Source organism: Serratia silvae (assembly GCF_023282985.1).
In the GTDB taxonomy this organism is placed as follows: domain Bacteria; phylum Pseudomonadota; class Gammaproteobacteria; order Enterobacterales; family Enterobacteriaceae; genus Chania; species Chania silvae.
Genome location: NZ_JAGQDC010000002.1, coordinates 1 through 57,219, shown reverse-complemented (window position 1 = coordinate 57,219; position 57,219 = coordinate 1). Strand labels below are relative to the sequence as shown.

52 protein-coding genes, 1 tRNA gene, 1 pseudogene and 1 riboswitch (1 of these 55 only partly in view) are annotated in these 57,219 nt (G+C 53.0%); of the genes and pseudogenes, 17 read left to right on the top strand and 37 right to left on the bottom strand.

What is annotated here, in order from left to right; all coding sequences use genetic code 11:
* Both KAJ71_RS02320 and KAJ71_RS02315 read right to left on the bottom strand, forming a co-directional pair.
* Positions 1–1,747: the 5' portion of a protein-disulfide reductase DsbD family protein gene (locus KAJ71_RS02320; RefSeq protein ID WP_248944210.1), read on the bottom strand. Its footprint begins 287 nt before the window's first position; 1,747 of the gene's 2,034 nt are visible here — the first part of the coding sequence; it begins with the start codon at positions 1,745–1,747; its stop codon lies beyond the left edge, outside the window.
* Positions 1,748–1,796: 49 nt separating this feature from the next.
* The gene (locus tag KAJ71_RS02315; protein WP_248944525.1) at positions 1,797–2,165 is read right to left on the bottom strand and encodes a copper resistance protein; all 369 of its coding nucleotides are present in this window, start codon (positions 2,163–2,165) and stop codon (positions 1,797–1,799) included.
* 181 nt (positions 2,166–2,346) lie between these two features.
* On the opposite strand from KAJ71_RS02315, the gene flk reads away from it, so the two are divergent.
* On the top strand, positions 2,347–3,366 hold the full coding sequence (flk, locus tag KAJ71_RS02310) for a flagella biosynthesis regulator Flk (RefSeq protein WP_248944209.1): 1,020 nt from the start codon (positions 2,347–2,349) through the stop codon (positions 3,364–3,366).
* On the opposite strand, the gene KAJ71_RS02305 is transcribed toward flk, so the two are convergent.
* A complete protein-coding gene (locus tag KAJ71_RS02305; RefSeq protein ID WP_248944208.1) occupies positions 3,363–3,815 on the bottom strand; it encodes a rhodanese-like domain-containing protein in 453 nt (150 codons plus the stop codon). The genes flk and KAJ71_RS02305 overlap by 4 nt on opposite strands.
* Before the next feature lie 48 nt (positions 3,816–3,863).
* Positions 3,864–4,979 carry an SLC13 family permease gene (locus KAJ71_RS02300; protein WP_248944207.1) on the bottom strand — a complete coding sequence of 372 codons (1,116 nt, stop codon included), beginning with the start codon at positions 4,977–4,979 and terminating at the stop codon, positions 3,864–3,866.
* Between the two features lie 145 nt (positions 4,980–5,124).
* On the opposite strand from KAJ71_RS02300, the gene apbE reads away from it, so the two are divergent.
* Entirely contained in the window at positions 5,125–6,156 is a 1,032-nt protein-coding gene (apbE, locus tag KAJ71_RS02295) for an FAD:protein FMN transferase ApbE (RefSeq protein ID WP_248944206.1), read from the top strand.
* 65 nt (positions 6,157–6,221) lie between these two features.
* Here apbE and KAJ71_RS02290 read toward each other — a convergent pair whose 3' ends face one another.
* The 7 genes from KAJ71_RS02290 to KAJ71_RS02260 all read right to left on the bottom strand — a co-directional run bounded on the left by KAJ71_RS02290 (position 6,222) and on the right by KAJ71_RS02260 (position 14,606).
* Complete coding sequence (locus tag KAJ71_RS02290; RefSeq protein ID WP_248944205.1) at positions 6,222–9,365, bottom strand: efflux RND transporter permease subunit; 3,144 nt, start codon at positions 9,363–9,365, stop codon at positions 6,222–6,224.
* Positions 9,362–10,804 carry an efflux RND transporter periplasmic adaptor subunit gene (locus KAJ71_RS02285; RefSeq protein ID WP_248944204.1) on the bottom strand — a complete coding sequence of 481 codons (1,443 nt, stop codon included), beginning with the start codon at positions 10,802–10,804 and terminating at the stop codon, positions 9,362–9,364. The genes KAJ71_RS02290 and KAJ71_RS02285 overlap by 4 nt, the downstream gene beginning before the upstream one ends.
* Complete coding sequence (locus tag KAJ71_RS02280; RefSeq protein ID WP_248944203.1) at positions 10,804–12,060, bottom strand: TolC family protein; 1,257 nt, start codon at positions 12,058–12,060, stop codon at positions 10,804–10,806. Before KAJ71_RS02280 ends, KAJ71_RS02285 begins: the two co-directional genes overlap by 1 nt.
* A 10-nt stretch (positions 12,061–12,070) precedes the next feature.
* Positions 12,071–12,391: a copper-binding protein gene (locus KAJ71_RS02275; RefSeq protein ID WP_248944202.1), complete on the bottom strand. Its 321-nt coding sequence runs from the start codon at positions 12,389–12,391 to the stop codon at positions 12,071–12,073.
* A gap of 71 nt (positions 12,392–12,462) precedes the next feature.
* Complete coding sequence (locus tag KAJ71_RS02270; protein WP_248944201.1) at positions 12,463–12,891, bottom strand: hypothetical protein; 429 nt, start codon at positions 12,889–12,891, stop codon at positions 12,463–12,465.
* Between the two features lie 277 nt (positions 12,892–13,168).
* Positions 13,169–13,720 carry a hypothetical protein gene (locus tag KAJ71_RS02265; protein WP_248944200.1) on the bottom strand — a complete coding sequence of 184 codons (552 nt, stop codon included), beginning with the start codon at positions 13,718–13,720 and terminating at the stop codon, positions 13,169–13,171.
* Positions 13,721–13,730: 10 nt separating this feature from the next.
* Entirely contained in the window at positions 13,731–14,606 is an 876-nt protein-coding gene (locus KAJ71_RS02260; protein WP_248944199.1) for a hypothetical protein, read from the bottom strand.
* A gap of 151 nt (positions 14,607–14,757) precedes the next feature.
* Here KAJ71_RS02260 and KAJ71_RS02255 point away from each other — a divergent pair, with 151 nt between their 5' ends.
* Positions 14,758–15,099, top strand: a complete 342-nt coding sequence (locus tag KAJ71_RS02255; protein ID WP_248944198.1) for a hypothetical protein — start codon at positions 14,758–14,760, stop codon at positions 15,097–15,099.
* Positions 15,100–15,187: 88 nt separating this feature from the next.
* A complete protein-coding gene (locus KAJ71_RS02250; protein WP_248944197.1) occupies positions 15,188–15,667 on the top strand; it encodes an Hcp family type VI secretion system effector in 480 nt (159 codons plus the stop codon).
* Positions 15,668–15,739: 72 nt separating this feature from the next.
* Here KAJ71_RS02250 and KAJ71_RS02245 read toward each other — a convergent pair whose 3' ends face one another.
* A complete protein-coding gene (locus tag KAJ71_RS02245; protein ID WP_248944196.1) occupies positions 15,740–16,750 on the bottom strand; it encodes a magnesium transporter in 1,011 nt (336 codons plus the stop codon).
* Between the two features lie 59 nt (positions 16,751–16,809).
* A riboswitch (M-box (ykoK) riboswitch) is annotated at positions 16,810–16,981 on the bottom strand.
* A gap of 289 nt (positions 16,982–17,270) precedes the next feature.
* Positions 17,271–18,485 carry a beta-ketoacyl-ACP synthase I gene (gene fabB / locus KAJ71_RS02240; RefSeq protein ID WP_248944195.1) on the bottom strand — a complete coding sequence of 405 codons (1,215 nt, stop codon included), beginning with the start codon at positions 18,483–18,485 and terminating at the stop codon, positions 17,271–17,273.
* 170 nt (positions 18,486–18,655) lie between these two features.
* Here fabB and mnmC point away from each other — a divergent pair, with 170 nt between their 5' ends.
* Positions 18,656–20,677, top strand: coding sequence for a bifunctional tRNA (5-methylaminomethyl-2-thiouridine)(34)-methyltransferase MnmC2/FAD-dependent 5-carboxymethylaminomethyl-2-thiouridine(34) oxidoreductase MnmC1 (gene mnmC, locus KAJ71_RS02235; RefSeq protein WP_248944194.1), 2,022 nt, complete (start codon positions 18,656–18,658; stop codon positions 20,675–20,677).
* A gap of 42 nt (positions 20,678–20,719) precedes the next feature.
* On the opposite strand, the gene KAJ71_RS02230 is transcribed toward mnmC, so the two are convergent.
* The 6 genes from KAJ71_RS02230 to prmB form a co-directional block, all read right to left on the bottom strand.
* The gene (locus tag KAJ71_RS02230; protein ID WP_021806053.1) at positions 20,720–21,001 is read right to left on the bottom strand and encodes a YfcL family protein; all 282 of its coding nucleotides are present in this window, start codon (positions 20,999–21,001) and stop codon (positions 20,720–20,722) included.
* 32 nt (positions 21,002–21,033) lie between these two features.
* Positions 21,034–21,579 (bottom strand): elongation factor P hydroxylase, encoded by a 546-nt coding sequence (locus tag KAJ71_RS02225; RefSeq protein ID WP_248944193.1) that lies wholly within the window; start codon positions 21,577–21,579, stop codon positions 21,034–21,036.
* Between the two features lie 189 nt (positions 21,580–21,768).
* A complete protein-coding gene (locus KAJ71_RS02220; protein WP_248944192.1) occupies positions 21,769–22,569 on the bottom strand; it encodes a sulfite exporter TauE/SafE family protein in 801 nt (266 codons plus the stop codon).
* Between the two features lie 191 nt (positions 22,570–22,760).
* Positions 22,761–23,588 carry a penicillin-insensitive murein endopeptidase gene (gene mepA, locus KAJ71_RS02215; RefSeq protein ID WP_248944191.1) on the bottom strand — a complete coding sequence of 276 codons (828 nt, stop codon included), beginning with the start codon at positions 23,586–23,588 and terminating at the stop codon, positions 22,761–22,763.
* A gap of 9 nt (positions 23,589–23,597) precedes the next feature.
* Positions 23,598–24,683 (bottom strand): chorismate synthase, encoded by a 1,086-nt coding sequence (gene aroC / locus KAJ71_RS02210; RefSeq protein ID WP_248944190.1) that lies wholly within the window; start codon positions 24,681–24,683, stop codon positions 23,598–23,600.
* Positions 24,684–24,765: 82 nt separating this feature from the next.
* Positions 24,766–25,698 (bottom strand): 50S ribosomal protein L3 N(5)-glutamine methyltransferase, encoded by a 933-nt coding sequence (gene prmB, locus KAJ71_RS02205; protein ID WP_248944189.1) that lies wholly within the window; start codon positions 25,696–25,698, stop codon positions 24,766–24,768.
* Positions 25,699–25,880: 182 nt separating this feature from the next.
* Between prmB and smrB the strand changes: the two genes are divergently transcribed.
* The 3 genes from smrB to KAJ71_RS02190 all read left to right on the top strand — a co-directional run bounded on the left by smrB (position 25,881) and on the right by KAJ71_RS02190 (position 31,071).
* A complete protein-coding gene (smrB, locus tag KAJ71_RS02200) occupies positions 25,881–26,411 on the top strand; it encodes an endonuclease SmrB (protein WP_248944188.1) in 531 nt (176 codons plus the stop codon).
* Positions 26,412–27,212: 801 nt separating this feature from the next.
* On the top strand, positions 27,213–29,240 hold the full coding sequence (locus KAJ71_RS02195; RefSeq protein WP_248944187.1) for a two-partner secretion domain-containing protein: 2,028 nt from the start codon (positions 27,213–27,215) through the stop codon (positions 29,238–29,240).
* A 169-nt stretch (positions 29,241–29,409) separates the two neighbouring features.
* On the top strand, positions 29,410–31,071 hold the full coding sequence (locus KAJ71_RS02190) for a ShlB/FhaC/HecB family hemolysin secretion/activation protein (RefSeq protein WP_248944186.1): 1,662 nt from the start codon (positions 29,410–29,412) through the stop codon (positions 31,069–31,071).
* 55 nt (positions 31,072–31,126) lie between these two features.
* On the opposite strand, the gene sixA is transcribed toward KAJ71_RS02190, so the two are convergent.
* The 4 genes from sixA to KAJ71_RS02170 form a co-directional block, all read right to left on the bottom strand.
* Entirely contained in the window at positions 31,127–31,609 is a 483-nt protein-coding gene (gene sixA, locus KAJ71_RS02185) for a phosphohistidine phosphatase SixA (protein ID WP_248944185.1), read from the bottom strand.
* 406 nt (positions 31,610–32,015) lie between these two features.
* The gene (fadJ, locus tag KAJ71_RS02180; protein ID WP_248944184.1) at positions 32,016–34,184 is read right to left on the bottom strand and encodes a fatty acid oxidation complex subunit alpha FadJ; all 2,169 of its coding nucleotides are present in this window, start codon (positions 34,182–34,184) and stop codon (positions 32,016–32,018) included.
* The gene (gene fadI / locus KAJ71_RS02175) at positions 34,181–35,494 is read right to left on the bottom strand and encodes an acetyl-CoA C-acyltransferase FadI (RefSeq protein WP_248944183.1); all 1,314 of its coding nucleotides are present in this window, start codon (positions 35,492–35,494) and stop codon (positions 34,181–34,183) included. Before fadI ends, fadJ begins: the two co-directional genes overlap by 4 nt.
* Before the next feature lie 198 nt (positions 35,495–35,692).
* Positions 35,693–35,989 carry a YfcZ/YiiS family protein gene (locus KAJ71_RS02170; protein ID WP_021806065.1) on the bottom strand — a complete coding sequence of 99 codons (297 nt, stop codon included), beginning with the start codon at positions 35,987–35,989 and terminating at the stop codon, positions 35,693–35,695.
* Between the two features lie 408 nt (positions 35,990–36,397).
* On the opposite strand from KAJ71_RS02170, the gene fadL reads away from it, so the two are divergent.
* Complete coding sequence (gene fadL, locus KAJ71_RS02165) at positions 36,398–37,720, top strand: long-chain fatty acid transporter FadL (RefSeq protein ID WP_065683041.1); 1,323 nt, start codon at positions 36,398–36,400, stop codon at positions 37,718–37,720.
* Between the two features lie 80 nt (positions 37,721–37,800).
* Here fadL and KAJ71_RS02160 read toward each other — a convergent pair whose 3' ends face one another.
* The 12 genes from KAJ71_RS02160 to ccmA form a co-directional block, all read right to left on the bottom strand.
* Positions 37,801–39,552 (bottom strand): flotillin family protein, encoded by a 1,752-nt coding sequence (locus tag KAJ71_RS02160; RefSeq protein ID WP_248944182.1) that lies wholly within the window; start codon positions 39,550–39,552, stop codon positions 37,801–37,803.
* A gap of 88 nt (positions 39,553–39,640) precedes the next feature.
* A complete protein-coding gene (locus KAJ71_RS02155) occupies positions 39,641–40,267 on the bottom strand; it encodes an OB-fold-containig protein (protein ID WP_248944181.1) in 627 nt (208 codons plus the stop codon).
* 329 nt (positions 40,268–40,596) lie between these two features.
* Positions 40,597–41,358: a phospholipid-binding lipoprotein MlaA gene (gene mlaA, locus KAJ71_RS02150; RefSeq protein ID WP_248944180.1), complete on the bottom strand. Its 762-nt coding sequence runs from the start codon at positions 41,356–41,358 to the stop codon at positions 40,597–40,599.
* 34 nt (positions 41,359–41,392) lie between these two features.
* A complete protein-coding gene (gene ccmI, locus KAJ71_RS02145; protein WP_248944179.1) occupies positions 41,393–42,607 on the bottom strand; it encodes a c-type cytochrome biogenesis protein CcmI in 1,215 nt (404 codons plus the stop codon).
* Entirely contained in the window at positions 42,607–43,074 is a 468-nt protein-coding gene (locus tag KAJ71_RS02140) for a cytochrome c-type biogenesis protein (protein WP_248944178.1), read from the bottom strand. Before KAJ71_RS02140 ends, ccmI begins: the two co-directional genes overlap by 1 nt.
* Complete coding sequence (locus KAJ71_RS02135) at positions 43,071–43,622, bottom strand: DsbE family thiol:disulfide interchange protein (RefSeq protein WP_248944177.1); 552 nt, start codon at positions 43,620–43,622, stop codon at positions 43,071–43,073. Before KAJ71_RS02135 ends, KAJ71_RS02140 begins: the two co-directional genes overlap by 4 nt.
* Positions 43,619–45,589, bottom strand: coding sequence for a heme lyase CcmF/NrfE family subunit (locus tag KAJ71_RS02130; RefSeq protein WP_248944176.1), 1,971 nt, complete (start codon positions 45,587–45,589; stop codon positions 43,619–43,621). Before KAJ71_RS02130 ends, KAJ71_RS02135 begins: the two co-directional genes overlap by 4 nt.
* Positions 45,586–46,080, bottom strand: a complete 495-nt coding sequence (gene ccmE, locus KAJ71_RS02125) for a cytochrome c maturation protein CcmE (RefSeq protein WP_248944175.1) — start codon at positions 46,078–46,080, stop codon at positions 45,586–45,588. The genes KAJ71_RS02130 and ccmE overlap by 4 nt, the downstream gene beginning before the upstream one ends.
* Positions 46,077–46,328, bottom strand: coding sequence for a heme exporter protein CcmD (gene ccmD / locus KAJ71_RS02120; protein WP_248944174.1), 252 nt, complete (start codon positions 46,326–46,328; stop codon positions 46,077–46,079). The genes ccmE and ccmD overlap by 4 nt, the downstream gene beginning before the upstream one ends.
* Positions 46,325–47,062: a heme ABC transporter permease gene (locus KAJ71_RS02115; protein ID WP_248944173.1), complete on the bottom strand. Its 738-nt coding sequence runs from the start codon at positions 47,060–47,062 to the stop codon at positions 46,325–46,327. The genes ccmD and KAJ71_RS02115 overlap by 4 nt, the downstream gene beginning before the upstream one ends.
* Positions 47,063–47,223: 161 nt before the next feature.
* Positions 47,224–47,883: a heme exporter protein CcmB gene (gene ccmB, locus KAJ71_RS02110; protein ID WP_248944172.1), complete on the bottom strand. Its 660-nt coding sequence runs from the start codon at positions 47,881–47,883 to the stop codon at positions 47,224–47,226.
* The gene (gene ccmA / locus KAJ71_RS02105; protein ID WP_248944524.1) at positions 47,883–48,515 is read right to left on the bottom strand and encodes a cytochrome c biogenesis heme-transporting ATPase CcmA; all 633 of its coding nucleotides are present in this window, start codon (positions 48,513–48,515) and stop codon (positions 47,883–47,885) included. The genes ccmB and ccmA overlap by 1 nt, the downstream gene beginning before the upstream one ends.
* Before the next feature lie 236 nt (positions 48,516–48,751).
* Between ccmA and KAJ71_RS02100 the strand changes: the two genes are divergently transcribed.
* The 4 genes and pseudogenes from KAJ71_RS02100 to KAJ71_RS02085 all read left to right on the top strand — a co-directional run bounded on the left by KAJ71_RS02100 (position 48,752) and on the right by KAJ71_RS02085 (position 50,640).
* The gene (locus tag KAJ71_RS02100; RefSeq protein WP_248944171.1) at positions 48,752–49,702 is read left to right on the top strand and encodes a formate/nitrite transporter family protein; all 951 of its coding nucleotides are present in this window, start codon (positions 48,752–48,754) and stop codon (positions 49,700–49,702) included.
* Between the two features lie 145 nt (positions 49,703–49,847).
* Positions 49,848–49,922: transfer RNA gene (locus KAJ71_RS02095), tRNA-Arg, on the top strand.
* 163 nt (positions 49,923–50,085) lie between these two features.
* Positions 50,086–50,385, top strand: a pseudogene (locus tag KAJ71_RS02090) (Arm DNA-binding domain-containing protein); the annotation flags it as partial.
* 96 nt (positions 50,386–50,481) lie between these two features.
* Positions 50,482–50,640 carry a hypothetical protein gene (locus tag KAJ71_RS02085; RefSeq protein ID WP_248944170.1) on the top strand — a complete coding sequence of 53 codons (159 nt, stop codon included), beginning with the start codon at positions 50,482–50,484 and terminating at the stop codon, positions 50,638–50,640.
* 146 nt (positions 50,641–50,786) lie between these two features.
* Here KAJ71_RS02085 and KAJ71_RS02080 read toward each other — a convergent pair whose 3' ends face one another.
* Positions 50,787–52,034: a hypothetical protein gene (locus KAJ71_RS02080; protein WP_248944169.1), complete on the bottom strand. Its 1,248-nt coding sequence runs from the start codon at positions 52,032–52,034 to the stop codon at positions 50,787–50,789.
* A 234-nt stretch (positions 52,035–52,268) separates the two neighbouring features.
* Here KAJ71_RS02080 and KAJ71_RS02075 point away from each other — a divergent pair, with 234 nt between their 5' ends.
* Complete coding sequence (locus tag KAJ71_RS02075) at positions 52,269–54,089, top strand: acyltransferase family protein (protein WP_283106621.1); 1,821 nt, start codon at positions 52,269–52,271, stop codon at positions 54,087–54,089.
* A gap of 49 nt (positions 54,090–54,138) precedes the next feature.
* Here the strand turns inward: KAJ71_RS02075 and KAJ71_RS02070 are convergent, their stop codons facing one another.
* Positions 54,139–55,365 (bottom strand): O-antigen ligase family protein, encoded by a 1,227-nt coding sequence (locus KAJ71_RS02070; protein WP_248944167.1) that lies wholly within the window; start codon positions 55,363–55,365, stop codon positions 54,139–54,141.
* 614 nt (positions 55,366–55,979) lie between these two features.
* Here KAJ71_RS02070 and KAJ71_RS02065 point away from each other — a divergent pair.
* From KAJ71_RS02065 to KAJ71_RS02055, 3 genes are read left to right on the top strand one after another with little or no spacing between them, the layout of a single operon-like run.
* Positions 55,980–56,288, top strand: a complete 309-nt coding sequence (locus KAJ71_RS02065; RefSeq protein WP_248944166.1) for a transposase — start codon at positions 55,980–55,982, stop codon at positions 56,286–56,288.
* Positions 56,285–56,887, top strand: coding sequence for an IS3 family transposase (locus KAJ71_RS02060; RefSeq protein WP_248944165.1), 603 nt, complete (start codon positions 56,285–56,287; stop codon positions 56,885–56,887). The genes KAJ71_RS02065 and KAJ71_RS02060 overlap by 4 nt, the downstream gene beginning before the upstream one ends.
* Position 56,888: 1 nt before the next feature.
* Positions 56,889–57,122: an IS3 family transposase gene (locus KAJ71_RS02055; protein ID WP_248944164.1), complete on the top strand. Its 234-nt coding sequence runs from the start codon at positions 56,889–56,891 to the stop codon at positions 57,120–57,122.
* Positions 57,123–57,219 lie beyond the last annotated feature (97 nt).

Here is a 57,219-nt window from a genome sequence, read left to right as displayed (position 1 = left end):
CAAACACCCGTTTGTTGTCGGCCAATGCCTGCACAATCGCCTGCTCAGAAAGCGGTTGCCAGGCGATGTTGTCGTGTAATGGCTGTCGCCACTGATTGGCGGTCAACGATCCCACCAGCAATGCCAAACCACCGGCCACCAGCACGCTGGCCGCCGCGATCCCCGCAGACCGGGCACCCAACTGTCGCCAAACTGCCAGCAATAAACCGAGCAGCAAAATGGCACCGACAATCAGAGTCGGCCTCACGCCGATATGGTTGGTCATCAGGCTAAGCAGCCAGAGCGAAGACACCAGCATCAGCAGGCCCAGCGCCAACCTCATCCCGTTCATCCAGCGGCCAGGACGCGGCAAGCGTAACGCCAGCGCAGGCCAGGCGGCAATCAGCAACCAAGGCAGGCTCATGCCAATCCCCAGCGCGACAAACATGCCCCAAAGCACCGGCAACGGAGCCGCCAACGCAAAGGCTACCGCCGTTCCCAGGAAAGGTGCCGAGCAAGGCGTTGCCAGCAGCGTGGCAAACGCCCCCTGCCAGAAATGGCCGCTCAAGCCACGCCCGTTATGGGTGGCCAGTTTGGTATTTAACGAGGAAGAGAGTTGCAGGTGGAACAGGCCGAACAGATTGGCACTGAACAGCAGCGTCACCAGCACCATAAAGCCGATAAACCACGGGTTTTGGAATTGGATACCCCAGCCCAGCGCATGATTGCTCAGGCGCAACAGCGTCATCAGCAGGGCCAGCGCCATAAAGGACACCACGATCCCCAAGGAGGAGGCCAGAAATTGCCAACGCACGCTACGCCGATCGCGCTGTTCCACCTGCAAGATGGAGCCTAGCTTCATCCCCAGCACCGGCAGCACACAAGGCATCAGGTTAAGAATGAAACCACCCGCTAACGCCATTAACACCGCTTGCCACAAGGGGAAAGCCGCGGTGGAAGGTAAAGCAAGCGGCCCGCCAATGGTCAGCGTAGCCTCCTGAGCGATCCCCCCATCGCTGATGACCAGCCGCAACTGTTTACCGCGCAAATCTGGCGCGGCATCCCCCCAGCCATCACTGACGGGAACTCGCGCTTGCAAGCTCTCACCATCGCTGCTGACCGTTGGCTTGCCCAGATCGGCCCCCGCCAAGGTATCAAAGAACAGCTCAGGCTGTTGCCAACCCGCAGTACGTTGCGCGCTAATCTGCAACTCACCGTTGTGATAACCGGCACGCAGGCTGTCCACCAGCCCGCTGGCAATCGGCACCTGCCCCATCGCCTGAGCAAAGTCGTGATTGAACGTTGGGTCCGCCGGGGTGGTGAGATCCAGTTTGAACGGATAATCGGTCAAGATGCAGACATTGCTACAGGTCGATAAGGTAAGCGTTCCCGCCAGTTGCTGCGGTGCAACCCCTTTTAACACGATGGGCAGAGTTACCCGCTGGTGATAACCCTGCGTAGAGATCCCCGCCACGTCAAAGCGCTGCGGCGTTGGCCAGAACCAGGTTGCCGGTGGCGGGTTGCCCTGCCAAGTGATAGCTGGCGCAATGCCCCCTTCCCCTGGTGAGCGCCAGTAGGTTTTCCACCCTTTTTCCAGCTCAACAGCGAGCAGTACACGGGTTTCGCCCGCTTTGCTGGTGTCGGCTCGCAGCCTGACTTGCGCATGATCGTTCAGCGGGCTTTGCAGCCAGCCGCTATCCGCCGCCTGTGTCGCAGGTAGCCAAAGCAGTAACAGGCAAGCCAACGCCAGCCTGATGATATTCAACATAGTTGTTCTCCATAAATAAAGTAGTCACTCGGTTTGACGAGGGATTAACTCATTCACGGAACACGCATAATCGCAGATGCACCCTAAGGGTGGGGGGGGAAATAACGTGTACAGGAGGGTACGGCAGACGCGGAGCGATAATCGGTGCCAGCAGGATCAGCAACATCCCCAGGCCAAACAGCACGTTTTCAAACATCACCGGGGGAGAGGCCAACAACGATTTGGCACTCAGCTCACAGGGAGTCGTGGTGGTGGCCTCTTCATCACCGCTGGCCGAGGATTGGCTAACGCTGACAGTGGGCAGGCCAAGTGCCAGTTGCAGGGTATGCAAACCCGCCATGCGCTGGGTAAGGCACGTCAGTACCACCAGGCAAGCCAGGGTTAAAAACCATTTTGCAATCCGCTGCCGATTTATCATCACGCCCTCAATGCCGTATCTGCGCCTATCTTAGCGGCGCAAACAGGATAAGCAACGATTGGCCTGTAAAGAAATGTCTGGCGAGCGGTATTGATAGCACGAAATTACAGGTATCATAGGCAATTAAGCCTGTGCTTTTCGCCGGGTATGCCGACTTTATACACTGCGAAGGACTGGTGATATGCAACCATTAAGTGGACCTGGCGCTCCTGGCGCAGCCGATCACCCTCCGACCACCGGCAAAGCCCCACCTGCCGACGATCAACCACTCTCCCCGGCCCAACGCACCCAGTTGGAAAAACTGATCGTCAAAATCATGGCCCTCAGCCCGGCCAAATCCGCTGAGATCTGGGCCACGCTGCGTCATGAATTAGGGGCGGATAACCACAGCGAACTGTTGGCGCGTCATTTCCAACCGGCGGAGCAGCTACTGCAAAACCGCCTTGGCGTGGCACAACAGAGCCATGCCAGCCGCCAACTGCTGCAACAACTCACCGAACTGTTGCCTCAAGGCAATAACCGCCAGGCGGTCAGCGACTTTATCCGCCAGCAGTTTGGCCATACGGTGTTAAGCCAGTTGAGCCACCCGCAGCTCCAGCAAGTGTTGAACCTGCTGCAAACCGGCGAACTGACAATCCCTCATCCGCAACAAACGGCCACCAGCGATCGTTCGCTGCTGCCTGCGGAACATCAGCACTTGCAGCTGCAAGTCACCAAGCTCAGCGCGGCTACCGGCGAGACAACGGCCAAACTCTGGCAGACGCTGTTCGAATTGGTCGGGGTAAAAATCAACGATCCGTTGCCCGCACGCCACTTCCAACTGCTCAGTCAGTTTATGCAGGTAAAATTGGCGCTCAGCCCGCAAACGGCCCCAACGCTGCAAAACCTGCTGGCGGTATTGAAACAGCCAGCAGACCAGCAGGAGCAGCAACAGCTCAATGACTATTGCCAGAGCCGCTTTAACGGCAACCTCACTACGCCGTTGACCCATGCGCAGTTGAACGACGTGATCCAGCAGCTGTTTACCCGCCGGCTGGACAAGGCTGGACACGTTCCGTCATTACACAGTGACGTCCAACAGCCATTGCTTAACCCGCTAATCGCCACCCTGCCGCAGCCTTTACAGTCGGTCTTCAGTAGGCCTTTGGCACTGATTGTCGGCGTTATCGTATTAGCATTGGTACTGTGGGCGCTGTTTTAACAGCCGCACTCCGGCGCTTTATCTCGCCCCTGCATCGTTCCCTGCTCAGCGCCGATGGCCACCGGATGGCCATCGCGTAGCCAGAAATCCAGCCCGCCAATCAGCTCTTTGACTCGAAAACCGAGCTTGGCCAACTTGTATGCCCCCTGGGTGGAACCGTTACAGCCGATACCGTCGCAGTAGGTGACATAGACCTTGTCACGATCGAGAGATGAGGTACTGCTTTCATCCATTAAGCGATGGGGAAAGCTCAGCGCTCCAGGAATATGCCCGGCGGAGTAGAGCGCGCTGGCACGGGTATCGATCACCACAATCTCGCTGACGCCATTGCGCAAATCTTCCGCCACGTCCGCCGAGTCGGCGTAAAAGCTGAGCTTAGCCGCCAGATAATCCAGGCTTTGTGCCGCCGTTGCCGGAGGAAAGGCCAATACCAATGAAGAAACGCTCATAATAGAACTCCAATGCATTAGGATTGATGACAAAGTGCTTGAGCCGAATTAACGCAGTAACAGCCAACCCACTAGCGTAGCCCATGCCAGGAAGGGTATCGAATAGTAATGGAACCGCAGCCAGATCTGGCGTTCTCCCGCCATCCGCAGGGCAATGAGGTTCGCCAATGAGCCGATAGCCAGGCCAAATCCCCCGGCATTTACCGCATAGGCCACCAAGGCGCTGGAAGGCACATAGTTCAGCAACAAAATGGTCGCCGGAACGTTGCTGATGACTTGGGATAAAGCGATCCCCAATACATAGACGCTGCCGTTCGCTAGCGACGCAATCTGATCAAACAGCGGCTGCACCGCTGGCAGTTGAGTCAGTAAGCCAATATTGATAAACATGGCGAGAAATACGAAGATCAGGCTCCAGTCGATCTGCAGCAGCACCTGCCGAGCCAGCAGTAGAAAACCGCCAAATACCAGTAACATGCCATAAAACGGTGCGTCCAATTCCAGGCAGATCAGAAAGGCCACATACAGCGCGACACTGGCCAGCAACAGGCGTATTTGATAAGGATAAGGTTGGGTGTTCGGCGCCTTAACAATTTTCCGCGCTGGGAAACTGAACCAGGTGACCACCAGCAAGCTCAGCATCATGATAATGCCGAAAGGTGCCATGCGCCCGATAAACTCCATAAAGGTCAGCGAAGACTTGCTCCACAGCAAAATATTCTGCGGATTGCCAATCGGCGTCAGCAACGATCCGGCATTAACCGCCAGTGCCTGGAAGATGATCAGGCGGCTTATCGGCAGTGAAGAGAGCTTTTTCAGCGTGATGGTCAAAGGGATAACGATAAACAGCGCCACATCGTTGGTGAGAAATGACGACAGCACCGCAGCGGCACACACCAGAAACAGCGCAAGCGTTCGTTCACTTTGCAAAGTGTTCACGATCTGGCGGCCAATAAAATCGAAGTAGCCGCTGACCTCGACGCCTTTAGTCAGCAGCATCAGCCCCAGCAGGGTCATAATGGTACGCCAATCGATCAAACCGGAGAGCGCCCTCAACGGCTGTGGCCCAAAGGCGTACAGCAACATCCCTATCAGCAGCAACACATGCAGAAAACGGTCATGCAAAAATGGCCTCAACAAACTGGTCACCGCATTTGAATTCATGAATTTACTCTTATTTTTCAAGCGAAGGCTGGAAAACGACGTTAGCCGAAGCTCTTGAATTACGCCAGTAAAAAAGCACGTTGCCCTTTCCATTTGCCCTATTTTGTTTTATACCCGTCGTCTTTCCCTGCTTTTAGGATTTTCTATGGCCAATTCCATTGCCAAAGGGCTGCTGCTAAGCGCAGCGCTGATGCTGCTAGCCGCCTGTAACGATGCCAACACTCGCCCCCAGATCGACATCGAAGGCAAAACCATGGGGACGTTCTATAGCGTAAAGGTCAGCGGTACTCTCACCGAGAGCAAACAACAATTGCAGCAGGAGATCGATGCGCTGCTGGAGCAGGCCAACGACGATATTTCCACCTACCGCCCCGATTCGGTGTTATCCCGCTTCAACCAGAACACCACTGCCGAGCCGCAGCCCATCCCCCGTGGAATGGCCGATATCATCCTCACCGCTCAGCGCATTGGCCGTGATACCGGGGGTGCGATGGATATCACCGTCGGCCCGTTGGTTAACCTGTGGGGTTTCGGCCCGGATAAGCGGGCCGTCAAAGTCCCCAGCCAGCAGCAGATCGACGCGGCTCGCCAGCATATTGGTTTGCAGCATCTGAAACTGCTGAGCGACAGCCGGGGTGAATGGCTGCAAAAAGATCTGCCGGAGATGTATGTCGATCTTTCCACGCTGGGCGAGGGCTACGGCGTGGATCAGTTGGTCCGGTTGATGGCGCGCAAAGGCATCACCAACTATCTGGTATCGGTAGGTGGTGCCGTTTCATCACGCGGCGTGAATGGCCAGAACAAGCCTTGGCGGGTGGCAATCCAAAAACCCACCGACCGGGAAAATGCAGTGCAGGCGCTGGTGGATTTGCAAGGCTATGGCATCAGCACTGCGGGGAGTTACCGTAACTATTTCGAGCAGGATGGCCAGCGCTACTCCCATGTGATCGATCCCGTCACCGGGCGGCCTATCACCCATAAGCTGGTTTCCGTCACGGTGATTGCCCCTACGGCGTTGGAAGCCGACGGTTGGGATACCGGCTTGATGGTGTTAGGCACGGAAAAAGCGCTCAAGCTCGCAGAAGAGAAAGGACTAGCAGTGTATCTGATCAGCAAAACCGATGACGGTTTCAGCGCGGTGATGACGCCGCAGTTTAAGGCGTTTTTAGTGCAGTAGGCCTGTGTAATCCCCCCAACTCACCCAAAGGGAGAGATGGGGGTTTCTGCTCGTTACCGTTGAATTTACTCCACTTTCTCACCGGGCTTTTCATCTTTACGGTGCAGCAGCGAATACACCGCCGGGATCACCAGCATCGATAACAATGGTGCACTCACCATGCCGCCAATCATCGGTGCAGCAATCCGCTGCATCACCTCTGAGCCAGCACCGCCGCCCCACATAATCGGCAGTAAACCGGCCATAATGGTCGCCACCGTCATTACTTTCGGCCTGACGCGCAACACCGCCCCTTCGCTAATCGCTGCCATCAGTTGCTGATGACTCAACGGCTGGCCCGGTTGACGATGTTTCGCCAGCGCCTGATTAAGGTACAGCACCATAATCACGCCAAACTCCGCCGCTACCCCGGCCAGGGCAATAAAGCCCACCGCCCCGGCTACCGACAGGTTGTAATCGAGCAGATACAGCAACCAGACCCCGCCTATCAGCGCAAACGGCAGCGTCGCCATGATCAGCAGCGCATCACTCACGCTGTTGAAGGTGACAAACAGCAGCACGAAAATGATCGCCAGCGTCACTGGCAGCACAATCTTCAACTGGGCGCTGGCGCGTTCCAGATACTCAAACTGCCCAGACCAACTGAGGGAAACCCCGGCAGGTAGCTTCACCTGCTGTGCCACCACCTGTTGCATCTCCTCCACTGCCGATTTCAAATCGCGCCCGCGCAGATCAACATAGATCCAATCGGAAAGCCGGGCGTTCTCGCTTTTCAGCATCGGTGGCCCTTCGGTGATGCGAATATCCGCCAGTTCTGCCAACGGTACCTGCCCACCGGTCGCCGTCACCACCGGCAATTCACGCAGCTTTTGCAGCGAATCACGGATCTCCCTTGGATAACGGACGTTGATCGGATAACGTGCGCGCCCTTCAATGGTTTCAGCGACGTTTTCCCCACCCACCAGCGTAGCGACCACCGATTGCAGCTCTTTCACCGAAACGCCGTAACGCGCCGCACGCTGGCGATCGATATCAATATCCACATAGCGCCCTCCAGCCAGGCGCTCCGCCAGCGCGGAAGTCACACCTGGAACCTGCTTCACTACCTGCTCAATCTGGCTGGCCGCCTGCTCAATATCGGCAATATTGCTGCCGTTGACCTTGATACCCACCGGGCTTTTGATGCCGGTCGCCAACATATCCAGACGGTTACGGATCGGCGGCACCCAGACGTTGGCAATGCCGGGTACCTTGACTACGCTGTCCAGTTCGGCCACCAGCTTGTCCATCGTCATGCCGGGTCGCCACTGGTCGCGGGGCTTAAAGCGAATGGTGGTTTCCAACATGGTTAGCGGAGCCGGATCGGTTGCCGTTTCCGCTCGCCCGGCCTTGCCAAATACCGTATCCACTTCCGGCACGGTTTTGATCAACCTGTCGGTCAGCTGCAACAGACGTGCCGCCTCGCGGGCCGAGATCCCCGGCAGCGTCGAAGGCATATACAGCAGATCCCCTTCGTCCAGCGGAGGCATAAACTCGCTGCCCAGGCGGCTGAGTGGGAATAAGGTCAGCACCAGTAGCAGAGCGGAAATCCCCAGGGTGGTTTTAGGCAGTGCCAGCACCGCTGCCAGCAACGGCTGATACATACGGATCAAGGCGCGATTGATCGGATTAGCATGTTCGTCCGGAATGCGGCCCCGAATAAAATAGCCCATCAGCACCGGCACCAGCGTGATGCCCAACCCGGCGGATACCGCCATCGCATAGGTTTTGGTGAACGCCAATGGTGCAAACATCCGTCCTTCCTGCGCCTGTAGCGAAAACACCGGGATAAACGACAGAGTGATGATCAACAGACTACAGAACAGCGCCGGGCCAACCTCCACCGCCGCCTGCTCAGAGATCTGCCAATAATCTTTTGACGTGGGCTGCTGGCCGGGATGGCGTTGCCGCCACTGTTCCAGCACCTTGTGCATGTTTTCGATCATCACAATCGCCGCATCCACCATCGCGCCGATGGCAATGGCTATCCCCCCCAACGACATGATGTTGGCGTTAACGCCCTGGTAATGCATCACCACAAAGGCGCCCAGTATCCCCAGCGGCAGAGTCACCATCGCCACCAGCGCCGAGCGGAAGTGGGACAGGAACAAGGCGCACACCACCGCGACCACCAGGAACTCTTCCAACAGCTTGAATGACAGCGTATCGATCGCGTGCTCGATCAGTTGCGATCGGTCGTAAACTGGCACGATCTCTACACCCGGCGGCAGGGTATGCTGGAGCTGTTGCAGCTTAACCTTCAGCGCATTAATGGTTTCCAGCGCATTCTTACCGTAGCGCATCACCACAATGCCGCCCGCCACCTCACCTTCGCCATCTAGCTCCGCCACACCACGGCGGATTTCCGGCCCTTCACGCAGTTCTGCCACCTGTGACAACAGGATTGGCACCCCTTCACGCACGGTGATCACCACGTTATTAAAGTCGGCGAGTTTTTTCAGGTAGCCGGAGGTGCGCACCATATACTCCGCCTCCCCCATCTCCAGTAGCGAGCCGCCGCCTTCCTGGTTGGCATCCTGAATGGCGCTCACCACCTGCTGATGGGTAATATTCAGCGCCCGCATACTTTGCGGGTTTAATACCACCTGATATTGGCGCACCATGCCGCCAACGCTGGCCACTTCGGCGACGTTAGGCACGGTTTTCAGCTCGAACTTGAGCGTCCAGTCCTGCAATGCGCGCAGATCCGCCAGGCTGTGTTTGCCAGTGCGATCGACCAGTGCATATTCATAAACCCAGCCAACGCCGGTAGCATCCGGCCCTAGCGCCACTTTGACCTGCGGCGGTAGAGAGGACTGCACCTGACTGAGCGATTCCAACACCCGCGAACGCGCCCAGTAAGGATCGGTACCGTCTTCAAACAGAATGTAGACGTAGGCATCGCCGAACATGGAGAAACCCCGCACCGTGCTGGCTCCGGGCACCGTCAGCATGGTGGTGGTCAGCGGATAGGTCACCTGATCTTCGATCACCTGCGGCGCTTTGCCCGGATAGGTCGCCCGGACGATCACCTGCACGTCAGAGAGATCGGGCAATGCATCCAGCGGTGCCTTCTGCAACGCCCAGATCCCCCACCCGGCCAGCAATACCGAAGCCAGTAACACCAACAGACGGTTACGTATCGACCAGCGGATCACAGAGGCGATCATTGGTGGCCTCCTTGCGGCATGATCTGGCTGATGTGCGAACCGTTTTCATCCACGCTAAAGTGGAACATCACCTTGCTGCCGATGCCAATCCCGGCGGGTAAGCCGCCCGCTGGCAGGGTGAAATCCATGGTCATCGCGGGCCATTGCAGCTCCGCGACCGGGTCGTGCGACAGCGTGACGGTATCATTATCCACCGCCTCTACCACGCCCTGCGTCTGATACTGTTTTACCCCCTCTTGTGCGGCCATCTGTGGCAAGGCGCTGCGCATGCTGGCTTCGGAATCAATCAGGAACTGGCCTGAAGTCACCACCTGTTGCCCAGCTTGCAGACCCTGTTTGATTTCTACCCAGCCGTCCTGTGCCAGACCAGCGACCACGTCAACCGGAGCAAAGTGGCCGTTCCCTTCCGCCACCAGCACCCGGTTGCGATCACCACTGCCGATCAGGGCCTCCTGCGGGATAGCCAGCACTGGCTTGGCCCCGGCGTTTTGCGCCAGTTGCACCTGCAAATACATGCCCGGCTTCAGGCGCTGCTGCGGGTTTTTCAGCACGATACGCGCTTTAAAGGTGCGGGTAAGCGGATCGACGTTAGGCAGTAGCTCGCTGACCTCACCAGTAAAGCGTTCACCCGGCCAACTGGCGGAGCTGGCTGCCACCGCATCGCCAACCTGTAACAGCCCGGCCTGCGCCTGCGGGTAATCAATCACCATCCACACCGGATCGAGACTGGCCAGCTCGAACAGGCCCTGCGTCGCAGTAACCTGCATCCCTTCCCGCGCATCCAGCTTGTTGATAAACCCACTCTCCGGTGCGGTAATGGTAATGCGGGCCTGGGGTTGGCCACTGCGTTCAACCAGGTGAATGATGTCTTCAGGCATGAACTGCAATGCCAGACGCTGGCGGGCAGCAGAGGTCAGTGCGCTATCGCCCAGCTTGCGGATCGCCAAGTATTCCTGCTGTGCGGCGCTCCAGTCCGGGATCCACAGCTGTGCCAGCGCTTGCCCTTTCTTTACCTGCTGCTGGCTGGCACGCACGTAGAGTTTGTCTATCAGACCGTTGGCCCGTGCGGCAATCACCTGCACGCCGCGCTCATCGGTGGCAACGCTGCCATAGGCATCAAGCTGCAAATTCAATTCACGCAGTTGTGCAGCCGCTGTACGGACGCCCAGATTCTGCTGCTGGCGGGCGCTGATAGTGACACCACCGTCATCCTGTTGCTCATCGGCATAGCGTGGCACCAGTTCCATATCCATAAACGGCGATTTGCCCGGCTTATCAAAACGCTGGCCTGGCACCATCGGATCGTACCAATACAGCACCTGCCGTTCAGCGCCGCCGTTAGCGGGTTGCGTCGCGGTTCTTTCCCCGGCAAACCAGTAACCGCCCATAGCACCGCCCAATAAGGCGGCTAACAGCGTCAGGCTAAAACGCATTTTCATTACTTTGCCTCCTGCACGGTGAGATAACGAATGGCGGCCCACAGCTGCGCCAATTCACGCGCGGCCTTACCGGCGCTCAGACGACTGTCGAGCAAGGCCCGACGAGCTTCCAACACCGAGGAGAGATCGCTTTTGCCACTGCGGTATTGCGCCAGTTGTAGTGCTACACGCTGTTGTTGCAACGGGATCGCCTGCTGCTGTTGACGCTGCCATTGCGCCTGCGCGGCCTGATACTGCGCCAGCAGGGTGTCTAACTGGGCTTGATGATCGCGGATCAATAACGTCAGTTGATCGTTGGCCTCCATCGAGCGGGAAACGTCGGCGGCATAGTCCTTATCCTGCCGCTGGGAGCGGAACAGGGGCAGATCGACGGTAAACATCACACCCGCCATATCCTCATAGCCATCGGCCCGTTTGCCATACGACACCTCTATACCCACGTCCGGAATGGCGGCTACCTCTGACTGCGCCGAACGCGCCTTGGCCACATCGGCCTCACGGCTGGCCTGTACTACCTCCGGGTGCTGTTTGATAGCCTGTCGCAACAGGTTGCTCTCGGCGGGCAGGCGTTCGAAGCGTGGCAACGGGCCACCGATCCCCTCAACCTGCTGCCCGGTCAACTGGGTCAAGCGTGCCTGGGCGATGGTGACGTCACGCTGAGCCTCACTAAGCCGATCCTGCATTGTCAACAGCGTCAAACGAGCATCAATGACGTTAGCAGCGGGCGAACTACCACTAGCCACTCCGGCGTGTTGAGCGGCAATTTGCTTTTCACTTTCTTTGAGCAAGGCCGTGGCATCCTTCAGCGTCTGCTGGCTCAACGCCAGTTCCAACCAGGCTTGTGCCGTCTGTTGCTGCAAGCGGGCGCGGATCGTCGCGCTGCTGGCTTCGGTTTTATTGGCCTCGGCCCGTAGGGTGTCCGCCTTGCGCTGGCGCTTGGTGCTGCTGACGTAATCCTGCATGATGCCAACCCGCTCCATGGTCATCCCGTCACGGGTCAAACGCCGGGCGTTACCGCCCTGTACCGGCACGTTTTCAATGCCGAATGTAAGCTTGGGATCGGGCAACTCCATCGCCGAATCCGCCCTATTTTGCAGCGCATTCACCTGATGCTGATTGGCCGAAAGTTCGGCTGAATAGCGCTCTGCCGCCGCCAGCGATTGCTCCAACGTCAGGCCGGTTGCCTGCGCACTCGCCGTCCAACAGGCGAGCAGCAGCCAGCCCACCCGCAATGGGTGAGAAAGTCGTCTGGACATGGTGCCCCCGTTAGTCTTGGCTGGCGCTGATGGCGGTCAGCTGATAGCCGCCGTCAACCTGACGGAAGCTGAACTCCACCGCAGTCCCGGCAGCCAAGGCAGGCAATGGCGGTTGGGGCTGAAGGAAATTCATGGTCATCGGCGGCCAGTTCAAAGCAGGGATGGCTGGGTGGGCGAGCGACACTTTCTGCTCACCCCAGGCCTTAATGGTGCCTTTAGAGTGATAAACGGCGGCGTCTTGGCTGGTATGTTGGTGATGTTGCATCTCCGCGGCGGAGACGAATGAAGAGAACAACAAAGAAATGAAAACAGCAGTGATCAAATTACGCATAACGATAGCTCCATAAAATAGACAAAAAACAACTCAGGTCGCCGTCCTGGACGGCAAAGCGGTTGGTTTGGCTATTCACGGAAGCGGCAGAAGACGATCTCTGCCGGCGGGCCTGCTATTGGAGGGGTTTGCCAATCGAGGCGTGAGAACTGTGCCTGGGGCTGAGGGTCGGCAACCAACAGCTCACTGTTAGCAGGTAATACCGCCGCCAGGGCCAGGTTGCCGTGATCTTGCTGCGCCGAATCTGGTACGCAGTGCTTTTCACACAGCGGCCCTTCGGCCTGCATCATGTTATCGGCTAGCGGATCGGCAGCCAGCATATGCATCATATGCTGCGCGGCAGGTGCCACAGCAGTGAGTTGCAGGTTGCAGTGATGGTTGGCGATCGCCAGTTGGCTATTTAGCAGTAGCCAGCAGACGGCCAATAGCCACACACCAGCCCGCTTCTTGGCGAAGCGCAAGCGATGCATAGATATTGAGATGGACGCCAAAGCCGACATGCAAAAATTCCACAGTAAGAAACTGCACCGAGTATATCGGCAGAAAACCGTCACAGGAACGGAATTTACACCCGCTGACAAAGCGGACTCGGAACGATCCTGTTAACGGGAAATTCTTTGATTTCAGTCAACTATACTCGTGCATGAGGCAAAGAATTTGGAGTAATCGTCTTGCTGATATGATGGAATTACGGGCGCAGCATGCAGCGCCCCTACACGGCAAGGCGGTTGCGATTTGTTCGTAGCTTATCTGGGCAATGAGCTTTTTGCTCGCTGCTTACTTAATCGCCTTCAGGGCTTCGAGACAATCCTCCCCAAAATCGGGATCATCTCGACAGGCCATAGGCATAGGGAAGGCTTTAATCACTATGGTTTCACCATTTCGTTGGCAATCGGCACGCATAGGGTCTACGTCCTCTTTGGCATACAGTGCCATTTGCGTGGTAATTTCAGCCCTAGGAACAATGTTCTCATAGGAAATAGAAGGTGAATCCAACATAGTATCAGCATCGATAAAAATATTATCTAATTCTCGCCCCTCTAACTGCCAACTGATCAGCTCTTTACCCTCCTGCCAAAAAACCACCCCATCCCGGTGTTTATCGGAAAACTGGTAGCCAATCACACAAAAGTGATTGTCTATATTATTATTTTTCCTCATCATCATGCGGTATCTCATAGGCAAGAGATAGTGGTCTTTATAAGGGCTGGTTTGAGTGATTTTAAAACGCTTAATCACCTTAAGATCATAAATATAGCTGCCTGTTCTCTCACTAGAAAAAGAGGATAATGCGAATAACCACCCTATCAGGAACAATACCGCTTTCATCTTTTCTTCCTTACTTACGCCCGTTCGGATCGCTAATAAAAGCGGGAGTTAATGAGAAAAATGTCTGACCTTGCAAACTGAGTTCTGTTTGAAAATTAGAACCAGGGGAGCCTTGTCCAGCCGTACGCCAACTATAAAGAGGTGGTATATGCTGGATGCCAGGATTGTTCCCTGTGGCAACATCAAGCGCACCTTGATATAGCTGCCGAAAACTTCGAAGTTTTTCACCCATCCCGGTCCGGTTACAGGCAATCATAAATTTGCTGATTCGATCAGCGCTTCTAGCATCAATATTAGGATAGTCACCAAATCCATCGATCTGCCCCCTAGCACCAATCACGCCAAACAGGTTTAGGTTGCCACGGGCGATATTGAAGTACTGCGGGTGTGAAAACGCCATACGGTTATAGATCACCTGGCGCATATACTGCATGGCCCTCACCGCATCCTCCAAATTGAAGGTCGGTTTCTCAGGGGTTATCGTTTCCGACAGGAACACGCGCAGCAGCGCCAACTCATCGGCGGAGATATTGGGCGGAAAATCTAGCTTGCGGTAGGCGGTGATCTTTAGCGGATGGATACACCCCATGGGCGAAGCCACCGCGGCATCGCAAAAAAAATCCTCATCCAACTGTGAGACATAGGCCCGCAGCTCATCCTGGCCGCCAAACACCACGCTAACCTCAATATCCTGCTCAATATTATTGTTATCGGCCCTGATGACCCGCACGCTGACATTACCTCTTATGGCTCTGACGGTGAGGTGCTGCCTGTTAGGACCTAGCCCGTGCACTTTAATCGCCAGAGGTTGCCCCTGCACCACATACAGCTCATCATTCCAGCTTAGGGGCCGAATGTGGCTGCGTGTTCTAAAATAAGCCGCCATGTTAACCTCCTTGTTAGGCATTGCTATTAACACACCATAGCAAGAATTAGCGCTAATTCAATACCGTTTTCGACACCTCCACGTCATTAGCTTGCGATGCTTATCCAGAATATTGGTAACACTACGGTCTACCCGCGATAAAAAAGGAGACATGCGCCGAACCTTAGAGATTTTATTCTCGTCTGTCGTTGCTACCATCCATTATTTGTTTTATTTTCCCAATGGACTAATGGAAAATAACATCAATCTCATGAATGGATTACCTATGAAGAATTCACCTAAAAAGAAGACGATAGATAACAGTCAAAAACAGGAACTGCTCTCGCAGCTTAAATCTCCCCTGCTAGACAGCCCAATGGGGGATGAAGAAAAGTTGGGTGTGGTCATGATCATTGTGTTATCACTACTCGAATGTACCGGTTCCAGTAAAGTGGCCATGCGAACATCAAACGGAAAAACCCTCACCATTGAACTCGCTAACGACACACATTGAATATCGACAGTTCAACAAACTAAATCATTTCTTATTTTAAATTAAGCCCTACCTGACAAAAATCCCGTCCACCTTATAAGGAAATAACATGGCAAACCTAATCAACTTAGCGTTAATAGGCAAGACGCAAGGGTTAATTTCTGCGGGCTGTTCAACCATGGATTCCATTGGCAACCGATTTCAACAGGGCCATGAAGATCAAATCCAGGTTCTAGCGCTGGATTATCTGATGACCAGAGAGCAAAATGTTATCCACCACCCTTTAGCATTCACCAAGCCGATTGATAAATCCTCGCCATTATTATGCGTAGCGATCTCCACCAACGAACCGCTGACGGCAATATTCTCCATCTACCGTACCAATCCAGCGGGAGTGCTTGAGGATTTTTATGGCATCAAACTCACCGATGCCACCCTGGTTGATGTCTCCTGCACGTTCCCTAACTCTCTGGAAAACAATAGCCTAATCCCTAGCGAAAGAGTGTTATTGCGCTACAAATCAATTAGCTGGGAACACAAGATCGCCGGCACATCCGGCTATAGCATTTGGGACGATCGCGTTTATTGAACTTGAGAAGCGTTAGGCGAAAAATCGGGCACCTGTTACGGTGCCCATCGAGATCCTGTTGCGGTTTTCGTATCAATTTAACCCCAAGGTCCACTGGGCTATTTTGAAGTAGATGATCAAGCCGGTGCCGTCTATCAGCGTGGTGATAAACGGGGCGGAGACTACGGCAGGATCCACACCGAAGCGTTTCAGCGCCATTGGGATCACAGAAGAGACAATCGCAGCCCACAGCGTAATACAAAGTAGGGTCAGGCTCACGATGAGCGTAATCTCATAGCCAATACCCATCATCCAACCACGGAACGCACCAGCACAGGCCAGGGTTAACGCTATCATGATCGAGGTAGTCATTTCCTTGCGCAGTACGCGCCCCACATCACGCATACGGATCTCCCCCAAGGCCATGGCCCGCACAATGGTGGAGGTGATTTGCGTGCCGCTGTTACCTCCTGTACCCACCAATAATGGGATAAAGAAGGCCAAGGCAATCGCTGCTTCCAATGACTCCTCAAAATGCTGAATAACGGTGCTGGTATACGCCTCGGCGACGAACAGCAACAGCAGCCACACGCTGCGTTTTTTCCACAATTCAAAAGAGGACATTTCAAGGTAAGGCTTATCCAGCGGCAGGCTTGCCCCTTGCAAATGGGCATCCTCGGTGTTTTCATCTTCGATAATCTGCGCTATTTCGCGCTCGGTTAAACACCCTACCAAACGGCCATTATCGACCACCGCCACAATATCTAAATGATTCTTGGCCACCAGTTCGGCGATATGTTCACGCTCGTCCGTGGGTTTTACACGGAAGAAGGTGGTTTCCATCATATCCTTGATCAGTTCGCCATTATATTCTTCCTGCAATAAACGTTTAACAGAAAGTACACCTACCAGTTTGGCTCCGTCTTCAATAAAAATTTGTGCGGGTATATCGTCGTTAGAAAGTTGATTAACGAATATTTTCCTGGCTTCGCCAACGTATAGATCTTGATGCAGAACAAAGAAGTTTTTGTTCATATAACGCGCGATGGCGTCATCTTCAAAGTTGGCGTTTTGATAAAGGTCTTGCAATACAACATGTGACATTCTAGATACTCCCAATGGAAAGATGGAGTCTCATAGAGGCGACAAGACAGGACAGCGCAAGCCGATCCCCACGTCTTGGGTTTAGCACTATACAACGTATCCCCAGGGGGGAAGTTACCTTAGCAGTGCCTTGATTCGGCTAATGCTTGTTTTACCCTTGGTGGCCTCTCTCGATGCCAGTAGAGCGGTAACTTGTGTTCGTATAGGAGCCTCGCCATAACGAGATCGTAAAGCTAAATAAAGCGTGGGCATTATGACTGGTTTGGTTATCCGTATAGGAAGAATGGTAATTTTGTTGAGGTATTATTTATTTTTCGGGCCAAAAACTAACCGGATTAATTTATTCGCCTGTCAGGCCAGGGCTAAATTAAACGAAAATCCACCTGCCGTTTAAGTTATCTTCTGTTGATTATCGGCCTGCAAAACCTGATTTCACACTGACATGTAGCATCACTTTAAACACGCAAAAAAATCGGGCACCTATTAAAGGTGCCCGATTGATAACGATTAAGCCCTGCGCTTACTTCTGCAGTTTACGCATTACCAGCGTGGCGTTGGTGCCGCCGAAACCGAAGCTGTTGGACATGACCGTAGTCAGATCACGCTTGGTTGGCTCGGTCACGATGTTCATCCCTGCCGCTTTCTCATCGAGGTTATCGATGTTGATGCTTGGCGCGATGAAACCGTGCTCGACCATCAGCAGGCTATAAATCGCCTCCTGCACGCCCGCCGCACCCAGTGAGTGGCCGGTCATGGCTTTGGTTGAAGAGATGGCTGGGGTGTTATCGCCAAAGACTTCACGGATCGCGCCCAGCTCTTTCACGTCGCCGACCGGTGTGGAGGTGCCGTGTACGTTCATGTAGTCGATTGGTGTGTCTACGCCCTGCATTGCCATCTTCATGCAACGCACCGCGCCTTCACCCGATGGAGCCACCATGTCGGCGCCGTCTGAAGTCGCGCCGTAACCGATGATTTCCGCATAGATATGTGCGCCGCGAGCCAGAGCGTGCTCCAACTCCTCAACCACTACCATGCCGCCGCCGCCTGCGATAACGAAACCGTCACGCGCTGCGTCATAGGTACGGGAAGCTTTTTCTGGCGTGTCGTTGTAGCTGGTGGACAGCGCGCCCATGGCGTCGAATTCACAGGCCATTTCCCAGCACAGCTCTTCGCCACCGCCAGCAAAAACGACGTCTTGTTTGCCCAGTTGGATCAGCTCAACGGCGTGGCCGATACAGTGTGCTGAAGTTGCGCAGGCAGAGCTGATGGAGTAGTTCACGCCGCGGATTTTGAATGGAGTGGCCAGGCAAGCAGAAACGCCTGATGCCATCGCCTTGGTCACCATGTATGGGCCAACGCCACGCAGGCCTTTGGCGCGCATACCGTCAGAACCCGCAACCTGGTTACGTGGAGAACCACCACCGGAACCGACCACCAGACCGGTGCGATCATTGGAAACCTGATCGGCTGCCAGGCCAGAATCTTGAATCGCTTGTTCCATGGAGAGATAGGCGTAAACCGACGCGTCGCTCATAAAGCGCATCACTTTACGGTCAATCAGGCCAGTAGTGTCGAGTTTAACATCACCCCATACGTGACTACGCATGCCGGAATCTTTCAGCTCCTGAGAGAAGGTGATCCCAGAGCGGCCTTCCTGCAGACTTGCCAGGACCTCCTGCTGGTTGTTACCAATGCTGGAGACGATTCCCAGGCCAGTAATCACTGCACGTTTCATTCGGTACCTCTTCCACAATTTTACATTCGGGATTTTGCATCGCACTTTAGCGTACAGATGTACGCCGAACAAGTCCGATCAGAATAATTTTGCATTATCTTTACTCAGTTTGCACCCAGGGGCAGCCCCCGTTAAAATCGCTCTACCCCTTGAATGACGAGCAACCTACCGTGAGCAACTCCCCCATCCAAACCGCAGCGTTAAGCTGGAATGAACAAGGTACACCTGTTTCGAAACAGTTTGATGACGTCTATTTTTCCAACCAGGATGGGCTGGAGGAAACCCGCTACGTCTTTCTGGGGGGCAACCGGTTGCCACACCGCTTCAGCGATCACCCACGCTCACTGTTTATTGTGGCAGAAACCGGCTTCGGTACCGGGCTGAATTTTCTCACCCTGTGGCAGGCCTTTGCCCGTTTTCGGCAGGAGACACCGGCGGCGAGTTTGCAGCGCCTGCATTTTATCAGTTTCGAGAAATACCCGTTGCAGCTGGCCGATCTGGCGGCAGCCCATGCCCAATGGCCAGAACTGGCTCCCTTTGCCGATGAACTTCGCGCCCAGTGGCCTTTGCCGCTGCCAGGATGCCACCGCCTGCTGCTTGCCGAAGGGCAGATCACGCTCGATTTATGGTTCGGTGACGTCAATACCCTGTTGCCACACTTTGACGCCAGCATGAACGATCAAATTGACGCCTGGTTCCTGGATGGCTTTGCGCCGTCCAAAAACCCTGATATGTGGAGCGAGCCGCTGTTTGCCACCATGGCGCGTTTTGCCCGCCCAGGCGGCAGTTTTGCCACCTTCACTGCCGCAGGATTTGTCCGCCGTGGATTGCAGCAGGCGGGGTTTGAGGTCAGCAAATGCAAAGGCTTTGGCCAGAAACGCGAGATGCTCACCGGCCAACTCCCCGCCGACACCCCGGCAAGCCTCAATCCAAGCCCGTGGTTCCTGCGTCCGGCAGCAGCAAGCACCGACGATATCGCCATCATTGGCGGCGGCGTAGCCAGTGCGCTCACGGCGTTGGCCTTATTGCGCCGTGGAGCCAAGGTCACCCTGTATTGCGCCGATGCACAGCCCGCAGAGGGCGCATCCGGCAATCGCCAGGGGGCACTGTACCCATTGCTGAATGGCCGGGGTGATGCACTGGAAACCTTTTTCAGCGCCGCCTTCCCCTTTGCCCGCCGCCAGTATGACGCCCTGCTGCAACAACAGGTTGAGTTCGACCACCAGTGGTGTGGCGTCAGCCAATTGGCCTATGACGAAAAAAGCGCAGGGAAGATCGCCAAGCTCCTGGCCGTTGCCTGGCCGCACACTCTGGCCCAATCGGCCGATCGCGCTACGCTTAGCGCCCTGTGTGGGATCGACACGGGGTTTGGTGGTATTCACTACTCGCTCGGGGGATGGCTATGCCCTGCTGACCTGACGCGTGCCGCGATTGCCCTGGCCGAACGGCAGGGATTAGTTTGCCACTATTTGCATAGGCTTTCCGATCTGAACCGCAATAATGAAGGTTGGCAACTGCATTTTGCTGAGGGGGAAGCTCACCAATATGCCACGGTGATCCTGGCTAACGGGCACCAACTCTCCGCTCTGGCCCCTAGCGCAGCACTACCGGCGTATGCGGTGCGCGGCCAGGTTTCACATATTCCCACGACGCCTACGTTAAGTGAACTAAAGCAGGTGCTGTGTTACGACGGTTATCTGACGCCGGTGAACCCCAACAATCAGCAGCACTGCATTGGTGCCAGCTACCAGCGCGGCGAATCAGGCACGGAATATAGTCAGGTAGAGCAAGAAGAGAACCGCGATCGCCTGCTGCGCTGTCTGCCAGAACAGAGCTGGACGCAAGAGGTGGATATCAGTGGCCAGCAGGCACGCTGTGGCGTACGCAGCGCTACGCGAGACCATATGCCGATGGTTGGTGCCGTGCCGGACTATCAAGCCACTCTGGCACTGTATGGCGATTTGCAGCAGCAACGCCAACGCGGCGAAGCAATTGCCGATGCGCCAATGTATCCGGGGTTGTTTATGATAGGAGCCTTAGGCTCACGCGGCCTGTGTTCGGCGCCGTTGGCCGCAGAAATTTTAGCGGCGCAGCTGTTTGGCGAACCCTTACCGGGGGATAGCGAGATGTTGGCAGCGTTGAACCCAAACCGCATGTGGGTCAGGAAGCTGCTGAAAGGACGTGAAGTATAGTTCATTTGAGGGGCCAGCGTGATGCTGCCCCCTTTAGAGTAATTACTCAGTCGGCAACGCTGTCTGATACAGGTTTTCCCACATGCCCAGCACCAGCACCTGATCCGGCGGGGAGAGTTCCCCGGCCTTGATGGCCTTGTCCAGGCTGCTCTGTACCCGCACCTTGAGCTGCTCGGCGCTGTGTTCGGCATGTTCTTCCGATTCCGCCACCGCCAGAGTCAGATGACCGCGCAGGTAGCCACCGGCAAACAGTTCATCATCGCTGGCGTGTTCTACCATGTCATCAATCAGCGCCAGAATACGCGCTTCAAATTCTGCGATCATCAAATTTCCTCATTAACAAACAGACTCTGGCCTCAGAGATCTTCCGGGTAGGGAAAATACTCGGCCGCCAGCGGAGGCGTATTGTAAAACGATTGCAGCGCCTGAATAAAGCGCGCAGGTCGTGTGGGTATTCCTCGTTCCAACAACTCCAGCACCCGAGTGCGGACTTTACGCTGGAAACCAATGCGATCTGGCTCGCAATCCCCGCTGAGATTGTCGCAACTGACGTTGAACGGGAAACCCGCCGCCACGCAGAACATCCACTCCAACGCCTGCGGATTGATCTCAACCGCTTCAAATTCACTTTGCGTCTGGGCATCGCGCCCATCCGGGCAATACCAGTAACCGAAGTCCACCAGCTTGCGGCGTTCGGCACCGGCGATGCACCAGTGGGAAATTTCATGCATGCCGCTGGCATAGTAGCCGTGCGCAAAGACGATGCGGTTGTAAGGCAGCTCATCATCGGCAGGCAGGTAAATAGGCTCATCGTCGCCTTTAACCAGGCGGGTATTGAATTCATCGCTAAAGCACTGATTAAAGATCTCAATCAGTTGCGGATACTGGTGTATGTTTGGCATAAAAAACTCAAATATACTCTTCGTCTTTCAAGCCACAGCGTTGTTGTCTGCACTTGCACACCCCAGTCACTTACTAAAGTAAGCTCCTGAGGATGAACAAGCTGGCCGCCTAGCTGTGACATGAAATTCATTGAGTATAACCATAAGTTAAAGAAGGTTATTATCTCACTGTAAAGTCTGATTGGCACACTAAAAATGCAATGCCAGCCACTGTTGGATTTCCGCCCCGTGGTTGTCGTACAGCAATTTGCAGCTCATGATCAAAGAAACTATCACGATCATCGGCCGGATCAGCTTCTGGCCCTTGGTCAACACCATGTGCGCTCCAAGACGGGCACCGAACACCTGCCCTATCAGCATCACCAAGCCAATGCTCCAGATCACTTGGCCACCGATAATAAATAGCACCAGGCTGCCCAGATTGGAGGTGAAGTTCAGCACCTTGGCATGAGCAGTCGCCTTGGCCAGGTTAAAACCGCACAGCGTCACATAGGCCAGGGCATAGAACGAGCCAGCACCAGGCCCGAAGAAACCATCGTAAAATCCAACGCAACCCCCTGCCACCAAGCCAAAGGGTAACGCCCCCAGCCGACGCTGGCGATCGCTTTCCCCCAGCCGTGGCGTCAGCAAGAAATAGACGCCGATGCCGATCACCAACAGCGGCAGCATTTGGCGCAGTATATCGGCACGCATATGCTGCACCAGTATTGTCCCGATCACCGAGCCCACCAGCGTCAGGAAGATGGTCAGCTTCTGGGTATTAAGATCAACGGCCCGACGGCGGACAAAGTACAGGCTGGCGGAAAACGATCCCCCAACCGACTGCAATTTATTGGTCGCCAGAGCCTGCGTGGGAGGAACGCCCACGGCCAGCAGAGCCGGTACGGTCAACAAACCACCACCGCCGGCGATAGAATCGATAAACCCGGCGAACATTGCTACCAAAAACAGTATCCCGAGCAATTCGGGACCTAATACCAGCCCATCCATAAGTCGTCTGCCTGCAAGAGTGGATCCATACCTGATACCAATTGCTTAAACCCCCTCTTCCTCCTGAAAGGAAAATAACGGGTTTGCTTAGATTGTTGGCATTCGCGGATATATCATTTTTGTTTGCCGCACACACTACGCCTTAAAACTCAAAAAATAAACGCCCCATTCGAGGCGTTTTTACTAGGCTATCAGCGGTTGGCGAAGTGGCTATCCAACAGCGCCTGACAGGTTGGCGGCAGCGGAGGCGGCTCCTTCTTGACCGGATTGGCATTCGGCTGATGCGGTTTGAACCAGCTGGCCAACTCGGCGCCACAGCCGTCGCCCACTGGAGGCGCATCCTGATCCAAACACTCCAGGCTACCCTCCGGGCAACGCAAGCGGACGTGCATATGCGCACGATGCCCAAACCAAGGGCGAACCTTATGCAACCAATCGCGATCAGCACCGGCATCCTGGCACAGACGCTGTTTGATTGCCGGGTTAACGAAGATCCGCGTCACTTCGCTGTCCTGCGCCGCCATCTTGATCAAGGATTCGATCTGCGGCTGCCACTGGCGATCCACCACCTGTTTACCGTCGCCAGACACCAGATCGATTGGCTGCGGTTTCAGCAGTTGCTGTGCGCTCCAACGTTGACGCGGCAACTGCAACCAGATGTCCACGTCCAAGCCGGATTGGTGGCTGGCATGGCCACTGCTAAAGCGCCCACCGGCCGGCATCGCCATATCGCCGATCAACACCGTGCCCAACGCTTTCTGGTTGGCCTGGCTGCTCAGGCGTTGAATAAACGCCAACAGGTCTGGGTGGCCAAAGTAGCGCCGCTGGTCGGTACGCATCACCTGATAGTTCGGTGAATTAAGCGGCAATGGGTGCGCCCCGATAATACAACCGTTGGCGAAACCCCCAACGGCCTGCGCAGTGCCGCTAACCGGGTGGTCGATCTTTTGCCACGGCGTTAGCGCCAAGGCAGAACCCGAAGCGATCAACGCAACCAAGCCCAGTATCCATTTTTTCATCGCAATCCCTTACCAGCGTGGCACGTCGGAAATCACATCACCGTTTTGCGCACGCTGGCGCAGCAGATGATCCATCAGCACGATCGCCATCATCGCTTCGGCGATCGGTACCGCACGGATCCCGACGCACGGATCGTGGCGACCACGGGTGACCATCTCCACCGCGTCACCCTGACGGTTGATCGTACGGCCCGGCACCATGATGCTGGAGGTTGGCTTCAGCGCAAGATGTGCAATCACTGGCTGGCCGCTGCTGATACCACCAAGAATGCCGCCCGCGTGGTTGCTCTGGAAGCCTTCAGGGGTAATTTCATCGCGGTTTTCACTGCCACGCTTGGTGACCACGGCAAAACCATCGCCGATTTCCACACCTTTAACCGCGTTGATGCTCATCAGTGCATGCGCCAGATCGGCATCCAGACGATCAAACACCGGCTCGCCCAGCCCGACCGGAACGTTTTCCGCCACTACGGTCACTTTGGCGCCGATGGAGTCGCCCTCTTTTTTCAGTGCGCGCATCAGTTCGTCCAGGGCCTCCAGCTTGTCCGGATCTGGGCAGAAGAACGGGTTCTGCTCGACCTGATCCCAATCTTTCAGCTCGCAACTCACGTCGCCGATCTGCGCCAGATAGCCGCGTACCTGTACGCCAAACTTCTGCGCCAGATATTTTTTAGCGATAGCACCGGCAGCAACGCGCATAGCGGTTTCACGCGCCGAAGAACGGCCACCACCGCGATAATCACGCACACCGTATTTCTGTTCGTAGGTATAATCGGCATGACCAGGGCGGAACACATCTTTGATCGCACCATAGTCTTGCGAGCGCTGATCGGTGTTTTCGATCATCAGGCCGATGCTGGTGCCCGTCGTGACGCCCTCAAACACCCCGGAGAGGATACGCACCTGATCCGGCTCGCGGCGCTGGGTGGTATAGCGCGAAGTGCCGGGGCGGCGGCGATCGAGATCGTGCTGCAAATCAGCTTCTGTCAGCGGAATGCCGGGCGGCACACCGTCTACGATACATCCCAGCGCCACACCGTGAGATTCACCAAATGTGGTGACGCGGAAAAACTGCCCAATACTGTTCCCTGCCATCACGGCTCCTTACCGTTGGTTGTCATCCCGCTCGGCGTGCAAACGGGGCATACAGGCCCGCTATGCGGGCCCAGGTTGTTGGTTAGCTGCGGTAGAGGCTGAAATGATCTTTACAGTCAATCAGCTGCTGTTTCGTCAGCATGAATACGCCGTCCCCACCGTTATCAAACTCCAACCAGGTGAACGGAATATCCGGATATTGTTCCATCAGATGTACCATGCTGTTGCCCACTTCACAAATCAGCACGCCGTCATCGCTCAGGAAGTCAGGCGCACAGGCCAGAATGCGGCGCACCAGCTTCAGGCCGTCGCTGCCTGCGGCCAGCCCAAGTTCCGGCTCAAAGCGGAACTCTTGCGGCAGGTCGGACATATCTTCCGCATCGACATAAGGCGGGTTGGTGACGATCAGATCGTATTGGATCGCCGGCACGTCACGGAACAGATCGGAGCGGATCGGGATCACCTGATGTTCCACGCCGTGTGCCTGAATATTGCGCTCGGTCACGGCCAGCACGTCGGTGGAGATATCTACCGCGTCCACTTCCGCTTCCGGGAAGGCATAGCCGCAGGCGATAGCGATACAACCACTGCCGGTACACATATCCAGGATATGACGTGGCGGATGTGGGATCAGCGCACTGAAGCGATTGTTGATCAGCTCACCAATCGGTGAACGTGGTACCAGCACGCGCTCATCGACATAGAACTCCATGTCGCAGAACCAGGCTTTGTTGGTCAGGTAGGCAACCGGGATGCGCTCGTTGACACGGCGGATCACGCGCTCAACGATGCGGTGACGCTCGCTGGAGGTCAAACGTGCAGTGCGCATGTCTTCAGGAATATCCAACGGCAGGAACAGGCTGGGCAAGACCAATTGCACGGCTTCGTCCCACGGATTATCGGTTCCGTGGCCATAGTAGATATTGGCGGCGTTAAAACGGCTTACGGCCCAGCGCAGCATATCCTGAATGGTGTGCAGCTCATTCACTGCTTCTTCGACGAAAATTTTGTCCAATTTGCCCTCCGGCAGGCGCGATAATTCATGATTTAGCCCCGTAGTTTGCCATGAAGCCTGCCACAAATCAGCAGCAATAGCAGCGTAGAAGCATTCTGGTTGGCATTCAGTGCCAGTTTTGCGTCGACAGAAACCTTCGAGCAGGTAAACTAGCGCCATAAATGATAGGCGGTGAGAGAATAATGAAGAATAAGCCCCCTCTGAGCAAAGATGAATTGTTGCTCTTTAGAGAGTCGGTAGCCGGAGCAAAGAAGCTACAGCAGGACACCATCGTCCACCCAAAACCTAAAATGAAAACCAAGCAGATCGCGCCGCAGCGCCTGTTGCAAGAACAGGTGGATGCCAGCTTTTACTTTTCTGACGAATTCCAGCCACAGTTAGAGGATGAAGGCCCAACGCGCTATGTGCGTCCTGGCTACAGCCATTATGAGTTGAAGAAACTGCGTCGCGGGGATTACGTGCCGGATCTGTTCCTGGATTTGCATGGCTTGACGCAGATGCAGGCCAAGCAGGAGCTGGGGGCGATGATCGCCGCCTGCAAGCGTGAACACGTGCATTGTGCCTGCGTGATGCATGGCCACGGCAAACACATCCTCAAACAGCAAACGCCGCTGTGGTTAGCGCAACATCCGGACGTGCTGGCGTTCCACCAGGCCCCTAAAGAATGGGGTGGTAACGCAGCGGTACTGGTATTGATAGAATTAACAGAATAGCGACATAAAATGGCACTTATCTGTGCCAAATCAGCCGAAGTGACGGCTCCCAAAGGGGCCCCATGACTAAGTCGAGAAACGGAACACTGTCAGCATGCCTGCAACTTGAGTTATACGCAAAAAGACTCAAAGTTCACTAATAGGCCACTAATAATTTAAGCTGTGTGTTTTTCTGCCGGGCATTTCAATCCATAGAGTTCATCAAATTACCACTCTTAACGCCTACTTAGAAAAATCTTGGCAAAATAGCCCTGACTAAAAATTAAGCCCCGATTCTATTACCACACCCACTTGCATGTATCAAGACCTTTTACGCTGGAATTTCCAATAAATACATTTGTTTTAAGTATACTTAAAACCAAAATCATTGATGTGATTTAAAATTCACGAGAAAGATCCTGTATTAACGCCAAGAAGTAGACAGGAGAAATATTGTAAGTAGAATGCGGGCAGTTCGAGTTAATACTGGCAATACCCACTTAGAAGGCCATAGCCATACAGCGCATAAACCAACTGCATAAACATTCCTGTAGCTCGCTGAGCATCGGGTTTTTTCTACAATAGGGAAAACATGCTTTGCTATACTCAGGTCTAGAGTGAAATTATAAATCACAGTTAATAACCACTACGAATAGAAATACAATTCCTTGAGTTTATTAAATAATAGCAAATACCTCCTGCACAACTTGGGGGCGTTTCCTCATGGTTGACAGAAAAGAAGTTAGCTGTAAATCCGTTACCGCTAGATTGGTTATCAATATTGATAACCTTTGCATCTAAAATATTATAGGAAATAATATTATGACCGTAAAAAATAAACAGAAGCAGTTTTTTGCTAAACTTTCACCAATTTGTTTCTTTAGCCTGCTGGCCTTACAAGGCGTAAGCGTTGCCCAAGCCGCTATCGTTTCCGCCCCAGGTGGCCCATCAATCAACTCCGGTTCCATCAAAGGTAGTACGGTTGTAGATATTAAAGCCCCAGGTAACGGCGGCGTCTCTCACAACATCTATAACCAGTTTGATGTAGATCGCGGAGGGGTGGTGCTAAATAACAGCGCACAAAATTCAACAACTCAGTTAGCAGGTGCCATCAACGGCAACAAGAATTTGGCCAATGGTGCCGCTAACGTTATCCTCAATGAAGTCAACTCCTCCAAAGCCAGCCAGCTGAACGGGATGATTGAGGTGGCCGGCCAGAACGCACAGGTTATTATTGCCAACCCATCGGGCATTACCTGTAACGGTTGTGGTTTTATTAATGCCAATCGTGCCACCTTGACCACCGGTAAAACCACGGTAGTTAATGGCGAGGTGCTCGATTACGTTGTCAACAAAGGTAAAATCACCATTACTGGCGATGGTTTGCAGAGTTCCAGCGCTAACTATACTGATTTAATCGCCCAAGCCGTTGCCATTAACGCCGACGTGCAGGCCCAGGATCTTCGGGTCTCTTATGGCCAAAACCGCGTTGACGCTGCACATACCACAGCAACGCCACTCACCTCCAACAGCCAGTATGGCGTAGGTCTTGACGTCTCCAGCCTGGGCGGCATGTATGCCAATAAAATTACGCTGGTCGGCTCCGGTGTAGGTTTGGGCGTGAATAACGCAGGTACCATCGCCGCCTCCGTAGGCGATGTGGTTATGAACATGAATGGCTCTCTGACCAACAAAGGGACGATTTCTGCCAAAAATGATATCCGTCTGGTATCAACCTCTAAAGTTCGCTCGGATTCCATAAAGAACTCAGGCGGTAATCTTGAGGCTGGCAATGATATTAACATTAACAGTGGTTACGTGCACAACGTTAAAGGCACCATGACGGCCGGCGGTAATATCAACCTCATTAGTAGCGTAGGTCTTGGTCAGTTAACTGGGGTACAGGTAGGGATCGACAATACGAACGGTGCAATCAGCGCTAGAAAAGGCACCACGATTAATGCCAGCGGCGCTTCAATCAAGAATACCAGCGGCGTGATCAGTGCCGTAGACGATATCACCATGGATGCCAAGTATGGTGTGAATAACAATCTGGGTAGGATTGCCTCCAGTTTTGGTGGCGTGACCATTAATACCGCTACTAACACCATCCGTAACGATCGCGGGATCATTGAGGCCAACTGCTGCGTGACTCTGGATGCGTCAATAGTAAATAATAACTACGGCACCATCAAAACCAAAGATGACGTCGTTATTAATGCATCGTATGAGTTGGATAACACCCAAGGTACCATTATGGCCGAGGGTAACATCAACCTTAAGAGTAACACTATTAAAAATAACTCAGGTAAAATCATGGCTCAGAATGCATTGGATATCGATGCTTCTCATCTAGTGAATTATACCTATAACAACCCAACCAACGAATACGGCGTATTCAGCGGTGGTGACATGAATCTAAACCTGCGTTCTACACTCAATAATAATTATGGTCAAATTGTTTCCAATGGTAACATCAATATTACTCCTACCTATAGCATAACCAATAAATTCGGGAGTATTAAAAGTGCTAAAAACGTCACGATAACTGCGACCGCTATAGGTAATCAGGACGGTAAAATCATTGCGGGTGAACATGCGGTGATTAATGCATCACATTTAGATAATGGTTTATTCTCTGGTACCTCAGGAAATATTGAGGCGGGTGATACTTTAGCGATCAACATAAAGCGTGGGGTCTTTAGCAATGGCCAGGGTATCGATGGCAGTATGACTAATTACGGTACCTTTGCGGGTAAAAACAAGATCACTATCAATACTGAAGGGAAATTCAACAATTACGGTAAACTGATTTCAGACAATGACGTGGAAATCCAAAGCAAACGCTAATCGGCGCCAACACTGGCACGATGAGCAGCCTTATCACAGGAGTAGCATCGGGTGATAGGCGATAAATAAGCTGATGGCCTCTCAAAAAGGCCATCAGCTGTTTTTCATTTTTTACCTATATCCACACCGCACCTGATTTAAGAAAAATAATATTAATAAGGAAGTTAACATGCGTTTTCGCTTTCCCAATGCCTGGCTATTGCTTATTTTCACCCCGCTGGTTCAGGCAGCTGAAAATGGCCAATTTATTGAGCAGCAAATGAGTCACCAGCAAGAGCAGGAAAAAGCACGCTACAACCAATTGGAAACCGTAGGTAAAGACGTTCGCTCCTCTGGCAACGGTGGCCTTAGCACCAGCATTGACTTTCCAGAAGAACACCCCTGCTTCACCATACAACGGGTTGAACTGAATAAGGACGACAAGATCCCTCATTGGATACCATTGCGCAAACTGACAGAACAGGCACAAGGGCGTTGCCTGGGGATCCAAGGGGTGAAAACGCTCGCGACCGCCCTACAAAATAACCTGATTGGACATGGCTACATCACTACCAGGGTTATGATCCCGCAGCAAAATCTGACGGAGGGGATTCTCACCTTGAATATACTGCCCGGCACCATTGGCAACGTCAGGCTAACCGAGGACAGTGATAAGTTCGTCAACTTGCACACCACCTTTCCTGGAAGCCAAGGGGACCTGCTGGATCTGCGTGCTATTGAGCAAGGGTTAGAAAACATGCAACGCATTCCTGATGTCGTTGCCAATATTTCACTCCACCCCGGCCAAAATACGGGTGAATCCGACTTGGAAATAACCCGTAAGCAACCTTCATTCTGGCGTTTGGGTGGATGGTTGGATGATTCAGGCAGTAAACAAACCGGGCGTTATCAAAGCGGCCTGGCTTTATATATTGATAACCCGACCTCGATGAACGATCTGTTCTATGTTTCTGCTGGTCGTGATTTGCAGTTCCAATCGACCCATCATTCTAATAACGGTTCTTTATACTACTCGGTGCCCTACGGCTTCTGGTCATTGGATTTATATGCCAGCCGCAGCGAATATTTACAAAATATCAATGGTATCTATACTGATTTTTCCTACCGCGGCAAGTATCGCAACCTTAGCTTAAAAGTAAATCGCCTCTTGTATCGCAACGCGAACCAAAAAAACACGCTCAGCTTTCAAGTACTAAAGCGTAACTCGCATTTTTATCTGAACGATACGGAACTACAGTTACAAAAGCGTAATATGACCAATTGGAGCATTGAATTCAATCACCGCCACTATGTCGGCCAGTCTATTATCGATGCCATGTTGAGTTATCAGCGTGATGCTTCCTGGTTTGGAGCAGAAAGACCGGTGGACAGCGCTGCGTCAAGCCGCATCGTCAACCTGGATGTCAGTACCTATACGCCTTTTACTGTGAAAGATCTCTCTCTAAGTTATCAATCCCGCTTTCGCCAGCAATATAGTCCGGACCGCCTGACCACCCAGGATCAATTCAGTATCGGTAACCGCTGGACCGTACGTGGTTTTGACGGGGAAGTGAATATGATGGCCAATAAAGGCTACTACCTGCGCAATGACCTGAACCTGAACCTGCCAAAACTGGGGCAGCAACTATATATAGGTATGGATTATGGCCGGGTAAAAGGTGACGGTAGCAACGATTTTGCCGATGGTCACTTGCTCGGTAGCGTTGCGGGTATTCGAGGGAGGGTAAAAGCGGTCGGTTATGACGCCTTCGTTGGGGTGCCTCTGTCCAAACCCGATAATTTTACCACCAGCCCGGTCAACCTCGGCTTTACGTTACAATGGCAGTTTTGATGACGTTCATGACAAAGGGCGATGTTTATCATCGCCCTTTGATGTGAGAACGAGTTCAGACCTTGGCCAATACCTGTGACGGGCTGACCTGCCATTCAAACTTGCCGATACTGCCATCCTCGGACAATTCGACATTAGCGATGGCGGAGGTAGCAAACATTGGCGGGCATTCCCCAGGGCATAGCTCAGCCACCAGATAACCCACCAGCGGTAGATGGGATACCACCAGTACCGCAGCTACGCCCTCTTTCGCCAGCGCCTGCAAATAGCAGCTCACCAGCCCAACATCGCCCCCTGGGGTCAACTCCGGCAGCACTTCCTCACCTTCCGGCAGCGTTAACGTTTCGCGTACCGTTTCCAGCGTCTGCTCTGCACGCAAATAAGGGCTGACCAGAACTCGTTCAATATCCACAGACTTGGTGTTCAACCAGGCCGCCATCTGACGTGACTCATCACGGCCACAAACAGTAAGGGGTCTTACCGAATCGCTGGCTGCATCGAGTGCCGCCTCTCCGTGACGCATAATCAAAACTTGCATATTGCACCGCTGTTGTTGACAAAATAACGCTATACAGAAACGCCGAGCGTGCTGTATCGCCGAGTTACGCTCAAGAGCGCAGGCCAGCTTCAAACGATAACGCGCCGTTTCTCTATGGCGGTCGGGCATTTTGCCTGAAAGTTCGCGTAAAGAAAACGCTGTTTTTTACAACATTTGCGCCCTTACACAAATTCATCGCTGACATAACAACCAATTCAACGGGTTAAATTTTAACCTTGTTGCTATGAAATTTTTGGTAGCGCTGAGTGAGCCACCCACCAAAACGCTACGTTACCCCTCCCCAATCTCCCTGTACAGCCTCCGGGATTGCCCTAATTGCAAGGAGTGATGGCGATCACAATGCGGCTCTGATCAAACTGTAGCGCAATCCGGGCCGCTATGCTGGTTAACTGCCTTGCGGATAGAAGCGTTCCCCCTGCTCAGCCATGCGCTGCAGGCGTTCACAAGGAGCAAAATATTCACCGTATTGCTGTTGCAGATAGCGCAGGGTTTTTACCACTTTCTCTGCGCCCAGCTCATCCATATAGCGGAACGGGCCACCAAGGAACGGCGGGAAACCAATGCCAAACACCGCGCCGATATCACCGTCACGTGCGCTGCGGATCACGCCTTCATCCAGGCAACGCGCCGCCTCGTTGAGCATCATCATCACGCAACGTTGGGCGATTACCGCAGGTTGAATATGCGTCTTGGCGGTAATACCCAGCAGTGAATAGATGCTACTGTCTGCGCTCTTGCGTTTCTGGCGTGACCTGCTGCCCTCGGCTGGGTACAGATAAAAACCACGGCCATTCTTGCGCCCTTTGCGACCGTCTTTCAGCACTGCGTCGAACGCCGCTGGAGCGGCAAAGCGTGGCCCCAGTTCCGCCGTCAGGATCGGGATAATCTTGGTGCCGACGTCGATACCCACTTCATCCAACAGCATGATGGGGCCTACCGGGAAACCAAAATCGACCAAAGCCTTATCCACCGATTCGATAGGCTCACCTTCCAGCAAGCAGCGCGCCGCCTCATTAATATAAGGGGCAAGAATACGATTGACGTAAAAACCGGCGCGATCGGCGACCACGATCGCCGTTTTCCCCTGCTTGTGGGCCAGGGCAACGGTAGTGGCAATGGTTTGTTCGCTGGTAGTGGCATGCGGGATCACTTCGACCAACGGCATTTTATCCACCGGGCTGAAGTAATGCAGACCAATGACCTGCTGCGGCCTGGCCGCCTGCGCCGCGATTTGGCTGATCGGCAATGATGAGGTATTGGAGGCAAATACGGTATGCGGCGCGGCATGTTGTTCAATATCGGCCACCATCTGCTGCTTGAGCGCGATATCTTCAAATACCGCCTCCACCACGATGTCGACCCGTTCAAAACCGCTGTAATCGGTGCTGCCGGAAATCAACATCATCTGTTTCTGGCGCTCTGCCGGACGCATGCGCTTGCTACGTACCCGCTTGCCCAGCAGATCCCAGGTGTATTTCAACGCGTGGTTGATCCCCTGCTCATTCACGTCTTTAATGCGCACCGGTAGTCCGCCACGTGTCGCCGTGACGCAGGCGATACCGCCGCCCATCAAACCACCGCCAAGTACGCCCACACGGTGTAACTCATGAGGCTGAGCATCCCCGCCGCGCTCTTTTTTCAGCGCCGTGGAGGCAAAGAACAGGCTACGTAATGCGGCAGACTGAGGCGACATAGCCAACTCACCGAAGGCGCGAGCCTCCGCTTCATAGCCGCTGACACTGCCCTGATCCAGACCGGTGCGCACCACTTGGATAATACGCTCCGCTGCCGGGTAGTTACCGTGGGTTTTCTCCAGGGTCTTCTTACGCACGATGCTGAACAGCAGGCTTCTGCCCAACGGACCGTTGAGCAGGCGTTCCTGCCACGGTAACGCACGGCGCGATTTCCAGCCTTGCTTTACACGCTCAATAGCGGTTTGCAGCAGAATAGATTGCGGCACGGCCTCGTCCACCAGGCCCATACGCAGCGCCTGACGCGCGCGAACGTGTCTGCCCATCAGCATCATATCCAACGCTTTGCTGGCACCAATCAGGCGGGGTAAGCGCTGAGTGCCACCAGAGCCAGGCAACAAGCCTAACTGTACTTCCGGCAGGCCGAGCGCCGTTTTGTCATCCAGCGAGCAGACGCGGCTATGGCAGGCCAAGGCCAACTCCAACCCGCCCCCAAGGCAAGCACCATGAATGGCGGCAATCACCGGCACCGGGAACGCGGCAATCTGTGCCAGCGTGCTCTGCCCCTTCTTCGCCAGCGTTTGTGCCTCCTGGGCCGTATGGCACGCGGCAATCATGGTGATATCTGCACCAGCAATAAAGGAGTCTGGCTTGCCGGACAAGATCACCAAGCCTTCCAGGGTGGCAAGCTGCTGCGCTTTAATTAGTACGTCGTTGATCTGATCAACAAACTCCGCCTTCAGCGTATTCACCTTTTCACCCGGCACATCGATGGTGATCACGCCAATATTGTCCGGACGTAAGGTCAGATGAAATGCCGAAGGCTTGGCACGCTGTTCGTGCAATGCGTTCTCGAAACTCATTTGTCCACCTCCACGATCATCGCAGCTCCCAAGCCCCCGGCCGCGCAGGCGGTGGCCAGCCCCAGACCGCCACCGCGCCGTTTAAGCTCGTGCAGCGTCTGGGTGATCATGCGCGCGCCGGTCGCGGCGAACGGGTGGCCATAAGCGATAGAACCACCCAACACGTTGAATTTTTCCATATCGACCTCGCCGATCGCCTGCTCACGCCCCAGTTTCTGTTGGGCAAACTCGGTACTGGCGAACATTTTCAGGTTGGCCAGCGTTTGCGCCGCAAAGGCTTCATGCATATCGATCAGGGTCAGGTCAGCCAGGGTAATACCGGCACGATCCAGCGCCAACGGGGTGGCATAGGAAGGGCCGAGCAGCATATCTTCCCAGACATCGATGGCGGCAAAGGCAAAGCTGCGCAGGTAGCCTAGAGGCTCCAGGCCGAGCTCTTTCGCACGGGACTCGCTCATCATCAGCACCGCCGCCGCACCATCGGTCAGCGGGGTACTGTTGGCGGCCGTGACGGTACCGTGACGACGATCGAATGCCGGTTTTAAGCGGGCATAAGACTCCAGGCTGGAATCTTTGCGGACGTTGTTATCTTCGGCCAGCGGGGATTTATACGGTGGCGCATAGGCGGTCATCACTTCATCGCGCAACAGCCCCTGCTCCCAAGCTTTGGCGGCCAGTTGATGCGAGCGGTGTGCCAAAGCATCCTGTTGCTCGCGAGTAATACCGTGGGTTTTCGCCATTTGTTCGGCGGTATCCCCCATGCGCAGGCCGGTAGAGTATTCAGCCACGGCAGGCGGCACTGGCATCAGATCGCGGAACTTAAGCTTGCTGAACAGCTTCAGGCGCTGCGACAGTGTGCGGGCCTTGTTGACGTCCACCAACGTGCGAGCCAGCGCCTTGCTAACGCCAATCGGCAGCACGGAAGAAGAGTCTGCCCCACCAGCAATGCCGATACTGATGCTGCCAGCCATGATACTTTCCGCCACATTGGCAATCGCCTGGAAGCTGGTGGCACAGGCACGTGAAACGCTATAGGCATCGGTGTGTACACTCATGCCGGTGCCAAGCACAATTTCCCGCGCAATGTTGGGCGCTTCAGGCATTTGCACCACCTGGCCAAAGACCAGTTGCTCGATCAAGACGGGATCGATGCCGCTACGCGCCAGCAGCTCGCTCACCGCAGTCTTGCCAAGATCGACCGCAGGTATACCGTGATAAGCGGTAGCCTGCTTGGCGAAAGGGGTACGCAGCCCTTGAACAATGGCGATACGGTCGCCAAGACGGGTAACCAGCGGCAATGCCTTACTCATAAACGCTCCTGAAGAGAGGCCGTCAACACAACGGACAAAAAGAGGTCTGACCTGATGAGGTCATTGTTAACCAAATGTTTACATTTGGCAAACCGGCAGAAGTGAAAACTGAGAGCGGGAGCAACTTTCTGGTAGGGGGTAAAGCGGTGCGGATACCAGCAGGGGCGCATATTACGCCCCTACGGGATCGGGTCGGGATTAACGCAGGCCGAGCTGGAAGATCATGGTTTCTGCCTGGCAAGAGAAGGTGAAATCCACATCCAGTTGCACGCCGCCGTCAACCGGTTTAATGCTACTGCTGATGTCACAAGGATCGGACTCCACGCCACGCGCCTTTTCAGTCAGTGCCGCCAGGGTTTGCTCTGCATCTTGCTGATTGGCAAACACTCGGCTGTAGGAAGCGGTGCAATCGGTGTTATCCATCACGGTTCCGACATCGACACAGCAGCAGGCAGCAGTTTCCTGAGCGTTACACTTATTGATTGCATCTGACATAATTGAAATCTCCTCACGGGCCGCGGTTACGCTCACCCAAATAGCCATTTATGACCTGGCGCAAATAAACAAAAATTCTGTGTTTATTTTACTCCTCAGGCTTGCCAATCACTAGCCTTACTTTTTGTAAGTATTTTAAGTGACGGAAATCACATAACTAAATCGCCATTCGGTAAAAAAACATAAGAATTTTGTTATATGTGGGTCATTTTTTGTTATGTGGATCTCTTTTTTGATATCAATCTTGAAATACTTCAAAAACAAACTTGCAACATCTTAACAGGTCAGACCTATAATTCAGCCACTGGTCTGATTTGTCAGATTGATAACGGACCCTACAATCGCGCGCTCCATGTTACCTTGTGTAACATTGTTTAAATAATAAACACATAAAATGAGGTTTTGGTCATGAGCCAGAAAAACCTATTCACTAAATCAGCTCTCGCAGCTGCAGTGGCAATTATTTCTTCAAACGTGTATGCCGCAGGATTCCAGCTGAACGAGTTTTCGGCGGCTGGTTTAGGGCGAGCCTATTCTGGCGAAGGCGCAATGGCGGATACCGCTGCCTCGGCAAGTCGTAACCCAGCAACCATGATGATGTTTGACCGCCCTTCTCTCACTGCGGGCGCCGTTTTTATTGACCCAGACGTTAACATTACCGGCACCTCACCTTCAGGCCGCAGCCTGGATGCGAAGAACATTGCCCCGACCGCCTGGGTACCCAACCTGCACTACATTCAACCGCTGAATGACCAATGGGCAGTCGGCGCTTCCGTGACCAGCAACTATGGCCTGGCCACCGAATACAACGAAGGCTACACCGCTGGCTCCGTCGGCGGTACTACCGACCTGACTACCGCCAATATCAACCTGAGCGCCGCTTACCGTCTGAACCAACACTTCAGCTTCGGTCTGGGCTTTGATGCGGTGTATGCCAAAGCCAAAATCGATCGCTACGCCGGTGATTTGCCACTGCTGATCGCAGGTTCAGGACAACTGCCTCCGGCGCTGGCTGGCCAGGTAGCTCAAATCCCTGCTGATACCCAGATTTCTCATCTGGAAGGCAATAAATGGGGCTATGGCTGGAACGCGGGCGTGCTGTATGAAGTGGATGAAAACAACCGCTACGGCTTTACCTACCGTTCTGAAGTGAAAATCGATTTTGACGGTGACTACAGAAGCAGCCTGCCTTCTGCCTTTAATCCTCTGCTCGGCAAACTTGGCCTGCCAATGGGAACCGACGGCAACAACGTCCCAGGTTCTCTGACCCTGAATCTGCCAGAAATGTGGGAAGTTTCCGGGTATAACAAAGTGGCACCACAGTGGGCGATCCACTACAGCATGGCCTACACCAGCTGGAGCCAGTTCCAGGAGCTGAAAGCGACCGACAGCAACGGCAACACGCTGTTCCAGAAGCATGAAGGCTTCCGTGACGCTTACCGTATCGCGCTGGGTACTACCTACTTCTACGACGATAACTGGACCTTCCGTGGCGGTATCGCCTTCGACGATAGCCCGGTCCCAGCACAAAACCGCTCTATCTCGATCCCGGATCAGGATCGCGCCTGGATCAGCGCCGGTACCACTTACGCGTTCAATAAAGACGCTTCTGTCGACGTGGGTGTGTCCTACATGCACGGCCAGAAAGTCACCATCAAGGAAGGCCCATATACCTTCGAATCGAAGGGTTCAGCCTGGCTGTACGGTGCTGGCTTCAACTACCGTTTCTAATCTGTTTTCTTAGACAGAGACGTAAAAACGGCGGGATTATCCCGCCGTTTTTTATTCTGTTAACTCTGTCCTGCCGTAACTCAGGAAAGGCTTACCGTCGTGATGCTGTGCTCAGTTGACGGTGCATACGACTCCGGTTTTTGTTCCGCAATTTCTTCCTGTACGACTACAGCGTCAGGCTCCGCCAACGGAGCAACTGGCTGCGCCTGCGGTAAAGCAGCGGTCAACGCCTGCAATGAACCACCGCTGATACCGATTTCCTGTAGCAGGGAATCGATAACCGGGGCGTGGGTGCGATAAGCGAGCGCGGCAGACATCGCCTGCTCGGCCAGATTACCGCCGCCGACCGAAGCCGCCGTCGCACCTGCGGCACCGCCAGAACGGTTCAACCCATCAACCTGGAGGATCTTGATGCCGTCGATGGCCTTCATCGGCTCAACGGATTTCTCAATGATTGCCGGCAGTGCCTGCAGCAACGCCAGTTTGAACTTCAGGCTGGTCTGATCGCTGGAAAGCATATTGACCGCTTCGTTCAACGCGCGCTGGGTTTCCGCTTCCGCCAAGCCTTTCTTACGTGCGGCTTCGGCCAGTTCAATAATAGCTGCGGCCTGCAGTTCGGCGGCTTCTTTCTCCGCGCGGGCTTTCAGCGTCAACTGCATCGCCTCGGTTTCCGCCCCTTGACGGGCTTCGATCAGTGCAACCTGCTTGGCACGATCGGCTTCAGCGGTCTGGCGCGTGGTTTCCACGTTTTGCTCCGCTTTCACCGCTTCGGTCAACGCGTCATTAGCGCGCGCCTGAGCCTGGGACTGCTGCTCAGACTTGGCTGCAATGGCGATGGCCTTGTCCTGCTCGGCGATTTCCGTCACTTTTGTTTGCTCGATGGCGGCCATTTCCGTGACTTTACTCTGCTCGATCTCTTTGACGCGGATTTCACGGTCTGCCTCTACCTTACGGGTCCGTACCGCTTGCTCGCGCTCGATTTCCGCCTCCTGGATCTGACGCTCGGCAGAGATGCGGCTCTGTTCGGCCTCGCGGCGGCGTTCCGCTTCAAAGGTGGCGATCCGCGAGCTTTGCTCGGCGCTGCGGGTTTTAACCTGCTGCTCCTGCTCAAGCGACATGAAGGCTTCCTGCTGCTCGATCTCCAGCTTGCGTGACATGGCATCGCGGTTTTTCTCGCGTACCGCGACTTCCACGTCTTGCTCGACTTCGTTACGCTCGCGACGACGACGTTCGGTTTCCTGCGTCAGCTTGGTCAGACCTTCGGCATCGAAGGCGTTGTTAGGATCGAAATACTCTTTCGAGGTCTGGTTAAAGTTGGTCAGCGACACGCTTTCCAGCTCCAGGCCGTTTTTCGCCAGGTCTTCAGATACCGTACTCTGCACACCTTGCACGAAGTTTTCGCGCGTATCTTGCAGATCTTGCATGGTCATCTGCGCAGCAGTGGAACGTAAGGCGTCGACAAACTTGTCTTCCACCAGTTGGCGCAAATCTTCCGGGGACAGCGTGCGCTGGCCCAACGTCTGTGCAGCGGTGGAGATCCCTTCAATAGTCGGTTGCACGCGGACGAAAAATGCCACCACCACGTCCACGCGCATTCTGTCCTTGGTGATCAGGCTGTCGTGCATGGCACGGCTGACCTCCAGCTTCAGGGTCTTCATGTTGATTTCAACAATCTCATGAAACACCGGCAGGGAAATGGCACCACCGCTCAGCACGACCTTGAGCCCACCCAGACCGGTACGTACCAACGACTGTTCCGCCGAGGCGCGGCGATACAGGCGTGAAAAAATCAGCCCGATGATCAGCAGGACAACAAAGATACCACCCGCCATCGAACCCCAAAACGTAAGACCATCACTAATTATCACTAGAGCTACCTCTCCATAAGCATTATCAAAATAATTCCGTTAAAAACCACATTCACAGCAGATCCGGCCAAGGGTTGGCGCTGCCGCTGAAGCGAGAGCCAGAAATACGCGCCGTAACCAGCACCTTGGCTCCGCGTACAAAGGCGACGTCCACCTCATCCGGCTCGATCAAAATGTAATGGGTGCGCCCGTGCTCATCAGTCAACCTGGCTTCTGCCGGGGAGCCAGCCGTGGCCGTTGCGCCGGTCATTATTGCCATCCGCCCAACAAAGCTGTCCGTGGAAACCGCGCTGCTTTCATCGCGTGGCAAGTAGCGAGCAATGCCGCGACCACACCAGCGCACGCTAAACACGGCGACGATAAAGGCAACTATCACCGCCAACCACACCGGTAGCTCACCGCCTGCCAGCCATTGCAGTATCAGACCACTCAGGGAAAAGCCGCCGAGAAACAGCACGATGATGACCAGCAGCGGCAAACGCCCGATATGCAGCCAGCTCAGGCCATGAGCGAAGACGTTCTCACCCAGAGTAATATCCGGATGGGAATCTATAGCTGCGTCGAAATGGCTGGAAAGGGAAGCACCGAGAAACACCGCTAGCGTTTCCAGCACGCCAATAAACAGCAGCAGGAAAAGAGCGATCAAGAAAGGGGCATTGCCTGAAGAAAGTAGGTCCATATTGGCGTTCTCCGTGCACATCACAGCGAAAATATCGCGGCAGCAGAAAACCGGGAGGAAAGAGGGTACAAAACGCGGTAAAAGGTGATGCTGCAATCCGCTATAAACGATCCTTGTTCCACACCAGCCGGCTCCCAAGCCACGGGCTCTGCCTTTCATGTAACCAGCGGCAGTCGCCTAGCGTAGATTTTAGCATTTACTGCACCGCCATCCCAGAAAATCCTCAATAAAAATGATTATCATTTGCATAAATAAAAAAGGATCCCTGGATTTCCGGGGATCCTTTTTCAAACGCTATTCACCACAGGATACGTTGAAAAAACTAATCCTTAGTTGGCGGAGTCGATCTCGTCCAGATCGCCCTGGATCGCCTTGGCATTCGGGTTTTCCTGCGGCTTGAGCACCCCATCATTCGCCAGGAAGTCATGGCGTTGGAAGTAGGCGTCACGCATCATCGCATAAGGATCGGAAGAGTTGCGCAGCAACCCATCGGAATCCAGCAATTGAGCACGGGTTTCAACCCCTTCCACTACCCATTTACCTGCCGACATCCAGAAAGTGAGATAACTCAGCACCGGATAAACGCTATCCGCCCAGTCACCACCGTCTTCACGAATGGTAAAGCTGCCGTAGACCGGTAAGTGGACATACGGGCCGTAACCTACGCCGTAGTTCCCCAAGGTACCACCGAAGCGGCGTGGTTCTTCACGCGCCAGTTTCGGGTTGGCCATTCCGGCCACGTCGATCAACCCGCCCATCCCCAACAGGGTGTTGAGGAAGAAACGGTTGAAGTGCTTCATGCCCTGATAAGGGTTACCACGCAGAAATTCGTTCACCATGCTGGCTGGCTCTTCCAAGTTGGAAGTAAAGTTACTCAAGCCATTACGCGCAGGCGTCGGGACGTAATCACGCCATGCCACCGCGACCGGGCGCAGCACGTAGGGATCCATCACGTTATAGTTGAAGTTAAACATCGCCCGGTTAAACCCTTCAAGAGGATCGGAACGTCCTTGCGGATCGTCACCAGGCGAGCTGGCACACCCTACCAATAACACCGTTGCGAAAGCCAGCCCAGTCAGGCGAAAATTCATATATTTCTCCATGAAAACCCTTGGATTCGTTTTATCAGGGAACCTGTTTATCTATCTGAACGCTGACCTGCTCCTTGCCGCTATAGGCTTGCAGCGTACTATCGCCAAACCAGTCGCCCGCCTGCGGCGTTGCCAGACCATCCTGTGAAAGCCTGACGTGCACCTTCACCTGCTGCTGAGCCGAAAGCAGACGCTCAGGCATCATGGCGTTGCTGTCATCCAACGTGAATGATAGCGGGAAACGACTAAGCGGCAATTGCTTAACCGCTACCGGCACCGGGTTGGTTCCATCGGTAACCGAAACGATCAGCGTTCCTTGTTGTGGTAATGCTTTTGCCGCCTCTGGCGACAGCGTGACAGTGACGGAGAGTTTAACAGTTTCTGCGCCCACCTGAACTTTTGCTTGTTCAATGCTGCGTTTTATCACTGCAACACGCTGGTCGTCGGCTGGCAACAGTTTCAACATCACCTGCCAGGCACCGATCGCCTGTTGGTAATCGCCCTGTTCAAAGGAGTTGAACGCCAGCAGGCTCAATACGCGCACGTTGGTGTGATCTTCTGCCACCATAGTACGTAACATCGTGGTCGCCTGCTTGTTATCTTCCGGATCGCCAGAGCGCGTCAGCACTTCCGCATAGCCCAGGCGTACTTCCATATTGGTTGGATCCAGGCTGTACGCATGAGCAAAAGCCTGCGTCGCCGTGGTGGCATTATTCAACGCCATCCCGACACGGCCAAGCATCATCCAGTCGTTCAGATTTCTATCATCTTGCTGCAATGAGGTGCGTAAACCCAGGCCAAGACGGGCGATCTCTTCCATGCTCAGCGGCTGGGCACGTTCATTGGCCACCCGCGCGCGCAGTTCCGGCATTTGGGATTCTACCTGATGCCAGGCCATAACCTGAGCCAAACCGCCGGTTTTCAGATAAAACCCAACCGATACCACCACCAGTACCATCACGCCTGGCACCAAAGCCCAACGATTGATGGGCCGCGCAGGCTGCTCATCCGGTTGCCCAGGGATATCGTTCAGCAGGTTCTGTTGCAGCTCTTTAACCAACTCAGGGCGTTCCGCAACCACCCCTTGATCTTCATCTTGCGCCAGCTCGTCAAGGCGATCCTGGTAGAACGCCTTGTTGAGCGTATCACGGCTGGCCGCCGTACTTTGTTTCCCTTCGCGCATCGCTGGCACAACCAGCAACGCGCTCGCACCGACCAACAACACTATAATTATCAGCCAAAAAGCCATTAGGGTTTCTTCCTGTCAGTCTCTTTCAGCAACGCCGCAAGACGCTGCTGCTCCTGCTCGGAGAATTCCTGGTTGACTGCGCCCGCCCGACGTTGACGGGTACGCAGTATTACTACTGCCCCACCAATCAGCACGAACAGCAGCGGCCCGACCCACAAGATCAAGGTAGCTGGGGTCACCGGGGGTTCATAGGTCACAAAATTGCCGTAGCGCGCCACCATATAATCGATGACCTGTTGCTTGTCTTGCCCCTGCATCATCAGCTCATACACCTTGGTGCGCATATCCGCCGCGATGATGGCGTTGGAATCGGCGATGCTGTTGTTCTGGCATTTAGGGCAGCGCAGCTGTTCGGTCAACTCGCGGTATTGCTGTTCCTGCTCTACCGAATTGAATTTGTAAGTATCGATGGCTGCAGCAGCACTCCAGCTTAGCAATGCCGCCACCAGTATGGTTATCAGCCTCATGCGTCGCCCCCATATTTACGGTACAGCGGTAACACTTCCTGCTGCCAGACACGCTCATTCATGTCCCCGGCGTGGCGGTAGCGGATAATACCTTCACCGTCGATCAGGAAGGTCTCCGGTGCGCCATACACGCCGAGATCCAACCCCAGCATGCCGTCGCCGTCGTACAGACTCAGCGCATAAGGGTTACCCAACTGATTGAGCCACACCACTGCCTTCTGGCGATCGTCTTTATAGTTTAGCCCCACTACGCGGATACCTTTGGCCGCCAGAATATTGAGATACTCGTGCTCCGCCCGACAAGTGGGGCACCAGGTCGCCCACACGTTCAGCAATATCGGTTTGCCCGTGCGCAGCACTGCCTGATCGAAGGTTTTACCTGGATGTTCCAGGGATTCCAACTTGAAGGTCGGCACCGGTTTACCAATCAGCGCAGACTCCAGCATGGTAGGATCTTCACCGCCAGCGTTACGCGTCAGCTGTACCAACAAAGCCACCACCAACAACAGGAACAGGATTAACGGAATAAATAACAGTTTACGGTTCATGCCTGCTCCCCTTGTTTGGCTTCACGTTTGAGTTTTTTGCTCATGCGATAGCGCGGATCGAGAATACACAACACGCCGCCAATCGCCATAAACACCCCACCGAACCAGATCCAACGGACAAAAGGTTTGTAGTAAAGCCGCACTGCCCAGGAGCCATCGTCCAACTCTTCACCCAACGCGGCGTACAGATCGCGCGTTAGGCCACCGTCGATGGCGGCTTCCGTCATCATGCTGCGCGCCACGCTGTAATAGCGTTTTTCCGCATGCAAGGTGGCTTCTGCCTTGCCGTTACGGGTGACATCGATAATCCCGACGCCGCCGGTATAGTTTGAGCCACGGATATCGTGAACGTCGCGGAAGATGAAGCGATAGTCGTGAATTTCCACGCTATCACCGGCCTTCATGCGCACATCACGCTCAACGCTGTAGTTTTGGCTAAAAGCGATACCGATCACCGTGACAGCCACGCCCAGATGGCCTAACACCATGCCCCAATGGCTACGGGAAAGGTGCTTGAGCCCCTGCCAGAAACCGTGGCGATGGGTGGCTCGCTCATGCAGCTCCATCAGGGTCAGCAGGATCACCCAGATGGCCATAATCAGCCCGACTACCGTCATTCCGACGATACTGTCTTGCAGCAGCCAAGGCAGCAGGATCGACAGTACCAGCGTGATCACCAACGCCACGCCTAGGCGACGCCAGAGCTTGGTAGGTTCGTCACGACGCCAACGCACCAACGGACCGATGCCCAGCAGCAGCGCCAGCGGTGCCATCAGCCAGGTGAACATGGTATTGAAGAAAGGCTCACCGATGGAAATGCTGCCCAGTCCCAACTGTTTATGCACCAGCGGCAACAGGGTACCCAACAACACCACCAGCGTGGCGGCGATCAGCAAGACGTTGTTGCCCAACAGGAAGGTTTCCCGCGAGAAGGTTTCATGCTGTACCCGGCTACGCACCTGCCCCCCCTTCACGGCATACAGCAACAGCGAGCCGCCAATCACGATCACCAGATAGGCGAGGATAAACATCCCGCGCGCCGGATCGGAGGCAAAGGAGTGAACGGAAACCAGCACGCCGGAACGCACCAGGAAGGTGCCCAACAGGCACAAGGAGAAGGCGGTGATAGCCAGCAGCACCGTCCAGGCTTTGAAAGTCCCGCGTTTTTCGGTGACCGCCAGCGAGTGCATCAAGGCCGTACCGGCCAGCCAAGGCATAAAGGAGGCGTTTTCGACCGGATCCCAGAACCACCAGCCGCCCCAGCCCAGCTCATAGTAAGCCCACGCTGACCCCAGCACGATGCCCATGGTCAGGAAGACCCAGGCCGCCGTGGTCCAGGGACGCGACCAACGAGCCCAGGCCGTATCGAGCCGCCCGGCCATCAGTGAAGCAATGGCGAAGGCAAAGGCCACAGAGAAGCCCACATAACCCATATACAGCAACGGCGGATGGAAGATCAGCCCGATATCCTGCAACAGCGGGTTAAGGTCGCCACCGTCTATAGGGAAACTCGGCAAGGTACGGGTAAACGGGTTGGAGGTCATAATGATGAACAGCAAGAACCCGGCGGTGATCATCCCCATCACCGACAACACGCGTGCCACGGCATCCTGCGGCATTGCGCGGCTACACATGGCAACCGCCAGTGACCAGCAGCTCAGCAGCAGCACCCACAGCAGCAGGGAACCTTCGTGCGCTCCCCACGTCGCCGCAATGCGGTAATACACCGGTAGCTTGGTATTGGAGTTGGCTGCTACATAGGAAACGGTAAAGTCATTGGTAATAAACGCGTACACCAGGCAGGCAAATGCCAGGGCGATGGCGAAAAACATGCCATAGGTTAACGGGCGGGCTACCGCCATCATGCGTCTATCCTGACGCGCCGCTCCCCATTGCGGATAAAGGCTCAGCAGCAACGAAATCGCCAACGCCAGGCACAGCAGAAAACTCCCAAGTTCCGGCATCATGACTTGTTGCCCCCGTCCGGCGAACTGCTATAGGTAGAGGCCGGGCTTTTATGATTCTCTTTCATGGCATCCGCGACTTCTGGTGGCGTATATTTTTCATCGTGTTTGGCCAGCACTTCACGCGCATTGACCACGTTACCTTCCCCCAACACGCCTTGTGCCACTACGCCCTGCCCCTCACGGAACAGATCCGGCAAAATCCCGTTGTAGGTCACTTCGATGGCCCCCTTGGCGTCATAGACCTTGAAGCTCACCTGCAGGCTTTGCTGATCGCGTTTGACCGAGCCAGGCATGACCATGCCACCGATACGCAAGCGCTGCCCCACCTCGGGCTTTTCATGCTTTTCACCCTTGCCTTGCAGGATCTCGCTTGGGGTATAGAACAGGTCGATATTGGAGCGCAAGGCATACAGCATCAGCGTGGCGGTGAGCGCGACGCCAATCAGTACGACAATGACCAGATAGAGGCGGCTTTTACGACGTGGGTTCACTGTGATTTCTCCCGCGAGTTAACAGACTGCGGTGTGGCCGCGGATTGCTTTGGCTGCTGTGATTGCCGAATACGCCGTTCACGTGACGCTTGGCGGCTGACCTCGGCCAGTAGCTGCTTGCGCTGCCACAGGGTGTGGACCAGCAGCCCCAGCAGGGAAAGCAGGGTTGCGGCCACGGCCAACCAAACGTAAAACGCGTAACCGCCCATGGCGAAGAACGCCTGCCAGGAACTGAATGCAGCATTCATGACTGACGCTCCTTGTTAACCAATTCGGCGACCCAAGGGCGCTGACGTTCCTGGAAAAGGATCAGATTTCGCAGGCGCATCAAGGTCAGCGTAATAAAGAACAGCAGGTAACCGAAGATCGCCCAACGCAGCGGATAACGCATACTTGGCGCAATGCTCTGCTGCATATTGGTTGAGCCCTGATGGAGGGTATTCCACCATTCGACTGAGAAGTGAATGATCGGAATGTTGATCACCCCCACCAGTACCAGAATACCGGCGGCTCGCCCGGCCAGGCGGCGATCATCGAAAGCGTTATACAACGCAATGATGCCCATATAAAGGAACAGCAATACCAGCTCCGAGGTTAGGCGTGCGTCCCACACCCACCAGGTGCCCCACATCGGTTTGCCCCAGGCAGAGCCGGTAACCAGTGCAATAAAAGTGAACACCGCGCCGACCGGAGCCATGGCCGCGACCACGGTATCGGACATTTTCATCTGCCAGACCAGGCCGATAAACGCCGCTATCGCCATCGAGCCATAAATGCCCATCGACCAGATGGCCGCCGGAACATGAATGTACATGATACGGAAGCTGTCACCCTGTTGATAATCTTTAGGTGCGAAACCAAAGCCCCACACCCAGCCGACCAGCAGACAGAGGGCGCCCGCTATCCCCAACCAGGGGACAAAGCGGCCACAGACATGGTACAGCCGTTCCGGCCTGGCAAATTGATGTAACCATTTCCACATTGTCGTCATTGCTCACGGTAATAAATCATTCGGTTGCCGCTCTCTTCTGGCAGAGCGGCGATAGTCTTGCGTGCGGAAAAGGCTCTTATATACCCGTCGTCTTTCAAGCTGCAGCTCGAAATCCATAGGGTATAGGCATTCATCCGCGATTAAATTTCCAGCTAGTGTACGCTTACACGCAACGCAGCTGCAGTGGCAAAAGGCGCCAGGGTTATACTGCCCGCCAACATCGCGCCCAGGATGGCCAGGTAACCGTCGATCGGCATCCCCATCGAGGCGGCATCTATCGCTGCGGTAGCAAATATCAGTACCGGAATATACAGCGGCAACACCAGCAAACTCAGCAACACGCCGCCTTTACGCAGCCCCACCGTCAATGCCACCCCGATAGCACCAATCAGACTCAGCGTTGGGGTGCCCAGCAGCAGGGTAAGCGCCATCGACATCCAGGTATTCACATCCAACGACAGCAACAGCGCCACCAGCGGCGACAGGATCAACAACGGCAATCCGGTCACGATCCAGTGAGCACACACTTTGCCTAACACCGTCATTGGCAGCTGCGTTGGCAATAAGAGTAGCTGTTCCAATGAACCATCCAGGTAGTCATCACGGAACAATCGCTCCAGCGAAAGCAACGAGGCTAACAGCGCCGCTACCCAGATAATCCCCGGCGCAATCCGCGCCAGCAATTGCGGTTCTGGCCCAACACCCAACGGAAACAGCGTGATCACGATCAGGAAGAACCACAGCGGGTTAACAATCTCGGAGCCTTTACGAAAGGCAATTTTCAGTTCCCGCCGCAGTATGATGAAGAACATCAGGCAATCTCCGCGCTGGTCTGTGTCAGGCGAATTTTCCTTACCGCCTGCTGTGTATCGGTTAAATCTTGATGCGTAGTCAGTAACACCATACCGCCACGTTGCGCATGTTGCCCAAACAGCGCGGTCAGCTCCACCACGCCTTGCTTGTCTATGGCCGTCAAAGGCTCATCCAGGATCCACAGCGGGCTTTTGCTGAGCCAGAGCCGTGCCAGCGCCACCCGCCGCTGTTGCCCGGCAGAAAGCTGCGCCACCGGCAAATCCTCGTAACCTACCAAGCCGACCTGCTCCAACGCCTGCCAGATGGCCTGACGATCGGATGAGTGGTTAACAGCCTGGTAAAACTGCAAATTCTCAAACGGGGTCAGCATGGATTTAATCCCCGGCTGGTGCCCCAGAAACAGCAGGTCCAGATGATATTGCTCACGGCAATGGCGTGTATTTTCGCCCTGCCACAGCACTTCACCTGCGTCTGGCTGCGCCAGCCCGGCCAAAATGCGCAGCAAGCTGGTTTTGCCTGCCCCATTAGGGCCTTCCACCTGAATAATGTCCCCCGGGCTCACCAAAAAACTCAACCTGTCAAACAGAGTACGTTCGTCTCGTACACAACTAAGATTTTTGGCTTCCAGCATGGAGGACTCATATTTTTCTTTGGGATACCGAATCATAGCATAAGCCACAGTGCGCTCGAAGCCCGCAGCCTAGCGTGAATGTACTCCATTAGGGGTAATATTGCGCATCAGATCAAAATTGCGTAGAAAAAATCAGCAACGTTAAAATTTCGTTACTTTTTTCTCATTTTGTTGGCGCACTTTCCTTCGCCTCATCAGCAACTACGCTTAGTTATCAGCCGAAAGGAGAATGACCATTGAGCGCAAAACCCGAACGTCCAACCAACAGCAATGAAAACAGCGTTAAGGTCGAAAGCGAAGAGCACGATCAGGGCAAATCCACCATTGAGGTCAATGAGGAAAAACTCCCCTCACGCGCCGCTGCCGTGCATGAGCAAATCCGCATGGAGGGGGAGAAAGAACTGGAGCGTGACTGGCTGGCGTTAATGCTGTCGGCCTTGGCGGCCGGCTTGTCGATGGGAGCTTCCCTGGCAGCGAAAGGGATTTTTCACGCACGACTACCGGACGACCCAAGCCGGTTTTTTATCGAGAACATCGGTTATACCTTCGGCTTTATCATCGTCATCATGGCTCGCCAGCAGCTGTTTACGGAAAACACCGTCACTGCGGTACTGCCCATTATGCATAAGCCGACGCCGAAGAACTTCGCTATTCTGTTCCGCCTATGGGGGATAGTGCTGTTGGGGAATCTACTCGGCACCGGCCTGGCCGCACTGGCGTTTATCCATATGCCCATTTTTGATGAGAATACCCGCGCCGCCTTTACCAGCCTGTCTGAGGAAATCATGCATAACTCTCCTGGGGAGATGTTTGCCAACGGCATTCTGGCAGGTTGGATCATCGCCACGATGGTGTGGATGTTCCCTTCAGCCGGGGCAGCCAAGATCTGGGTGATCGTGTTGATGACCTACCTGGTGGCGATTTGCGATCTGACCCATATCGTGGTCGGTTCCGTCGAGATCCTGTATCTGGTGTTTAGCGGAGCACTCCCTTGGCAGGAGTTCTTCTACCCGTTCGCCATCCCGACGTTGGCGGGCAATATCATCGGCGGCAGCTTTATCTTCGCCCTGATCAGCCATGCGCAGATCCGTAATGATATGAGTGATAAGACCAAAGCCGAACGGCTGAAGGCACAACGGGAGAATCACTCCAGGAAAGAACACACGGATAAATTAGACCGCGAATAAAACTTCTCCAACCAGTTCGCGGCACAGTAAGAGGTGAATAATCGGGAAAATGGGGCAGAACGAAAGAAAACCGATTATATTTCAGGCAATCAGACCAATAGCCCCTTAAACCCGAGCGTAAAAATGGGTATACTGCGCCCGCCGTGTCCCCTTAGTTAAATGGATATAACGAGCCCCTCCTAAGGGCTAGTTGCAGGTTCGATTCCTGCAGGGGACACCACATTGATGCGAACTGGCATCACCCCACACGAACAAAACCCAGCCACAGTAAAACCGCCGAAGAAATCGACACGAACCCACACGAACCGACAAGCATTGGCTACAACGAACTTTTACGGGCATATTGTGGGCACAATCAAAAAACACCCCGGAATTATGCCCACATGCTAACGGTCAAGCAGATAGACGCAGCGAAGCCAAAAGACAAAGCCTACCGCCTGGCTGATGCTGGCGGCCTATTCCTCTTTGTACCGGTCACCGGCAAGAAGGTGTGGCACATGCGCTATCGGTTTGACGGGAAAGAGAAAACGCTAGTTATTGGCCCGTACCCAGAGGTAAGCCTTACTGAAGCTCGCTCAAAGCAATCAGAAGCCAAAATGAAGCTGCTGGTTGAGGTCGATCCTGGCGAGCAGAAGCAGGCACTAAAGAAGCAAGAGAAGAAGGCGGCGGCAGATACTCGAGGAATATACAACCATGCTATCTATCTTGATACGCGGCGAGAAATGATGCAGTGGTGGGCTGATTGGATAGATGGTAACGTGGATTAACTGGAGCGACCTATGCGTAAAGTGAGAGTTTTGGAACGGGCCATTTACTGCATGACCGAAAACGATGCTTACCCGGATCCACATTACGACGACAGCGACTCATTCTGCGTGTGGCACGACGAAGAAGGCCAGTATTGGCTAGATGTCTATTTGGCGCAGAGCTTCCCCTGAGCCATTCGCTGACTTTGAAGCGGTGAAGGCTTACGACTATGTGATACCTATGAAGAGGTGAAGCTTGGTGTGGATTGGGAAGGGAAGAAAGTATGCCGAGATTACTCACGGCACACTTCATGCAGCTAGGTCGTAAAACTTGCACGTTAGTATATGTACCAGTAAGTTCCGTCGAAAACCGCTTCCTTATTCCACGGCCCGCCAGAAATCTTCGCAGATGAAGCACCGTTGACGTTGCTGTCTGGCGATTTGAAAACGACAACTGAGTCAGATGGAGAAACCTTCATAAGCTTCATCGTGTACCCTGCGAACACACTTTCTTTTTTCGGTAGTGTTAATGTTATCTCCCCATCTGGACTGATTAGATATCTACCCACGCGGTCAGAAAGTTGCATGCTTGTCTTAGCTACGGCAGTCTTGTAGCCGATTTTTTCGATAAGTCCCTTTGGGCCTATGACTGACACTACCCTTTTCCCGTCCTTCCACAGTACAGAACTATTTTTATTCTTCCCTTCAAATAGCAACCCATCATCAGCGCTAGAAGACTCAAGGAAGCTTGTTTTTGGACTACTCGCATTAGTATTCGCGCTAGCAAAACTAATATTATTTCCTTGAGACAGGAAGCCGAAAATCCATTGCTGCTTGAACCCACTGACAGCTGATCTGCTGAGGTAAGCTGCCGTTCCTCCATATCGTGAGATTGGCAAAACAACAGTATCTATTCCATTAATGACTTTAGGATTTGGTTCAATATTATTTACGATGGCATTTTCTTGAATTACACCCATCTTTGCCCTTCCATTTTCCGGAAGAAACATATTAAAGTTTGTAGCCCATATTTTAGTTATCGGATTTATTGTAATTCCCGCGTCATTTGTTGGGGTCCCCATTCTTTTAGTTTTAGTGCTAACCCAGCCTGCCGTGATAATTTTACCTTCCGAAACAGACACAACGTAGGATGACCATTTAGGATTGTGCATTGTATCTATAATCATCCCTGGCTTTATGTTTACCGCATCAACTTCCTTTGATGTAAATGATGTTGGTGTGAAACTCCCTGACTTAATAACCTCCCATTCTTTTAACTTTGGAGCCGTGTTGTCAGCATAAAGACCTACAGAATCGCGATTTTGGTAGTAAGCAAGGGATTTAACATACGGTATGCCAATAATTGGGAAGTCGAAAGGATAGCGTGAGTTCGCCATGAACGCGGCAACAACAGCACTGCTTCGCATGCCATATGTGTCTTTGGAAGCATAGTAACCAGATGCGTAACTATCGGGAAGTTTGTGGGGAACAGGGTTAAGTCTCCCCAGTGCATTTAGCTCCACCTCTGCCGCTGTTGCTGGCATTACGATATGCGCCAAAGCACACAAGAACACAATTTTCATCATCTTAAGGTGCATAATGTCAAATTCAACTTTTCATAGATAAGTAACTTTATTCTCTCAGTGTCATGGTTTGAGATCAACCGGCATGCTTGGTGGCCATATTCCTTAAAGTCATATTAGATATTATACCTAGCATTTTCATGTGGTTACAAATACCACCACACCGCAGCCGCACTTGCTGCAATCCCTCCTCGTTGCTATGATTGCGTCAAACTTATAACGTTCGTGAAACTTAAAATGAATTTCAGACTAGATATTAATGGGTTGCGATTTTTGGCGGTAACCATGGTTGTCTTGTTCCACTTCAAGATCGGGCCATCGTACGGTGGATTTGCTGGTGTTGATGTGTTCTTCGTTATTTCCGGCTTTCTCATGCAAGAGATTTGCAGCAAAGAGATGAAAAAGCACGGCTGGGTAATGGGATTTTACAAGAAGAGATTTAACCGCATCTACCCTGCGCTTCTTGTAATGTCCGTTTTAGCGTTTGCCGTTGTCCTGGCAACAGAAACACCCGATGGCGTTAAGTCTGCATTTAAGCAGGCAGCTTCCGCACTCACATTCACATCAAACATCTACTACTGGATCACAAGTGGCGGCTACTTCTCTGGTTCGTCTGACTTGAACTGGTTGCTCCATACGTGGTCCCTCTCTCTTGAGTGGCAGTATTACTTAATATTCCCAGCAATCATCACCATCGGCAATATGCTTGGTAGGTATAGGAATGCGTTTTATCTTTCCACCATTATCCTTTCACTATGCTTGTGCATATTTATAAGCAGAAACCACCAGGACGCCTCTTTCTACTTATTGCCTACAAGAATGTGGGAGTTGATGCTTGGTGCGTATGTGTCAGCACACAAGTTCAAAAACAACTACAAAAGAACAACAGAGATAGCCTCAATTTTAATCATCGTTGCATTTTGCGTCCTGGTCAAAGAAGGGAATACGTGGCCGGGATCATTGACGCTTATCCCAACCCTTTGCGCTGCTGCTGTAATAAATGCATGTGTGAGCAATGAATCGACAGTGTTCAGGTTCTCACCAATCCAGTTGATAGGAAAGGCATCTTACTCAATATATCTATTCCATTGGCCTGTTGTTGCCTATATGGCTAACAACTCTATTGAGTTCAATCCGTTAAGCTCAACAGTTGGTATCGCGCTGTCGGTGGCTCTGGGGTTCGTTTCATACAGATACTTTGAGAACATTAGGAATTTAAAGGGGATCAAGGCGGTTTCTGCCGCAACGGCATTCTCTCTTCTGGCATTTGCCGTGTCATCTATTGGCTTAAGTAAATATTGGATATCAGATCGAACCATTAAGCTGGAAGAGTACAAATACTACTCAGATAACGCAATACGGATTAAGCAATTTGGCAATGACAACGGTATATGCTTCTTAACAACAAAGTACAATGACGTGTCTTTCTTTGACAAAGAAAAGTGCTTAACGCCATCATCAGAAAAGAAAAATATCCTCCTGATTGGAGATAGCCATGCGGCTGAGTTTTCTCAGGCTATGAGAGAGGAATTCACTGACTATAATGTTATGCAGGCCACTGCCAGCGGATGCATTCCGATAGCATCAATAGATCCATCAAGCTATTGCCAGAAGCTTATAAACTATATCTATGATGATTTTCTTAAGAACAACAAAGTTGACGGCATTTTCATATCGGCAAACTGGGTGGCATTTAACGAATACAATTTATTAGAAAAACTGAATGCATCTCTTGCAAACAAAAAAGACGCCAAAGTATATGTTATTGGCCAAACAAAAACATTCGAAATCGATTTCTATAAGATAGCACAAAAAGTTGATAGACTGCGCATAGACAAGCTTGTGACAAAAGACTCAGAAGAAATTAATAATGTCATGATTGATGATTTTAAAAGCACCGAGCTTCATTATCTCGATGTGTTCAATTTAAACTGCATTGAGTCTAAGTGTAATTATTTTATTGGAAATGATATTCCGTATATGTTTGACAGGAACCACTTAACTAAGGAGTGGGCAGAAGTATATGTTAAAGAAATAAAGAAAATGACGCGAATTTGATATTTTAGAGAGCCATGCAGCAATATGCAGTTTACTGCATGGCTTTTATTTATTTGATGAAGTAATTAGTTCGCGATGCAAGATAAAGCATCATCGCACCATTAGTAACAAAAAGAAGCGGATTCACAGCCCCCATTCCTAACCATGATAAAATCATAATGCACTTTATCATTATCTTTTTAATTGGCTTGTTTTTATATGAATCGTCATATGCAAAGCATGTATATATAAATGATCCAAACAATGCTATAACCCCAAGCAAGCCGATCTTCATGAACATTGACAATAGTTGAGATTCATATGTATATCTTGCATCCCCCACCGCTCTTGTAAAATCAGGAATGAAGTAACCAATTCCCTTGCCTAGCATAGGAGCGCTGTCAAACTTATTAATCAGTTTGTTATTTTGCATTATCCTATAGCTGTCAGATGAGTAGTTGGTTTCTGCATTAATCCTTGATGAGACAGCTTCGTCTATATATCTTGATGCTGAAAAATAAACAATAAGTAACGATACAAATGCCATTGCAAAGAAAGTAAATATTTTTTTCATCGACGAGTTAAGAAGGACCGCAGTAAATATCATCACTAAACTTAGGGCCCAAAAGGCGCGCGACATTGTAAAGAAAACAGATATTAATATAAGTGATATGACCAACAGTCTCTCTTTTCTATTCCCGTCGCCTTGCAGTAGTTTTGAAAATGAAAAGAAAAGAACTAAAGGTATAATGCAGTCGTAGGGGAACTGGACCCTGGCAATAAAGTTTACCGATGTTGTATAAGACTGCAAAGTCCAACCCATGAACTCTGAAAGCCCCTTCACCATCAAATATAGAGACATTCCCGTTAAGGCGCAATACAAAATCATCCCTACTTTTATAAGCCCAATAAAAGCAACAACTTTCTCTACACTTGCAACCATTCTGTGTGTGTCAAATTCGTTTCTTGTAGCTGCAATCATTATTGAAAGCAAGAAAATTGCAATAAAAACATCTCTAGCCTCAAAAAAGACAAAATCCAAGCTATTACCGGATGCGATTGAATACAGGGATAGCATTGTCAATATAATTAGCATTGGCAATGATACAATTAAAGCCCGTGCCAATGTTTTAGATAGATTCACCTTTGTATCTTTACTTTTGAAAAGCAAAATTGCAGCAAATGGAATTATGAAAATAAACTTTGCACCAACACTCAAAAGGATGTTAAAAACATAAGCGTTCCACTTTCTTAGCCTCATTGTATTATTGGGTGTGCCGCTATCAACATTAATCACTGTCATCGCCCTGGTTAGTATCTGAAAATGTTAAAATATCCATAAAATTATGCACTCACAACCGCCGTAATGCAATAGCCATTATCTCAATAATCGCTAACCGGCTGGAACCTACGGGTTGATCATCAAGGTGTTGCGGCGCGTACTCAAGCAAGCATCAGCATTTCCAGTGCGTAGCAATGACTTCTCGGGCGGAGAAGGAATGCCAAAATAAAAAAATCAGATAAAATTAATGTTACTTCTATTTATGGTGATGGAATCATGTATTACATAGTATCATAAGGAAGGTCCGCTCATACGAACTGCAAGCTACAGAGATAATTATGCAAATAGGATTAATGGGAGTCATTGCACTCCCTGTTATTATGAATAGCCGCTATCCATAGCGGCAGTAATTTAACTTACGACATACCACGCACCGGAAACGCACTCAATGAAATATTTTCTGAGCCCCGCTACGGCTAGTGTAGCTGTTGTTCCACCTCCATTAATAACCGCGTCTCCTGTATATGAACTAATTGTAATATTCCCAGATGGGATGCTCCCTGTTGTAATGGTCTAATCATCCCGGACACTTTGTTAGAAATATAATAAGCAGCACTAACGAGGTGAGAATGCGCAGAAAAACGTTTACCCATGAGTTCAAACAGGAATGTGTCAATCTGGTCCTTCAGCACAACTACCCGGTGACACAAGCTGCTGAAACAATGAACATTGGTCTTTCAACATTGCAACGCTGGCTACACCAGTATCGCGGAGAAGTTCGTGGCGAGACTCCGGCAGCCAGTGCCATTACATCTGAACAACGGCGAATACAGGAGCTTGAAAAGCAGGTACGTCAGCTTCAGAGCGACAATGACCTGTTAAAAAAAGCTTCGGCCTTCTTCGCCATGGAAATGAACAACGACAAAAAGTCGCGGTGAAGCTGAAGAAGGCCGGTGCAAACATCCAGCAGGTATGCCGCTGCCTGTCGCTTACGCGCAGTGTATTTTACGCCCGGAGCAAGCGGCCAGCGCTAAAAGCCGAGGTTCTTATGCTTCATGCGGCGGCTAAGCATGTTCATGCTGAAATGGATGCGACGTACGGCAGTCGACGCATGTGTATTGAGTTGCGTGAGCAGGGTTTTAACGTTGGCCGATACCGCATTCGTCAGATAATGAAAACCCTGTTGCTGGTTGCAAAGCGTCCTGGACGTCGCCGCTATCCACGAGGTGGAAAACCAGCAGTAGTGGCGGATAACCTACTGAATCGGCAATTTAATCCAGAGACATTGAATACCTGGTGGTCAGGAGATATCACCTATCTTCGCACGGCTCAGGGCTGGTTGTATCTGGCTATTGTCATGGACTTATGTTCAAGAAAAATAGTGAGCTGGGCCTTCTCAGACAAGCCGGACAGCACCCTGACTATCCGGGCATTACGGCTGGCGATGAATAAACGACGGCCAACAGGCCCAGTCGTGTTCCATAGCGTTCAGGGGGCACAGTACAGTATAGTTCCAATCCTGCCAGCAGGAGCTTGATGTGACGGGCAGCATGAGCCGCAAGGGCAATTGTCTGGATAATGCGGTTACAGAGAGGTTTTTCCGCAGCCTGAAAGGAGAAAGGGTTAACTATTGTCGCTATGAAACCCGAAGTCAGGGTATTGCAGACGTTATCGATTATATCGACAGTTTTTATAATCTGAAGCGGCGGTATTACCGGCTGGGAAATATCTCGCCGGATGAATACGAACGACGACTACAACAATGTGCCTAAATCGGTGTCCGGTTTTACTTGACCATATATGGACGCCCCGGGTGTCACAAGTACTGGTTCGATACGGTTTGCGACCATATATCCGGCGTCATTAGTA

What these genes read in the sequence shown, in the direction of transcription:
- KAJ71_RS02285 (WP_248944204.1), bottom strand. Translation starts at nt 10,804, where the DNA reads ATGAAAATGCGTTTTAGCCTGACGCTGTTAGCCGCCTTATTGGGCGGT.
- ccmI (WP_248944179.1), bottom strand. Translation starts at nt 42,607, where the DNA reads ATGGCTTTTTGGCTGATAATTATAGTGTTGTTGGTCGGTGCGAGCGCG.
- KAJ71_RS02085 (WP_248944170.1), top strand. Translation starts at nt 50,482, where the DNA reads ATGCGTAAAGTGAGAGTTTTGGAACGGGCCATTTACTGCATGACCGAA.
- sixA (WP_248944185.1), bottom strand. Translation starts at nt 31,609, where the DNA reads ATGCAAGTTTTGATTATGCGTCACGGAGAGGCGGCACTCGATGCAGCC.
- KAJ71_RS02080 (WP_248944169.1), bottom strand. Translation starts at nt 52,034, where the DNA reads ATGATGAAAATTGTGTTCTTGTGTGCTTTGGCGCATATCGTAATGCCA.
- KAJ71_RS02260 (WP_248944199.1), bottom strand. Translation starts at nt 14,606, where the DNA reads ATGGCGGCTTATTTTAGAACACGCAGCCACATTCGGCCCCTAAGCTGG.
- KAJ71_RS02115 (WP_248944173.1), bottom strand. Translation starts at nt 47,062, where the DNA reads ATGTGGAAATGGTTACATCAATTTGCCAGGCCGGAACGGCTGTACCAT.
- KAJ71_RS02280 (WP_248944203.1), bottom strand. Translation starts at nt 12,060, where the DNA reads ATGTCCAGACGACTTTCTCACCCATTGCGGGTGGGCTGGCTGCTGCTC.
- ccmB (WP_248944172.1), bottom strand. Translation starts at nt 47,883, where the DNA reads ATGTTCTTCATCATACTGCGGCGGGAACTGAAAATTGCCTTTCGTAAA.
- KAJ71_RS02140 (WP_248944178.1), bottom strand. Translation starts at nt 43,074, where the DNA reads ATGAGGCTGATAACCATACTGGTGGCGGCATTGCTAAGCTGGAGTGCT.
- KAJ71_RS02225 (WP_248944193.1), bottom strand. Translation starts at nt 21,579, where the DNA reads ATGCCAAACATACACCAGTATCCGCAACTGATTGAGATCTTTAATCAG.
- fadI (WP_248944183.1), bottom strand. Translation starts at nt 35,494, where the DNA reads ATGAGTAAGGCATTGCCGCTGGTTACCCGTCTTGGCGACCGTATCGCC.
- KAJ71_RS02155 (WP_248944181.1), bottom strand. Translation starts at nt 40,267, where the DNA reads ATGGACCTACTTTCTTCAGGCAATGCCCCTTTCTTGATCGCTCTTTTC.
- KAJ71_RS02195 (WP_248944187.1), top strand. Translation starts at nt 27,213, where the DNA reads ATGACCGTAAAAAATAAACAGAAGCAGTTTTTTGCTAAACTTTCACCA.
- KAJ71_RS02190 (WP_248944186.1), top strand. Translation starts at nt 29,410, where the DNA reads ATGCGTTTTCGCTTTCCCAATGCCTGGCTATTGCTTATTTTCACCCCG.
- mepA (WP_248944191.1), bottom strand. Translation starts at nt 23,588, where the DNA reads ATGAAAAAATGGATACTGGGCTTGGTTGCGTTGATCGCTTCGGGTTCT.
- KAJ71_RS02275 (WP_248944202.1), bottom strand. Translation starts at nt 12,391, where the DNA reads ATGCGTAATTTGATCACTGCTGTTTTCATTTCTTTGTTGTTCTCTTCA.
- fadJ (WP_248944184.1), bottom strand. Translation starts at nt 34,184, where the DNA reads ATGAGTTTCGAGAACGCATTGCACGAACAGCGTGCCAAGCCTTCGGCA.
- KAJ71_RS02305 (WP_248944208.1), bottom strand. Translation starts at nt 3,815, where the DNA reads ATGAGCGTTTCTTCATTGGTATTGGCCTTTCCTCCGGCAACGGCGGCA.
- flk (WP_248944209.1), top strand. Translation starts at nt 2,347, where the DNA reads ATGCAACCATTAAGTGGACCTGGCGCTCCTGGCGCAGCCGATCACCCT.
- KAJ71_RS02290 (WP_248944205.1), bottom strand. Translation starts at nt 9,365, where the DNA reads ATGATCGCCTCTGTGATCCGCTGGTCGATACGTAACCGTCTGTTGGTG.
- KAJ71_RS02315 (WP_248944525.1), bottom strand. Translation starts at nt 2,165, where the DNA reads ATGATAAATCGGCAGCGGATTGCAAAATGGTTTTTAACCCTGGCTTGC.
- KAJ71_RS02130 (WP_248944176.1), bottom strand. Translation starts at nt 45,589, where the DNA reads ATGATGCCGGAACTTGGGAGTTTTCTGCTGTGCCTGGCGTTGGCGATT.
- aroC (WP_248944190.1), bottom strand. Translation starts at nt 24,683, where the DNA reads ATGGCAGGGAACAGTATTGGGCAGTTTTTCCGCGTCACCACATTTGGT.
- KAJ71_RS02065 (WP_248944166.1), top strand. Translation starts at nt 55,980, where the DNA reads ATGCGCAGAAAAACGTTTACCCATGAGTTCAAACAGGAATGTGTCAAT.
- KAJ71_RS02255 (WP_248944198.1), top strand. Translation starts at nt 14,758, where the DNA reads ATGCGCCGAACCTTAGAGATTTTATTCTCGTCTGTCGTTGCTACCATC.
- apbE (WP_248944206.1), top strand. Translation starts at nt 5,125, where the DNA reads ATGGCCAATTCCATTGCCAAAGGGCTGCTGCTAAGCGCAGCGCTGATG.
- KAJ71_RS02250 (WP_248944197.1), top strand. Translation starts at nt 15,188, where the DNA reads ATGGCAAACCTAATCAACTTAGCGTTAATAGGCAAGACGCAAGGGTTA.
- ccmA (WP_248944524.1), bottom strand. Translation starts at nt 48,515, where the DNA reads ATGCTGGAAGCCAAAAATCTTAGTTGTGTACGAGACGAACGTACTCTG.
- fadL (WP_065683041.1), top strand. Translation starts at nt 36,398, where the DNA reads ATGAGCCAGAAAAACCTATTCACTAAATCAGCTCTCGCAGCTGCAGTG.
- smrB (WP_248944188.1), top strand. Translation starts at nt 25,881, where the DNA reads ATGAAGAATAAGCCCCCTCTGAGCAAAGATGAATTGTTGCTCTTTAGA.
- fabB (WP_248944195.1), bottom strand. Translation starts at nt 18,485, where the DNA reads ATGAAACGTGCAGTGATTACTGGCCTGGGAATCGTCTCCAGCATTGGT.
- KAJ71_RS02220 (WP_248944192.1), bottom strand. Translation starts at nt 22,569, where the DNA reads ATGGATGGGCTGGTATTAGGTCCCGAATTGCTCGGGATACTGTTTTTG.
- KAJ71_RS02245 (WP_248944196.1), bottom strand. Translation starts at nt 16,750, where the DNA reads ATGTCACATGTTGTATTGCAAGACCTTTATCAAAACGCCAACTTTGAA.
- KAJ71_RS02265 (WP_248944200.1), bottom strand. Translation starts at nt 13,720, where the DNA reads ATGAAAGCGGTATTGTTCCTGATAGGGTGGTTATTCGCATTATCCTCT.
- KAJ71_RS02160 (WP_248944182.1), bottom strand. Translation starts at nt 39,552, where the DNA reads ATGGCGGGTGGTATCTTTGTTGTCCTGCTGATCATCGGGCTGATTTTT.
- KAJ71_RS02230 (WP_021806053.1), bottom strand. Translation starts at nt 21,001, where the DNA reads ATGATCGCAGAATTTGAAGCGCGTATTCTGGCGCTGATTGATGACATG.
- KAJ71_RS02075 (WP_283106621.1), top strand. Translation starts at nt 52,269, where the DNA reads ATGAATTTCAGACTAGATATTAATGGGTTGCGATTTTTGGCGGTAACC.
- ccmD (WP_248944174.1), bottom strand. Translation starts at nt 46,328, where the DNA reads ATGAATGCTGCATTCAGTTCCTGGCAGGCGTTCTTCGCCATGGGCGGT.
- KAJ71_RS02300 (WP_248944207.1), bottom strand. Translation starts at nt 4,979, where the DNA reads ATGAATTCAAATGCGGTGACCAGTTTGTTGAGGCCATTTTTGCATGAC.
- KAJ71_RS02170 (WP_021806065.1), bottom strand. Translation starts at nt 35,989, where the DNA reads ATGTCAGATGCAATCAATAAGTGTAACGCTCAGGAAACTGCTGCCTGC.
- mlaA (WP_248944180.1), bottom strand. Translation starts at nt 41,358, where the DNA reads ATGAATTTTCGCCTGACTGGGCTGGCTTTCGCAACGGTGTTATTGGTA.
- KAJ71_RS02270 (WP_248944201.1), bottom strand. Translation starts at nt 12,891, where the DNA reads ATGTCGGCTTTGGCGTCCATCTCAATATCTATGCATCGCTTGCGCTTC.
- KAJ71_RS02135 (WP_248944177.1), bottom strand. Translation starts at nt 43,622, where the DNA reads ATGAACCGTAAACTGTTATTTATTCCGTTAATCCTGTTCCTGTTGTTG.